Source organism: Paenibacillus sp. FSL R5-0475, assembly GCF_038004585.1.
Taxonomy (GTDB): domain Bacteria; phylum Bacillota; class Bacilli; order Paenibacillales; family Paenibacillaceae; genus Paenibacillus_AQ.
The window spans coordinates 3,631,445-3,689,115 of sequence record NZ_JBBORK010000001.1 but is presented as its reverse complement, the minus strand read 5'-3'; the positions used below and the strand labels follow the sequence as shown (position 1 = coordinate 3,689,115).

Below are 57,671 nucleotides of genomic sequence, written 5' to 3'. Positions count from 1 at the left end.
GTCTCTATGATGATCTGGAGAAAATGATAGCGAATGAGGAACTGGATATGATCGATATCGCAGTTCCTACTTACCTGCATGCTGAAATGGCTTGTTCTTTGCTGGAACGAGGATATCATGTCTTTTGTGAGAAGCCGATGGCTAGAACTTCAGTAGAAGCACAGAAAATGGTAGAAGCAGCGGAGCACAGTGGAAAGAAATTGATGATCGGACAGTGCCTGCGTTTTTGGCCAGGGTATGAATATTTGAAAGAAGTTGTGGAAACTGAGCAATTTGGTAAAGTGACAGAAGGATATTTCTACCGTGGTTCAGGGGCTCCTAAAGATTGGTTTCTGGATGAGAAGCTAAGCGGTGGATGCATTGTGGATATGCATATTCACGATACGGATATGATTAACTATCTGTTCGGCAGACCGGATAAAGTATCGACTTTGGGCCGGAATGTTCTACCGGGAAGTGGGTATGATATTGCTTCTACACACTATTTTTATAAGGATGCAAAGGTGATCAATGCTCAGGTGGACTGGACGCTGGAGGGCGACTTTGGATTCTACATGGGGTACAGGGTTAACTTCGAGCGAGGAAATGTTGTATTTGATGGTAGTGGAGTCAAGGTGAATCCCAATGATGGAGCAGGCTTTACGGTAGAGCTTTCCCCGGATGCGGGCTACTACAGAGAGCTGGTCTATTTCTTGGATGCGATTATTCAAGATAAGCCTATTATCATTTGTACGCCTGAGAGTGCAGCAGAATCTTTGGAAATCATAGAGGCGGAAGTACAGTCAGCAAATGCCGAAGGGGAATGGATTGTACTTAACTAGCAAGATATAGAGGATGCAAAGGCGTGACGAGAGGAAAGATCATTATAGATGATTTCTCCAGTCACGTCTTTTTGGTATGCATTCTCATCTAACCTTTATTGCGCTGGAATTTTGTGTTGTCCCTAGCATAGTGTGATACGGAGCCGTCATATCTTCTAAGGCGTACCTGTACATCGGAGAACTCTTCAACGATTCCTGAGGCAACCTCAGAATACATTCCATCAGGGTCAAGCTGTAGGGCAGTGATATAAGTTTGGGATAAAGCGGCTATGAAAAAATCAATATTTTTATTAAGTGTATGTGGCATGGTATTCCCTCCGGTGATATCTTCAACATGTATGAATATAAATAATCCTAAGGAACTATTTTAACACGATTTGCGGATGAATTTGAGGAGGAATTACTTGATTTCGGTCAAAAATATGCGAAATTTGGTTGTAATTGTATTAAAATCCGAAGATCATCCGAGGGCAGGTAGCGAAGTTGTTTCGCTGTCTGTCTTTTTTTTACTTTCTGGTTTGAAAAGAAACCTGCGGACGGATATGATTTGTGTAGTGAAAGGATGATCGTCAAATGACAGAACAGCTACAAAGAGCCAAGGAGTTATACACACGATTTCTGGGTCATTTTTTAGATATGCATAAGGCAGGTTTGCTTAAGGAGTATAAGAGTTTTGAAATTCCTAGAGAACAAGAGATAGAATGGCTCAATGAAATGGCCTTGGCGTACGCCGAGCAGTTGTCGATCCGAGATTGGGATGCAATTACTGCCCTAGACGCTTTATCGAGAAACTATCAAGACAGCTGGATTGTGGAGAAGGTATCTTCTTTTGCCTCGCGGAATATGATGAGTGCGGATAGTCTGGTTAGATTGATCTACGCAGAGAAACTGGTAGGGATTATTGGTTCTCATAAACAAGTGATCCCAAAAGAACTATTATTTGAGGCCTGTAAAGTTGCTGTGCAAATTCTCGAAAATGTAATCTCACAGCCGCTGGTCATTGACCCTGGACATGAGCTTAAGGAGCTTGGCCTTAAAGATAAGAGAGCTTTGAACAGTCGTGCAGAGCAAAGCTTAGGACAGGTGAAGGTGCTAATTAATTAACCGTTGGAGGGGAAATATGAGATTACTCGTAGCGCAACCTAATCACGAACCACATTTGCAGCATTTGCTCAAAGAAATGAGCAGACAGGATTCTTTTGACGCGGTGTTGTATCCAGAAGGTTATGTAGCAGATGAAGCCAGTGTAAAGACCTTAAGTGAAGTTGCCAAAACATATAAAAAGCTGATCATTACAGGATATAGGAACAGCAATAACAAGGATAGAGCGCTAATGATTCATCCTTCTGGGGACATCATTTTGGAACGAGCCAAATCGCCGATGGATGAACAGCTGTATCGCCCGTCAGTTGCGGAAGCGGATGGTCTCAGTATTGGTTATTTGCTGTGTGTTGAGCTTCTGCAAGGATACGTGGGTTTGGAAGGACAGGCTAAGTCGTTAGATTTCATCGCACATCCGATTGGGGTAGGCATGTTCAGCGAAGAACAATTTGAATTATGGATCGAGGAAGCCACTAGGATTGCTGTGAAATATAACACGATGATTATTGGGACAAGCCATGCTGACGGATCTTACCGAAATTGTGGAATTTCGATTCCCATCTCATATTGGATCGACTCTACCGGACAACCTATTTATATTTCGCGTAATGATACGAGAAGTCGAATGATTAATCTCGATACTAGGCAGGTTAATGTTCTAGATTAGGGAATAGCCGAAGTTGACACACTGTTGTCAAATTGGGTGTGCTACGATTTCATAACAGATTAACTTCTGATGATTTATAGAAGAAAATGAGGGATACAAGGTGGCTGAACCTTTAAAAGCGATGTACAATGAACAATTCCTGCTTGGTTTTGGCGAAAAGATTCGCAGTGTACATAGTGTTTTTGATACTGATGCATTTGTAATTTCGGCTATGGCGGAACCTTGGGATACGCTCGAACTGAAGGCAAGGATGCGGCGGATTACGGAGACACTGGGAAGTCATTTACAGCTTCCTTATGAGGAAGCGCTGGCGATTCTGTTCGCTATTACTGAGGATTGTGTGGGATTTCCATACTTGATCTTTCCAGATTTTGTAGAGGTATTTGGTCAAGGGGCTGAGCATTGGGAGTTGTCTATGCAGGCGCTGGAAAGGTTCACACCGAAATCATCAGCAGAGTTTGCGGTTAGACCGTTTCTCTTGCGTGAACCGGAGCGGATGATGGCGCAAATGCTAGTATGGTCGAAGCACCCCGATGAGCATGTGCGACGATTAGCAAGTGAGGGTTGTCGCCCTCGTCTACCATGGGGACAGGCGCTCCCAATGTTTAAGGTAGATCCAGCCCCTGTGTTACCTGTACTTGAGCAACTGAAGAAGGATTCCTCCTTATATGTGCGCAAAAGCGTGGCTAACAATCTGAACGATATTGCTAAGGATCACCCGGAGGTGGTACTTGAGACAGCTCGCCGCTGGATAGGTATAGATCCCCTCACAGACTGGATTGTGCGGCATGGTTGTCGTTCTTTAATCCGTAAAGCTAATCCGGAGATTATGGCTTTATTCGGATATGCGGAGCAAGCAGACGAAGCAACACCACTCATAACGAGTGCTTCTATAACGATTGATCCTACCCTATTGCGAATTGGAGAAAACTCTGAATTACAATACAAACTTCAAGTTTGTGAAGGAACTCCTGCCCGTGTTCGAATAGAATATGGCATCTATTTCGTGAAGGCTACAGGTCGAACCTCTCGTAAATCTTTCTTACTATCGGATAAAACAGTACCTGGGGGTACAATTCTGACAGGCAAACGGACGCATCGCTGGGCGGATTTAACCACTCGTCGTCATTATCCCGGGGAACATCGGATTGTACTGTTGGTTAACGGGCGGGAAGTTGCAGATACGTTGTTGAAACTTGAGGGGGATCAGTAAATGAAAAAAGAAGTATTGATTTTTATTTCTAATGGATACGCGGATTGGGAAGCTGGGTATATAAGTGCTGAACTAAACAAGCCAGAAAGTGAATACAAAGTTAGGACAGTTTCTTTAAATAATGACAATGTACAATCTATGGGCGGATTTACTGTTATTCCAGACTATACTATAGATAGTTTACCCGCCCAGTTTGAAATGTTAATTTTAATTGGGGGTACAGGCTGGAAAGATAATTCAGCGATTACTCCAGTGATTGAAAGTTGTATTCAGAATAGAACTCCTATATCGGCTATATGTGACGCATCAACCTTTTTGGCAGAGCGTGGCTATTTAGATGAGATTCCTCACACTGGAAATTCATTAGATTACTTAAAAGAGTTCGCTCCTAATTATAAAGGACACGCAAATTTTTTAGAAAAACAGACCGTTTCGAGTGAGGATATCATTACTGCTAATGGTACGGCTTCTTTGGAATTTACAAGAGAAGTCTTGAAGAAGTTAAAGGTTATGCCATTAGAACAAATCGATGGATGGTATAACTTTTTCAAAAATGGGTTTTATCAAGAATAATGAAGTCATGAAAAAAGGTGTTCTCAGGTCTTATCGACTTGAGAGCACCTTTTTATTTATTTTTTCACTTCTGTAACACCCGTTACTTTTCCTTGATCCGAGGTATCGAAGGTGGATTGATACTTAGCATCTGCGAAGTAAACATTCCCTTCAACCGTTGCATTTACTAAACTGAAGCCATCTGCTTCGACGTATACATCACCAATAAATGTGCCGCCTTGAATACGGGCGTTTTTACTTTTGATCGTAAGTTTTGGTGCAGTTAGTTTATAGGAGTTAGTAATATTGTGCTCTGCATCTTGTGTGTAGAGAGCGATTTTTCGAGCAGGTTCATCTTTATTCGTGAATTGTCCGTCCAGCACGAGATCCTCGGTGAAGGTTAAGTCTTTCAGCGTAGCAGCAATCCAAGTACCGTCCGCACTGATTGCCTTTTTAAAGGCCTCTTCATTATCCACTACCGACGCTGAGGTTACAGCATCAGTGGTGTTATTAGTGTTGCCAGCGTTATTGGTGTTACCAGGTGTAGTTGTGGCGGTAGGGGTAACATTGGCATTGTTATTGGTTGAGTTTCCGCATCCGACCAACAGCACAATTGCAAATACTGCGGCTACGCTTGCTATCTTTCTCATCTGTATAACCTCCCTGAGTAATTGTACTGATATCCTACGAGCTTAATATAGACTGATTAGTTAGTATTAATGTGGTGTAAGCACAAACGCTTACCGTCCTTGAGAGACGATGAAGACTTTTCTGCTTGAGTACACAATAATATTTACCGATCATTCTACAAATGGTAATATAGGCCTGGACATCTCTGGCGTATAGTATGACCTGGAAAATATGAATTATTCGAAGGAATTCACGAAAAATAACATTCTTCTTTTGATGAAGAAGCATTTTGGATTACAATAAGTTAAGGTGAAAAAAGGAGCTGTACCAATGGCTAAACAGAAATATTATGTAGTATGGGAAGGCAAGCAGCCGGGAGTCTATAGCACTTGGGCGGAATGCCAGGCGCAGACCGATCACTATACCGGAGCCAAATATAAATCGTATGAATCTAAAGCGGCGGCAGATGCGGCATACACAGCGGGCTGGAAAGGTAATTGGGGAACAGGGTCATCAGCATCCGGTGCGGCTAAGTCTAAGGGGACAAGTTCTTTTAAACGAAGTGCTACAGTGGAAACCTCAGCGGAGATCGATTACAACAGTATTTCTGTGGATGTAGGAACTCGTGGCAATCCGGGTCCAGTCGAATATAAGGGTGTGGATACGCAAACCGGAGATATTATCTTCTCTTGTGGGCCGATCAAGAAGGGCACTAATAATCTAGGTGAGTTTTTAGCGATTGTGCATGCTTTGGCGCTCCTGAAGAAAGAGGGAAGTAATAAGACAGTCTACAGCGACTCTGTGAATGCAATGAAGTGGGTAAAGCAGAAGAAAGTAGCGACAACCTTGCCACGCGATGCTTCAACCGAGGAAATATGGGTACTTATTGATCGGGCAGAACGTTGGTTGCAAACCAATACATATGACAATAAAGTGCTTAAGTGGCAGACTAAAGAGTGGGGCGAAATTAAAGCAGATTATGGTCGGAAATAGTTACAGTAAGGTTCTGGGTTTCGGCTAGAGGAGGAGAATTGGGGATGTTCGGCAACGATTGGGATGAGATATTACAGGATGAAATGCAAAAGCCCTATTTTCTGGAGCTAATGGCTAATCTGGAAAGTGAATATAAGGAACATACAGTCTATCCGCCAAAAGAATTACTGTTCACGGCGTTAAAGCATACACCTTATAGTGAGACAAGGGTTGTTATTTTGGGACAGGACCCATACCATGGAGCGGGACAAGCACACGGTTTAAGCTTCTCGGTAAATCCGGGGGTGCGTATACCGCCTTCACTGCGTAATATTTATACGGAGTTATCGGAGGATATCGGTGTACCAATTCCAAATCACGGATCCTTACTGCGATGGGCAGAACAGGGAGTGCTTATGCTCAACTCGGTACTAACGGTACGTGAGGGAGAGCCGAATTCTCATAAAGGTCTAGGCTGGGAGACATTCACAGACACCATAATGAAGAAGTTAAATGAAAGAACTACGCCGATGGTGTTTATTTTATGGGGAAGTCATTCACAGAAAAAAGGTGCCTTCATAGACCAAAGTCGTCATGAGGTTATTCAGTCTCCACATCCGAGTCCGCTCTCGTCGTATCGTGGATTCTTTGGTAGCCGTCCTTTTTCGAAGGTCAATCAGTTTTTGGAGTCGAAGGGAATGAAAGGAATCGATTGGTTCATTTCGGACATATAACTAATGGGATGTTGGGAAGGGGGAGGGAGCAATGAAGCATTGGGTTGGTAAACCGGTTATCATGTACTGCGGGGACGAACCTTACACGATCATGAAAGGCATTCTTCGCAAATGGGATCTTTCCGCTTCTGTTGCGGTCATCGGTCATCAGGAAATTGCCGTGCCATTTCGGGATATTGTGGTCATCAAAGCTTTGGCTCCTAGAGAAAGAGCACTGCCTCCAGTCTTGCATTCTGTGGGTTATGTGATGAGGGAAAGGCAGCAATTTGATAATGCAGTATATTTTAAATCGGCTGTAAGTGTTTGGAAAGAAGATCGGCTGATTGCTCTGAATACGACCATCATTTCGCATACCAAAGGTTCAGTTACACTTCAGGATGGACAGAACCTTATGAAAGGCAATCACATCTTTGTAGTTCGTTCTTTGCGAGGTTAATTTCAGTAATCCTATAAAGAAGCACAAAAAGGTACATCTCCAATTGGAGACGTACCTTTTTTTATTTATGGAACCTCATTCAGTTCGTAAGTGCTATAGATTCTCATGCTTGAGAGGCTCAGCCTCTTCCTCTCGGTCTGCAACAATAATCTCATACACTCGTAAAAAAATAATTTTGGCAATCATATAGACGGGCAGCGCAATAAGCACACCAATAATACCGTAGAAATCCCCACCTATAAGAACAAGAAGGACCGTGGTCAGTGGATGCACATCTAATGATTTGCCGTAAATGATCGGTGAGAGTACATTATCTTGGATTTGCTGTGCAATGAATATGACGACCAGCGACCATATTGCCATCGTGGGTGATTCAATGAATCCAACAATAACTACGGGTACTCCCGCAAGGAAAGAACCCACATAAGGAATGAAATTGAGCGGTACTGAAATTACTGCGAGCAGCAGTGAATAAGGCAATCCGATGATAAGGAAACCGATATACAACATAATACCGAGTACGACGTTTAGCACCACACGTGTGACGATGAAACTGCTCAGTGCGCTGTCGATATCCCCGAACATTTCTTTGCTTTCTTTACGGTACTTTCTAGGGATTAAGCCCTGTAGTTTTGGTGACAGCTTATAATCATCTTTTAGCATGTAATACAAAATGATGGGCAAGGTAGCGATTAGAATAACAATGCTGGAAACTACGCCGATCAAATTGGACATCGAATTGGTCACCCAAGTAATAGCCTCGCTAAGATATTCTGATATACGGGCAGCTACGTCGGAGTCCCCTTGGAAAAAGCGTGAGAGTGTCGGATTATCCCTTAAAGCATTGAACTGATCCTGTAATCCCTGAACAAGGTAAGGCGTGTTATCAATAAAGTTCTGAATTTGTTCTTGCAGTGTCGGCCAGACTAGAACCCAGAAGAGAATAAACAATCCGGCAAACAAGAAATAAATGAGCAGGATGGAGAATGCCCGGTTTAATTTTCTTTTCTCAAGAACTCTTACTAACGGTCGTAATAAGTAGTACATGAAACCTGATAGTACCATGGGAACGAGTAATAATCTGATAATGGCAGCCAGTGGTGCGAATAGAAACATTACTTTGGAGCCCAAGTACAAAATAAGTAAAAAAGCGATAATAGCAAGACTTGTCCGAAAATACTTCTGTTGTTGCAATAGGAACATCCCCCAAGTTCAAAATATAATCTATGTAGTTTAATAACCCTAATTCACATGACTTGATTCAAAAGAATGGATTACTCTCCTATAGGTAGTTCTTGGCATATCCGTGGAGGATGACCCAATGACTGAGGCTACGCCAAGTAAGTTGTTCACAACACATAACTGTACATCATCATATAAATCACTCGGGGGGCTTTGTGGATCATCTTAACTTCCGTCTATAAGGTTTCTTCTTCGTGGAAAGGGTGAATATTTCTGGTACTTCAATCTCGCCTCCGGTTTCCTTCGTAACTTGTCTTGCCTTGACGAGAGATAAAAAAGCAAAAAAATCCCCTAAAGTGGCCAGTGCGGCAGCAATGATTTCATAATCTTCAGCACTTAATTCTGCTGTTTCCTCACTATTACCGTTCCCGTTGTTTTTTCCATTACTATTTCCGTTACTCTTAGCGTTGCTGTTACCGCCCATTTTTTTGTTGTTTCTTCCGTTGGCCATTTCTGATCACCCGCTTTTTCCTATATGTAGTATTAATATGTTTTAAACACCAGTGAGGAGATAGGCAATTGGTATGTAATTTTCTTATGGGCCTGTTTCAGCTTGAGCGAAGCGTGAAATCATTCCATTTATTACATTTTGCCGGAGTATGATTTTTAATGTTAAAGCGCTTTACAGATGATGAAAACGCTGTTAAAATCATAAACGAGCACAAATGATCAATAACAGTCAGATATAATCAAATAATGGTCATGGATTTCCAAAGATAAGCGCATTTAATAAATGGGATAGCACTGTAACTTAAAGGAGCGAACCACGATGTTGTTTGAGGAAGAGAGAAAACAAAGAATCGTGCTTTTTGTGGAAAAGAATTCAAGAGCTTCGGTACAGGAGCTAAGTCAGGAACTGGGCGTGTCTGAGTCTACTGTGCGCCGTGACCTGAAAGAGCTTGAAGAAGCCAAGTTGTTGAAACGAACGCACGGCGGGGCAGTTTCCCTGCAGAGCGTTAACTTTGAGGCGACTTATCCAGATAAGGAAGATCGATTGTTGGATGAGAAGCAGAGGATAGCACGCAAGGCTGTAGAGATGATTCAGGAAGGCGATGCTATTCTGCTGGATGCTGGAACTACAACGCTACAGATTGCCAAAGAGCTGAGGGCTTTTTCTAATATCAAAGTCATTACGAATTCGATTATGGCGCTTAATGAACTGCGGGATTGTCGCAATATAGAAGTCTCGATTACAGGCGGAATGTTGCGGCCGGATACATTGGCTTTTGTAGGACCGATGACAGAGCGCTCTTTAGAGATGGTAAGAGTTGATAAAACCTTTCTTGCAACCAACGGATTAGACTTACGAGAAGGAATCACTACACCTAATATGCTTGAAGCAGCGACCAAACGTAAGATGATCTCGGTTGCGAAGCAAGTAATTCTTCTGGCTGATCATAGCAAGCTCGGTCAAGTATCCTTCTGTAAGGTTGCCGACGTGACGGAAATGGATCACTGCATTATTGATTCTGGTGCGTCTGATAAGTTCATCCGTGAGATTACGCAAATGGGCGTAGATTTCTCGCTGGTATGACCTTAGGTGGAGGATGTTCTACGGTTAGAAAATGTCTTAATTTGAGTGGTATGGAATCATTGTAAGATCGTTTGGAGAAATTACATTTGCCGCATGTTTAGCCGGTAATCTATGGCTTAGAAAACCAAAATAATTGAGGGATAATTATGATCTATACAGTAACGCTTAATCCTTCCATCGATTACATCGTGGAAGTTGAAGATTTGAGACTAGGTGGCTTGAACCGGATGAAACGTGATTTGAAGCTTCCTGGAGGTAAAGGGATCAACGTATCACGCGTGTTAAATCAGCTTGAGGTTCAGAATAAAGCTATAGGCTTCCTTGGTGGATTCACTGGACGATATATTGAGGAATGGTTGCGGAAAGAGTCGATTTCAAGTGATTTCGTATTTGTTTCTGATGATACCCGAATTAATATCAAGCTTAAGCATGGAGATGAAACGGAGATTAATGGTGCAGGGCCCGTCATCCGAGATACGGAGGCAGAGGCATTATTACAGAAGATGGCTATTCTGAATGCAGGCGATGTTGTGATATTGTCCGGAAGTGTTCCTCCTTCACTGGGTGCTGATTTCTATGACAAGTTGATATCTGTATGCAAGCAAAGAGGGGCCGAGTTTGTCATTGATACTACAGGTTCAGCGCTGAAAAAGGCACTCCCTTATCAGCCGTTGCTCGTTAAGCCTAATCATCATGAGCTTGCAGAGCTATTCGGCGTTACGATACAGACTAAGGAAGAAATTATAACTTATGGTCGCAAGCTGCTCGAAGCTGGCGCGAAGCATGTGTTAGTTTCAATGGCTGGTGAAGGTGCCTTGTTCATTACGGAACAGGGGGTATACCACGCCAATGCTCCAAAAGGAGCAGTAAAGAATTCTGTAGGCGCAGGCGATTCTATGATCGCTGGATTCGTTGGCACATTTTCTTTGACTGGAGATTTAATGGAAGCTTTCCGTGCAGGTGTTGCCTCAGGTAGCGCAACAGCTTTCTCTGATGACCTGGCAGATAGAGCATTCATTGAGCAGCTGAGACCGCTGATCAACATCTCAGAAGTGTAAGCTAACAGCATTCAAAGTACTCAAGGGAGTTGGAAGATATGAGAATTACGGATTTGATGATAAAAGATACAATGATTATGAATTTAAAAGCAACCACTAAAGAAGGTGCAATTGATGAATTGATTGCCAGTCTTGCCGCAAGTGGTCGTATCAATGATCCTGTTCTATTTAAAGAGATGATCCTGAAGCGTGAAGAGCAGTCAAGTACTGGGATTGGTGGCGGTATCGCAATGCCACATGCCAAGACTAAAGCGGTGAATGAAGCGACAGTTGTGTTTGCTAAGAGTGCGACGGGCGTCGAATTCGAATCGCTTGATGATGAGCCGGCTCGGATCTTCTTTATGATTGCCGCCCCAGAAGGAGCGGGCAACATGCATCTTCGTACATTGGCCTCGCTGTCCAGACTGTTGATCGATAGTGAATTCATTGAACAGCTGATGAATACCCGAACTCCAGATGAGGTATCCGCCTTGTTCGATGCGAAGCAGGCGGAAGGAGAAGCCAAGGAGAAAGAGAGCGAAGCTGCTGAAGCTGTCAAGAAGTCAGAACCTGAAAAGCTAATCGTCGGCAACCCGGATTCCCAAGCATTCGTCGTAGCTGTTACTGCTTGTCCTACTGGAATTGCGCATACCTTTATGGCTGAAGATGCGCTCAAGAAGAAGGCTCTGGAAATGGGAGTTAATATCCGTGTAGAGACAAATGGTTCAGAAGGTGCCAAAAATGTCTTAACACCCGACGAGATTCGGCGTGCAAGTGGTGTAATTGTGGCAGCCGATAAACAAGTGGAAATGGCCCGTTTTGATGGTAAGCCAGTACTGCAAAGACCGGTTAGTGACGGTATTCGCAAATCGGAAGAGCTCATTCGCAAAGCAATGAACGGCGATGCACCGATTTACCATAATGAAGGTCGTAGTGGTAATGAAGGAGAGTCGAAAGAGAAATCCGGCAGTATCGGCAGTAAAATATACAAGGACTTGATGAACGGTATCTCTCACATGCTGCCGTTTGTAGTCGGCGGTGGTATTCTGCTGGCGATCTCCTTCCTGATTGAACAAGTCGGTGGAGAGAATCACCCTCTATTTCAGCTGCTGCAGACGATTGGTGGCGGTGATGGTGCCTTCCATTTCCTAATTCCGGTTCTTGCTGGATTTATTGCGATTAGTATTGGTGACCGTCCAGCCCTGATGCCAGGTATGGTTGGCGGTTATATGGCCCTGAATTCCAACGCTGGATTCCTCGGCGGTCTGGCTGCAGGTTTCTTAGCTGGTTATGTTGTTATCGGTCTGCGCAAAGTGTTTGCAGGTCTGCCAAAAACGCTCGACGGATTAAAGCCGATTCTGTTATATCCGGTATTTGGTCTATTGATAACCGGTGGATTGATGTATTACCTGTTCGATCCAATCTTTAGCTGGATGAACGTAGGACTCATTAATTGGCTTAACGATCTTGGAACCGTTAATGCAGTAATTCTGGGTCTCGTTCTCGGTGGAATGATGGCTATTGATATGGGAGGTCCTTTCAATAAAGCGGCCTACACTTTTGCCATTGGGGTATTCACTACCAGTGGAAATACTAACGGATTCATGATGGCGGCTGTAATGGCAGGCGGTATGGTTCCTCCACTTGCAATAGCGCTTGCTACTACTTTCTTTAAGAACAAATTTACAGAATCAGAACGTAAGTCAGGGTTAACAAACTATGTATTGGGCTTATCGTTCATTACAGAAGGGGCGATTCCATTCGCCGCTGCCGATCCACTGCGTGTCCTGACTTCTTGTATCCTAGGTTCAGCCGTAGCAGGTGGCCTCACTCAGTTTTGGAATATCAACGTTCCAGCACCGCATGGTGGGATCTTTGTAGCCGCGCTTTCGAGTCATGCGTTGTTGTTCCTATTGGCCGTTCTGATCGGATCTGTTATTTCCGGATTAATGCTCGGATTATGGAAGAAACCTCTTGAGGCAAAGTAATAAAATAAATAATTTGAACTGCTGGGTGCCAGACGCTTCTTCTGGTGCTCGGCAGTTTTTTGAAATATAAGAATTTTTAAGTTTACGCTAAAAACTATCCTTCTATTTTTCGCAGAAACGATCATCGTCTCTAAGAGGAAGCCAAAGGCGTTTCTTCTTACCTAAACTTTGACCACGTATACCCCTCTACCCTTACGAGAATAATCTCCTTCATTGAGGTTTATTTTTGTATAATTGAAAATATATATAACAAGAGGGCAAAGGAGCGAGCGAGATGATACTGCACAAGGGGGAGGTCTTGTTCCGTCAAGGGGACAGCTGCGAATTCTTATATAAGGTGAAAAGTGGGCTGTTCAAGGTAACAAGGCTTCATGAAAATGGGAACATGGTGTTATTCAACATCTTGTATCCTGGTGAGATGGTTCCCCATCATTCACTCATTTCGCCAAAGGAGGCGCATGGAACAGCGGTTGCGATGATGAAGAGCGAGGTGGAGGCAGTTCCTTCAGCGGAATGGTATCAACAGGTACGGGATGAGCCAGGTCGAGCGATGGAGATCGCTATCCTTCTTCAGGAGAAGGTACGGTTTATGCAGACTCGGCTAGATCACCTTACTGTTGGAACACCCGCAGAACGTATGGAGCTCTTAACCCGTTGGTTCAATGACTACTCTCATGGCGCAGCGCTAACAGAGCTTTTGACACAGGAAGAAATTGGACAATTGATCGGTGTGAGACGCGAAACAGTCAATCGTTTGTTGCGTACCGTGGAGTGATTCCTGCCTATTTTTATAGCGAAGTGTTTAGAGTGGGGGATCTCCGTGGTATAATGTATTCAGAACTTATTAAATTACAGAAAGGATCAGGATACCATGTGTCCCCGAAGGACGATTCCCCAAAGGACGATTTGGAAACGTTATGATCTGTCTTATACTTAGCTTCCCTGTAGAAGGTGCGTGAACCGTTGTTACTCGACGAACCGCCTCTGCGAGGGGAAGGAGTATATATATGCGAAGGAGCAATACCTCCGGTTTTACCCGTCGTAGAGGTTGGTGGGACGTTTAGCCGCCATATACGATAAGGGGAGACCTGTATGAGGAACCACAATTACGGAGTGAATGTACTGCTCCGGTTGACAGTCATTTTGTTTGGAACATTTTTGCTTGCATTTGCTTATTATCACATCAATTTTCAGAACCATTTGTCTGAGGGCGGATTCGTAGGATTATCGCTACTCGGCAAATATGTATTAGGAATTTCACCTTCAATTTCAACTCTGCTTCTAGACGTTCCAGTACTCTTGATTGCATGGATGTTCAAAGGGAAAGCGTTCGTGTGCAACACCTTTGTTTCTGTAGGAGCTTTTACAATCTTTTACGGACTCATGGAACGTTATTCCGGTTTGGTCATCAACTTGCAGAGCAACTTGGCATTAGCAGCTCTTTTGTCTGGCGTACTGACAGGTTTAGGCGCGGGAATTATTCTGCGAAGCGGCGGCGCAAGTGGTGGAGACGATATTTTGTCGCTGCTGATCAGTGAATGGAAGGGAATTAAAGTAGGTACAGTATTCATCATGTTGGACGTAGTCGTTCTGGCATTATCACTCTTCTATATGCCTGTTAGAGAAACGATGTATACGGTGATGGCGGTAGTTGTAGCTGGTTATGTGATCACCTTTACAACCTCTTTAGGTAAACCAAAGTTAGTGAAGGCGCCAAAGATTCAGTCTACGCTGCGTAAGCCACATGATGGTACGGTAATATGAATAAGACTGTATAAACAGCTTATTTCGGGGATATACTATATTTAAGGTCAGCCAGAATTTCTGGTTGACTTTTTTTGTTGTATAAGTGACGTGATTTAAAGGGTTGAAGATCTCAGTGGCGTTGCTTGGACGTTTCGCTCATAACAAAAGGTGGCGTACAGTGAAAATCCTGTACGCCACCTTTTAGTTAATTTAAGACTCTCTTGTGCTCGTCTTTGAATCGTGTAGAGACATTTGCGACCAGCTTGCCCTTTTATTTAGCCCACGGCATTCGTGATAGCTTCGCATTCGTCCGAGCAATGACCACTGTGCTGTGCTTCACAGTCCTCACAGCAAATATGCTGAAGGTGGCAAGCATCGTTGGCGCAGTTGATGAATTGGTCAGCTGGCTGACCGCAGTGATGGCAACGTCCGACAATGATATCCCCGTCGGTATGATTAATCTGTACGGAGATCCGCTCATCGAAGACATAACATTTTCCATCGAACAGTTCGCCCTGTACCTCAGGGTCTTTACCATAAGTCACAATGCCGCCATCCAGCTGGTACACCTGCTGGAAGCCTTCCTTCATCATAAACCCGCTTAATTTCTCGCAGCGGATTCCGCCTGTACAGTAGGTCAGGATTGGTTTATCTTTTAGCTCGCTCATATTCTCGCGAATCCAGTCCGGGAATTCTTTGAAGCTGTCTACTTCAGGGCGGATGGAACCGCGGAAATGACCAAGATCGAATTCGTAGCCGGTACGACCATCCAGAATTACCACATCATCGCGCTGCATCATTTCATAGAAATCTTTAGGCGCCAGATGCTCTCCGGTGATCACGTTAGGGTCCAGTTCATCCTCGACCCGGAACGTCACGAGTTCCTTTTTATAACGAACGAAGATCTTTTTGAAGGCATGACCATCAGCCTCATCGATCTTGAAGACGATATCGCTAAACAGCGGATTTGCGCGCAAATCCTTCATGTATTGCTCGGTTTGGGCAATCGTACCGGACAGTGTCCCGTTAATGCCCTCATCTGAGATGAGAATTCGTCCCTTTACGTCAAGCTCTTTGCAGTAAGCCAAATGCTCCTGAGCGAATTGTTCGGCATCAGGCACTTTTACAAATTTATAGTATAGCAGAATTGCATATTCCGATTGTGGTTTCATTCTTTTCACCTTTATCATTAGAATTAGACTACTAAATAAACGTTTAAGTATAAAAAGTATTGTAACATATTATCAAGACTTGAAAAAGATACTCTTGAATCGGTAATGGTTAAAACTTGGATATTAGTAAGAAAAACAGCACAATGAATATGTCTGAATCATCATACCTATCTATGGGGGAAGTCTGCGAAGTGTCGGCGCGAGTGGAGGAGACGATATTTTGCCGCTGCTGATCAGTGGATGTAGTCGTTTTGTCGGCTGGTATAAACTGCATTTTTCGGGGATACTACGATTAAGGTCAGCCAGAATGTTGGTTGACTTTTTTTGTTGGATATAGGCGAATGACATGGATAGTTATGATTGGCGAAACCGTGAATCACAACGTGCGTATTAATTTTCATTCGAAGAGTCACATGGTGACTTTAATAATAAGGAGGAACTGCGGGATGAGTGCTCACGAGATTGATTATGTCATTATGGGCGAGGAAATTCAGTGTGTGGAGGTGCAGCTTGACCCCGGAGAGAGTGTAATTGCCGAAGCTGGAAGCTTCATGATGATGGATCAGGAAATTACGATGGAGACAATCTTTGGTGATGGTAGTGGGGGGACGCGCGGAAGCGGACTGATGGGTAAGCTGATGGGTGCGGGCAAGCGTCTGTTGACAGGGGAAAGCTTGTTCATGACCGTATTCACACATAGCGGTTCTTATGGACGAAAAAGTGTCACCTTTGCTGCTCCATATCCAGGAAAAATCATCCCGCTCGATCTTCAGCAATACGCTGGAAAAGTGATCTGTCAAAAGGATTCATTCCTCTGTGCGGCGAAGGGCGTCTCGATCGGTATTGAATTTCAGCGCAAGCTGGGCACCGGCTTTTTTGGTGGAGAAGGCTTTATTATGCAAAAGCTGGAGGGCGACGGTCTTGCATTCGTACACTCTGGTGGCTACGTTATGGAACGCACACTACAGCCGGGAGAGACGCTCAAGCTGGACACAGGTTGTCTTGTCGCTATGACGTCTTCCGTGGATTATAATATTGAATTTGTAAAAGGTGTCAAAACCGCCCTATTCGGCGGCGAGGGCCTGTTCTTCGCCACGCTGCGCGGACCCGGCAAGGTGTGGGTGCAGTCACTGCCGTTCAGCCGTATGGCTGACCGCATTCTGTCCGCTGCCGGTAACAGCGGGCGTAAAGAAGAAGGCAGCGTACTTGGGGGACTCGGCAATCTGCTGGATGGCAGATAGGCTTCGGCGAGGTTGAGGGTAGAACTTTCGAGGCAGAGAATGAGCGGTTTTAGCGAGTGGGCTTATTAGGGGGAGACAAGGGCAGAAATACCCTTGTCTTGTGCGTGTTGGCCCGAATAGCGCGAAAGAGGGGCAAAAATGCCCTAGATTTCTGGGAAATGGCCCAAATGGAGCGAAAGAGGGGTAAAAATGCCCTAGATTTGCACGGATTGAGCGGATCCAGCCAAAAGAACGGTATAAATCCCGTAGAAATGGCTGGATCGAGCGAATCCAGCCAAAAGAACGGTATAAATCCCGTAGAAATGGCCGGATCCATTTCTAATTGCTTCAGCAAGACATTGGTTATTTATGTTCGATGTGATATCAACATTCGACGTTTGTATTATCGACTCTGTGATGTCCACCGCTACTGTATCTGCAACTAACTATATAGTTAGACCCGTGAATGATTATGCTCATTCACGGGTCTTTTTTTAGAGGTTGGGCTTGGGATAGTTTAATTCATAACCATCAAATACCTGCTTCGCGTTAGGCATGACGATTTGCCTCACGTTACGCATGATGATCTATCGCACAATCCCCCTAACAATTTGACTAACCCTGTCCGCGATGTATATATTATTTGGCAAAGCCCTTATAAGAGGTTGTTCAAAAAGTCCGCTTTTGATCACGAAGTATTCCAAGAAGATTATTCGACATCGAATATTGAATTCAGGCGAAACTTCCGGTGCTCACGTAGCTTCCACTACGCTCCGCTCCTCAGTTTCTACCTTCATCCAATCTTCTCGGTGCTGAAAACCGTACTTTTTGAACACGTACTATATTGTTAAGGCTGTGACCGGAGGCATGATATGTTCAAAATATTTATTATAGAAGATGACCGTGGACTGGTGGCTCTGCTACAGGATTATTTACATAAGTTTGGATATGAAACACAGGCTGTGAATGATTTTGAGCGGGTTCGCACTCAGTTTGAGACGTTCGCTCCGCACTTGGTTCTTTTAGATGTTAATTTGCCAAAATACGATGGGTATTATTGGTGCCGCCAGATTCGTGGGATTTCCACCTGCCCTATCCTTTTTATATCTGCCCGCGATGGCAAAATGGATCAGGTGATGGCGTTGGAGAACGGAGCCGACGATTATATTACGAAGCCCTTTGATTACGAAATTGCGATGGCCAAAATTAAAAGCCAGCTGCGACGCGCCTACGGTACCTATGCGGGAAGCAACAATGAGCGTACCCTAACCGTTGCCGGAATGGCACTGGATGTGGAGCGACTAGTCCTTACCCGAGGAGAAGCCAAAGTGGATTTAAGTCACACGGAAGCCAAGATACTAGATGAGCTGATGCAAAAGTCGGGAACTATCGTTACCCGCGACAGACTGCTCGAAAAAATCTGGGATGATCAAGCCTTTGTGGATGAGAATACGCTTAATGTCTATGTCACCCGTGTACGTAAAAAGCTTGCCGCTCTTGAGATTACGGACGGTCTACAAACCGTTCGAGGTCAAGGCTACCGCTTGATTCCGAATTGGGGGGATGAGGATTGAAGCTATTTTTAAGGGAGCAGATCCCTTTAATTGTTGTCTATCTAGCACAGCTCATCTTGATCACACTAGTATATCGGCTGGATGGGGGCAGTGGGGTGAGTGTTAGTCTGTACGCTGCTCTTCTCAGCACTTGTCTGCTGCTTGGCTACCTCGCTTATCGGTATATCAGCAATCGTACGTTCTATGAACGACTGGAGACTGTACCCACCTCTCTAGATGAAGCTGGCGGTCCATCACAGGATTCTCCGCTTGCTGTGAGTTTACGAGGACTACTAGGGTCACAATTCCGCCTCTACAAAAATGATTTACACAGCTACCGCCACAAGCTGGAGGAACATATTCACTTTATTAATCAGTGGGTGCATGGGATGAAGACGCCATTGTCTGTCATCCATTTGATGATTCAAGATAAAGACGGACCGCCTTTTACGGCGATAGGTGATGAACTGGATCGTCTGAAAAAAGGACTGGACACTGTACTTTATACGGCTCGGCTAGATACTTTTGAGCATGATTTTTACGTGGAACGTTTGGATTTGGAAACCCTCGTACGTAGCGTGACCTCAGAGCAGAAGCGTCTGTTCATACGTAACCGTATATTTCCTACTATTAAAATAGATGAACGAATCGCCGTAACCACAGATGAGAAATGGCTAAGTTTTGTGCTTACGCAAATTATTACGAATGCAATACGGTATACGACGGAAGTCGGCAAACATGTATATTTCCATGGGTACATACAAGAAGAAAAGAGAGCAGTACTGGAGATACGAGATGAAGGGGTTGGCATTCCAGCAGGTGATCTGCCGCGTGTGTTTGATCCTTATTTTACAGGTGTGAATGGACGAACCTTTCAAGAATCCACGGGGATGGGTCTATATCTTGTGAAACAGATCTGCGGAAAACTTGGTCACGAGGTGAGCATTTGCTCAGAAGAAGGTAAGGGCACGACCGTGCGGATAGTGTTTAGGGAGTCCTACCTTACAAAAATGTAAGGTCATTGTAAGTTAGAGAAATGGCAGCCTGTGTATACACTTTGTATAATGAAGGCAATCCAGTCGAAAGAAGGAGAGGTAACACTTGCCCATTCTAGATGTTCATAATTTATCAAAAATATATGAGGGTAAAGTGTCCACTCAGGCATTGAATCATATCCGTTTTTCTGTTGAAAAAGGGGAGTTTGTTGGCATTATGGGACCTTCGGGGAGTGGAAAAACAACACTGCTCAACACGATCGCAACCATCGACCAGCCGACCTCCGGTCAGATTCTGATCAACGGCCGAGATCCCAATCTGCTTAGCAGAAAAGAAAAGGCACTCTTTCGCCGCCATGAGCTTGGTTTCGTCTTTCAGCATTTCAATCTGCTGGATACGCTCACTGTAGAGGAGAACATTGTGCTGCCTCTCACGCTTGCTGGTGTCCGTGTTACGGAAATGGAGAGCAGATTGAAAGAAGTAGCAAGTATGCTGGACATTGAGCATTTGCTGCAAAAAAGGACATACGAGATTTCAGGTGGACAGATGCAGCGGACCGCCATCGCCCGGGCGATGATTCATCGTCCTTCATTGATTTTAGCAGATGAGCCTACAGGGAATCTGGATTCCAAAGCTTCAGGTGAAGTCATGAATATGCTGACAGAGGTGAATCAGGAAGAAGGGGCAACCGTGCTGATGGTCACACATGACGCAGTGGCCGCGAGCTTTTGTAACCGAGTCATCTTTATTAAAGACGGACGTTTCTATAGTGAAATGTACAGGGGGAGCAGCCGAGGCGCCTTCTTCCAAAGTATCATTGATATGTTGTCTCTGCTTGGGGGAACTAGCCATGACCTTTCGGCAATTCGCTTATAGGAATGTTACACGTAACAAGCGTAAATATGCGGCTTATTTTGTCGTCAGTGCTTTTTCAGTGATGATCTTTTTTGTGTGCGCATTGTTTATTTACCATCCGGATATTTCTAAGAGCTTGGTTTATAGTACAGCTGCTCATACAATGATGGCGGCAGAAGCCATTATTTATGTGTTTTGCTCCTTGTTCGTTCTTGTATCGGTCGGATCGTTCCTGCAGTCACGTAAGATGGAGTTTGGGATTTTATTGATGCATGGAATGACGAAGCGACAGCTGAACATGATGGTATTTTTGGAAAATATGATGATCGGCACCTCTGCCATCCTGACAGGTACTTTACTTGGGTTAATTCTAGGTAAGTTGTTTTTGATGATCGGATCTACTTTTCTAGGGATACCTCTTTTAACGTTTCATCTTCCATGGCAGGCCCTTGTACTAACGATATGTAGCTTTGCGCTGTTATTTATTCTAATCTCGCTAAGCACGTTCTTCTTTATTGGGAATGAATCACTGATGCGGCTGTTTCAGGGAGAACGAAAAGCAGAAGAGGAACCTAAAGTTTCCTTGGTGTTATCCTTACTGTCTGCTTTATTGCTGTTAACGGGCTATTTTATGGCAGCTACAGCACAAGCGGCTTCGGTTGAAAAGGTGATGTTCCCGGTCGTTATAATTACGGTTGCGGGTACCTATCTCTTTTATACTCAGCTCAGTATTTACACTGTTAAACTACTTAAGGCGATCCGGCGCCTGTATTGGAACCACACGAATATTATTACTTTATCGGGCTTGTCTTACCGCTGGAAAGAGAATGCCCGAATGTTTTTTATGGTGACGATTGTATCCGCAGTATCTTTTACTTCAGTGGGAGTATTCGCATCGATCCATACGCTTTCCAGAGAGTTGAAATTGGACTATCCCGCAGCAGTTGGTTATGTAGCCAAAGGCAATCAATTGCAGGATCCTTTTGATCAGCATTTGGACGAAATTAAGGAAGAGCTTACAACGCTCGGTTTACCCTATGAGACACTTAGTATTCCGATTAAATACGCAGAGGTGGAATCTCAGACCGGGCCAGATCGCACGTTAAGGCTTCCCTTGATTGCTTACAGTGATTATAAGCTTGCTCTGCTTCGTGCAGGGTTTACGACGGATGAGCAGCCTCTAAGTGGAGATGAAGGACTGGTGATGATCGGTTCGCAACGAGACCGGAGTCTGCAAGCGGGTAGAGTAAAGCCGATATACAGCTTGAAGCAAGGTCTTTCCATTCGAGAAATGGGTTATACCCAGCATGTTCCGATTGCCGAATATCTATTGCCGGAGCTGGATGGAAGGGATGGGGGAGATTTCAGTGGTGTTGTGATTAGCGATGAGCTTTACAAGGCCATTCATCCCGTACAGACCGATTTGTATACAGGATTTTACATGGATGATTTCCCGCGAACAGTAGGTATAGCGGCGGATCTTGCTCATAAAGGGAAACAGTCCTATGAAAGTAACTCGCCATACGCGATTGTTGTTAGCGGCACGCTGTTTGAAATACAGAGAACATTGTACAACACGATGCTATTCGCTTCTTTACTGGTGGGTACTGTATTTTTCATTGCAGCAGGCAGCTTCCTTTACTTCCGGCTGTATACAGATCTAGATCATGATCGTCATCAATATTCTACATTGTCCAAAATGGGACTTACAGATCAAGAGCTAAACCGAATTGTAACGATACAATTGTCGTTGTTGTTTTTTGTTCCGGTTGGGATAGCCATTTTGCATAGTGTGTTTGCCTTTATTGCGCTTCAGCGGTTGTTTTACTTATCTATTGCTGTGGAGACCGGGGCGGTGTTATTGGGATATTTGGTTGTCCAGGGACTTTACTTCTTTTTTATTCGCAGCCGTTATTTACGCAACTTGAAGAAGAACTTGATCTGAATAATGGGGGTTACGAAATGCAAGCATGGATTACAGATTTTATGGAGCAGTTTGGTTACTTTGGTATTTTCCTGATGCTCGCTTTTGAAAATATATTTCCACCGATTCCTTCCGAAGTGATCCTTCCTTTTGGCGGATTCATGACAACCACAACGAATTTGACCATTCCTGGTGTAATTATTGCTGCTACTTTTGGCTCACTGCTGGGTGCAGTAATTCTCTATTATATCGGTCGTTTGTTGGATGTAAATCGATTGGAAAAGATCGTTGAACGCTGGGGCGGCCTACTCCGGATTAGCAAAAAGGACATCCACAAGGCTGACGCTTGGTTTGACAAATATGGCTATTGGACCGTATTATTTTGTCGGATGGTTCCACTAGTGCGTAGTTTGATTTCGATCCCTGCAGGGATGTCGGGCATGAAATTTGGAGTGTTTATGATCTTCACAACGATTGGTACGCTGGGATGGAATCTATTGCTGGTGCTTATTGGTGCGGCATTGGGTGAGTCCTGGGAAGACATCGCCATGTATATGGATATGTACTCCAACGTAGTGTACGTGCTTCTTGCAGGTGGAGTAGTGATCCTTGGGTATTTGTTCTTCCGCAAGCGCAGCCGGAAAATGAACACCGAAGGTTGAGCCGAGAAGGACATATAGATAAAAGTTATGATTAAAAGGAGGAGAACAAATGGAGCTATTAACGATTATTAAAGCTATTATTTTGGGAATTGTTGAAGGATTGACTGAATTTGCTCCGGTATCCTCCACAGGTCATATGATTATTGTTGATGATATGTGGTTAAAATCGACAGAGTTATTTGGGCAATATACGGCCAATACGTTCAAAGTGGTTATACAGCTGGGGTCAATATTAGCAGTTGTAGTTATTTTTAGAAATAGGTTCATTGAATTGCTGGGCTTAAAGCGCTTCAGCCGCAAGCAGTTGGATCCTGTAACCGAGCAACAACCACAGCTTGAAAAAGGCGGCCACCTGAAGCTTACACAGGTGCTTGTAGGTTTAGTGCCAGCAGGCGTGCTGGGGGTTCTGTTTAATGATTATATTGACGAGCATTTATTCTCTACATCCACCGTGTTAATCGGTCTAGTAGTCGGTGCTGTATTAATGATTATTGCGGATCTATTCGGACCAAAGAAGATTCAAACGGAGAGTGTCGATCAGATTACATATAAGCAGGCGCTAGGTGTTGGTCTGGTCCAGTGCTTCTCCTTGTGGCCGGGATTTTCTCGTTCCGGGTCGACGATTTCTGGTGGTGTTCTTCTGGGTATGAGTCATCGCGCTGCTGCTGATTTCACGTTTATTATGGCTGTTCCAATCATGGCAGGCGCCAGTTTACTCTCACTGATGAAGAACTGGCAATATTTCACCATCGATGCCCTGCCGTTCTTCATTGCAGGCTTTATCAGTGCCTTTGTATTTGCACTATTATCGATGCGTTTCTTCTTGAAATTGATCAATCGGATTAAGCTTTTACCATTTGCTATATATCGCATAGTACTTGCTGCAGTAGTATATTTCGTGTTTTTCTAAATCCGTTATAAGGAATCGATATAACAAAAGCCCCCGTAATCTATTGCAGATGACGGGGGCTTTCACGTATGATGACATCAGATTTAAGACACTCACTTTATCCTTATAATTCTCGCATAAACGCTTACCGTCCTTAAAAGGACGCTGAAGGCGTTTTAGCTTATGGATGATAAGAAAGTATAAGTATCACGAAATACTTTCTTATAATTCTCGCATAAACGCCTACCGTCCGTATAAGGACACCGAAGGCGTTTTAGCTTGACAATATCGGAGACAGGTGCTTGCCGGAAATTAGTAATTCGGTAGGCTTAATAGGGAAATTCGGTTTGAAGCCGATGCGGTCCCGCCACTGTAACGGAAGAGTCCATAGCAACATATGTCACTGGCAATTTACTACTGCTGGGAAGACTGCTAAGGATGCTGACACCGCTAGCCAGGAGACCTGCCTGTTTCAACAGCACTGCTTCACCTACGGAGGATAGGAAGGTGTTAGACGTTAACCATAGGTATATTATGGGCGTCTTTCCCTTTGACTTTTTTAGGGAAGGGCGCTCTTTTTTAAAGGAATGCAAGTGATATCGAGTCCAAAATAAGAAGATGGAGAAGGGGAGCTGCAAAGTGACGAACAAAGTAAAAGTAAGCAATCTTGGCTATCCAAGAATCGGAAAAAACCGCGAGTGGAAGAAAACGTTGGAAGCCTTCTGGGCGGGAAAAATAAATGAGGAAGCGTTCCGTACTGAAATGACAGGAATTCAGCTTCAGCATTTGAAGACTCAGCAGGAGGCAGGAATTGATTTAATTCCGGTAAATGATTTTACGTTCTACGATCATGTGCTAGATACAGCTGTAATGTTCGGGATCGTACCTCCACGTTATGCGTATGATGGTGGCGACATTGGGCTTGATCTTTATTTTGCGATGGCTAGAGGAAATGCTGAGGCTACCGCTTGCGAGATGACTAAATGGTTCAATACGAACTATCATTACATCGTTCCAGAGATCGGTGCACAAACGCCGCGTCTGACCGAGAATAAACCATTGGCTGCTTATCGTTTTGCCAAGTCCCAAGCGGGAATTGAGGGTAAACCTGTGGTTTTAGGCCTTTATACATTCCTTAAGTTGTCAAAAGGTTTTGCATCTGCGGATATTGCGAAGATTGCTGCTCGGTTTCTTCCGGTTTACGTTCAGCTGTTGCAGGAACTGAAGCAAGAAGGAGTAAGCTGGGTACAAATTGATGAACCAGCGATTGTTACAGGAATTAATGAATCAGAATTATCCTTACTTAACTCGATTTACACAGAAATTGCTGAATCCGTGCCTGGATTAAATATTATTCTGCAGACTTACTTTGAAGCTGCTGAACCGCTGGAGGCACTGTTCAAGCTTCCGGTACAAGGTTTAGGTCTTGATTTTGTCCATGATGGCGGGACGAACCTGGCATCGATTGAACGTCTTGGCTGGCCTGAGGATAAGTGGCTGGGAGCGGGTATTATTGACGGACGCAACATCTGGCGCTCAGATCTGGATGCTAAGCTGCAGCTAATCGAGAAGCTGAGTGTACATGTATCACTTGATCGTCTTATTATACAGCCTTCTTGCAGTTTGCTGCATGTTCCGGTTACTGTTCAGGGTGAGGTGAAGCTGAAGGCCACCGTTAAGGCTGCTTTAGCTTTTGCTGATGAGAAGCTTAGAGAGCTTGGCCTGCTTGCTGCAGCCTTAGAGGGTACAGCAGAAGCTGCTGCTGCGTTGACAGCCAGTCGCGAAGCCCTTACGGCCTTCCGTGCACTTCCTGAACGCGGTCGTAAGGATGTGGCTGAGCAAGTTCTGGGACTTACAGATTTACCAGACCAACGTAGCCTACCTTTTGCTGAGCGCCTGAAGGTGCAGCAGCAGAAGTGGCAGCTGCCACTTCTGCCAACGACAACAATCGGAAGCTTCCCACAGACTGTAGAAGTGCGCCAGGCAAGGTTGAAATGGCGTAAAGGCGTATGGAATCAAGAGCGTTACGACGGGTTCGTTCGTGAGCAGATTGCAGATGCAATCACTTTCCAAGAAAAGCTGGGTCTGGATGTACTCGTGCATGGTGAGTTCGAAAGAACCGATATGGTGGAGTTTTTCGGGGAGAAGTTGGATGGTTACTTATTTACTAGTAATGGCTGGGTTCAATCCTACGGATCACGCTGCGTTAAGCCACCAGTTATTTATGCGGATATAGCTTTTATCCAGCCTATGACTGTAAAAGAAAGCGTCTATGCTCAGTCGTTAACTTCCCTTCCTGTTAAAGGCATGTTGACTGGTCCTGTTACGATTCTCAATTGGTCTTTCGTACGTGATGATCTTAGTCGGGAAGCAGTAGCGAATCAAATTGCCTTAGCGCTCCGTCATGAAGTTAAAGCTTTGGAGGATGCAGGCATAGAGATGATTCAAGTAGATGAACCGGCTATCCGTGAAGGACTTCCTTTGAAGGCTGAAGATCATGAGGCATACTTGAATTGGGCGGTGAAGTCGTTCCGTATCGCGACGAATCATGTGAAGGCTACGACACAAATTCATACCCACATGTGCTATAGCGAATTTAATGACATGATAGACTCCATTTCAGCGATGGATGCAGATGTTATCTCTATTGAGACTTCACGTAGCCATGGGGAACTGATCGTTAGCTTTGAGGAGCAGGCGTATGATAAAGGAATTGGTCTTGGTGTATATGATATCCATAGTCCACGGGTTCCTGCAGTAGAAGAGATGACAGCTAATATTGATCGTGCGCTGCGGGTGCTTGATCCTGAACAGTTCTGGATTAATCCGGATTGCGGTCTTAAGACACGTGGCTGGCAGGAGACAGAAGATGCACTTCGTAACATGGTAAAGGCTGCCGCTATTGCAAGAGAAAATGCAGGAGTTAGTGCTTCCAAATAACATAAGAGGTATACAATAAATCATAGCCGGGGAATTTCTCCCTGGCTTTTTATTTCAGCCACTTGATAATAATTCTCATTCTTGATAGAATGAGAAAAGAAAAGAAGGAACCGTGGAGGGTCCCTTCAAATCATCACCTTATTTGCTTTCGAAAGTCTTGCAATCTGTTTCTTCTGCACGTGTAGGTTCTTGGGAGCTGTGGAAAGCTACAAAGATAGAATCAGCACTGCATTTGTTCTCTTCTGCCCAGTGGGTGCAGGAGTTAACTTCGCAAATTACGTCTTTTGCCATGAGGGTTCACCTCCCCTTTTAGTAATAGACAGCATTATTAAAAAACTTCTCTGTTCAACAAGGTGGAGCTTGTCCGAACAGAACCGTGTTCTGCCCTCATTCATTATGAATAGAGGGTTTTTGGTATTTTTTTACGTGTTTAGACGTGGTAATTGTACCAAATAAAGTGCGTGTAAGCAAATGGATTATTCGAATGGTTATGGTATCCCATATGTCACTAGAAGTGGTTTGACTAGAAGAATCTCTCAGCCTGTATACAACAGTGCTTCTGTAAATTCGTTGTTAAACATTAGCTTTTCAGTATCTCAAGGCTATATTGCGAATACAAGCTTTAGTGTAACCGCAAAACAAACAGTGGCAAGCTTATTAAGCGGTTTTATGCCATTAAACAAAGCACTTCTAACCCAGGTTGATTTTTGCTCGAAAAATAATAGCTTAAACTAAAAGAGTTGCAGAAATGCGACTCTTTTTTTATTTAGAGAGCATAATTCAAAAGAAACTGTTCACAATTCCATTTTTCAGTGCAACCTTCCAAGTTTTGGAACGTCTTAGTAAAGAGTGACGGAAGAGATCTGCTTAGAACAAGACATTCCGTAACGATATTATGATCCGTGCAAGCGGTATCTATTACATTTTTGGAGGAATGAGAATGCGCAAATGGGGTCTGCATTACTTATGTTTATTAATTCTTACGGTAGTCTTGGCGGGTTGTGGCTCAGCGGATAGAAATTCAGCGGCAGATAGTTTGGCAAAAGAAAATGGTAGTACGAGTAACGACGCAGCAGTAGAGGTACAATCGCAAAGCTCGATGGCCTCAACAGCGGATCAAAGCACTTCGGCAGCTCCTGAGGCAGAAGCAACTGGCAGCGAGAATATGGCTGTAAAGGGCTCCACATCAGAAAATACAGGTCAAGCAAGTGCAGGATTTACTGGTAGCGATGTAGTAGCGGGCTTGAACAAGAAGCTGATCTATAAAGCGAATCTTAACATGGAAGTAGAAGACTATGGAAAAGCACAGACTGAAATACGTAATTTAGTAACCATGGCCAATGGATATATTATTGAGTTTAATGAAAATATGTCGCAGTACGAGCAAGGTGGGACGTTTATCCTTAAGGTGCCTGCCTCCGGATTCTCACCTTTTCTGAATAAATTAGAACAAGTAAAACACGAATCTCTACAGCGCAGCATTCAAGGTCAGGATGTCTCAGAAGAGTATGTTGATCTGGAGTCACGTTTGAAGGCAAAACAGCTAATGGAAGCACAATATACAGAGTTTATGAAAAAAGCGACGAAATCCACTGATCTGGTCGCCTTCGCGAACGAGCTTGGTTCGATTCAAGAAAGTATTGAGCAGATTAAAGGTAGAATGCGTTATATCAATCAGAATGTATCCTTTTCTACGGTAGAATTGAGAGTGTATCAGACGGATGAAAGCATTGCTGTGAAGGAGAAGGAGGAGCAAGGGCCGTTACTGGAACGTGCTTCAGATGCTCTTAAAGGAAGCTTAAATGCACTATCTGTGATGTTTCAGTGGATTGTCGTTATCCTTGCAGGAGCGTTACCGATACTTATCGGGGCTGCCATTATTTTAGCTATTGTATTAGTTTCCCGTAAAAATATTCGCGAGCGTCGGGAGCAGCAGACCGAGAGAATTCGTCAGCGAAATAAGGAGCTGAACAGAGAGCAAGCCATCCCTGCGGCAACAGAGCCTAAGGAGACAGTTTCAGAGGATAATTCGAAGGCTAATAAGGACTCAGAGGACTCAAAGAAAGAATAGCCCTACAAGCATAAACGCTCTCGGCGTCTTTATAAAGACGGTAAGCGTTTAAGCGAGAAATATAAGAATAATGTATAACGTGAAAATTATACTTTCTTATATTTTAAGAGAAAAAAACGGTTGTCATCCTAAAAGGACGACAACCGTTTCTTTATGTGCTGAGGATTGATGTTTAGGCAGGCTGGAAGAGTATGCGATACTCCCCGTATCCTTCCTTCTCCAAATCCTCTTTCGGTACAAATCGTAGCGCCGCCGAATTTATGCAGTAGCGTAAACCGTTTTCTCCGGGACCATCGTCAAAGACATGGCCTAGATGCGAATCCGCTACTTTGCTGCGCACTTCAGTGCGGACCATCAAATGACTGAGATCCGTCTTTTCTTTCACAGCGTAGTCCCGGATGGGACGAGTAAAGCTTGGCCAGCCGCAACCGGAATCGTATTTATCCTGCGAGCTGAATAACGGTTCGCCAGATACGATGTCTACATAAATACCATCTCCATGGTGATCCCAAAAATCATTCCGGAAAGGAGATTCTGTTGCACTGTTCTGAGTGACTTCATATTGAAGAGGGGTTAAACGTTCTTTCAAACTTTGTTTGTCCTCTTTATGTGTCCAGTGGGTTTCGATAAAATCCTCTCGGCCAGAACCTTTGCGATAACGTTTGTAGTGGCCTGGATTCTTATGATGGTAACCTTGATGATATTCTTCGGCAGGATAGAAGGTGGCTGCCGGGAGAATCGGGGTTACGATCGGACTAGAGAACCGACCGCTTGCTTGCAGAGCTGCCTTGGAAGCTTCTGCTTGTTCTTTTTGTTCCTCCGAATGGGTAAAGATTGCTGTTCCGTAAGAAGTCCCGCGATCATGGAATTGTCCACCTGCGTCGGTAGGGTCAATTTGCTGCCAGAACAGCTCAAGTAACTTACTATAAGGGAAAATATCTGGGTTGAACGTAATTTGTACAGCTTCAACATGTCCTGTCGTTTCAGAACAAACCTCTTCATAGGTTGGGTTCACTGTATGACCGCCGGTATAGCCAGAGACGACACTAATGATACCTGGCAATTCTTCGAACGGCGAGACCATGCACCAGAAGCATCCACCTGCAAAGGTTGCTTTTTCTGTCTTGGTATTTATATGGTTAGTCTGATGTTCACTCATTGATATCCCTCCATTCACATAATGCAATTAAATAGATCACAATTTAATTATAAAGCAAATACTAACTGCCTGCCAGTTTGTAACCGATAAGTTCTTTCGCTATCGGTTATTCTTCGCTTCTTGAGAGCGCGGACGCAAGCTCAGTCCAGCGATAATTAGCACAGCGATATAGGCGATGATGGCAATAATCGCACTTACAGGGTCCTGGAACAGATGATCCCCGAGGAAAGCGTATAATGCAATCCCCGGTATTTTTCCTATGCCAGAAGCTGCAATATAGCTCCAAAAAGGCAGACCAGCTGCTCCAGCGTAGATGTTAACAGCTGTTTGGGGAATGATAGGCACGAGTCGTGCTAGGACAATCGAAGCGAAAGGTCGCCGCTCAATGCCTACTGTGAACTTTTCGAGTGCGGGAATGGAGGCTAAATAAGCTCTCGCTTGGCTTTGAAACAAGTACTTCACAACGCCAAAAAGGATTGCGGCAGCCAAATTTGTAGCTAGCCAGCAAATCAAGGCACCCGCTAAACTTCCGTATGCATAACCGAAGAATCCGATGACAGCTTTATAAGGAACAACTGGAAACAAAGCAAGTAAAGTTGCGATCCCTATAGAACTGAAAAGATTATGATCCTCTTTCATCCAGCTTAGGATGTCATATCTGTAGATAAACGCAAGGATTGTACCCGAAACATAAAGAATAATCGAGAACCATTTCTTCATAGATAATATGCCCCTTCTTCCACTCATTCATCTCATCATACGGGATAAAGAATAAATATTGAAGTAAAGATCAATTGTCAGAGAATGAGAAGCAGGTATAATAGCATTTGTAGAGAACAAAGAGAAAAGAACGAGTTATTGAAGTGTATAAGAGGGGGAAAGATCAGTGATTGTACCTGAACGTAAAAGAGTCGCCATAATAGGAATCGGCAATATAGCCCGTAAAGTATATTTACCATTGCTCTCTCAGCATGATTATGCCGAGGTAGTTGGTGTTCTTAGTCATTCACCGACAACGGTAGAGCAGGCCGTTCATACCTACCGTTTTCCTAAAGGGACGACTAATCTGGAAGAGCTGCTATCTTGGGATCTGGATGCAGTATTTGTACATAGCCCAACAACTACTCATTATGATATAGTAACAAAATGTCTCGAACGTGGGATTTCGGTATATGTAGATAAACCACTTTCCTATGATCTAGAAGAGTCCAGAAGGATGGCAGAGCTAGCACAAGATAAGGGGCTTTTGCTAGGAGTGGGCTTTAATCGCCGTTTTGCCCCAATGTATGTCACCGCCAAGCAATGGCTTGAAGAAGTTGGCGGAATTAGCCATTGCAGTGCGATTAAACATCGAACGAAGCTACAGACAAGCACCAGCCGCGAAACCGTGCATGATGATCTTATCCATATGCTTGATTTGCTGTTGTGGTTGTGTGGAGATCAGTATGAACTGCTTCGTAGTCATCTTCACTCTAGTGGTGAAGGTCGTCTGCTGCAGGCATCTGGAATGCTAGGCTGGAAAGATAGTGCAGTTGGGATGTACAGTATGGTTCGTGAAGCTGGTGTGGATTTGGAGAAGCTTGAGCTGCACGGAAATGGCAGATCGGTGGAAGTAGTGGATCTAGAAAAAGCCATACTTTTTGAAAAAGATACCTTGCCGCATATTCAAGGCTTTGGAAGCTGGGATACTGTACTCGATAGAAGAGGTTTTAGTGGAGTGGTGAATAATTTTCTTAGCAACATAAATACACCGGAGCTATGCAGCATTGCTGCTTCAGCGGTACTGCCTAGTCATATGCTGGCGGCACAGCTTGCTGAATGAGGTCTCTGAGAAAGGAGAAGAATATATGGAGGATAACCGTAAATTAGTGGAGGAACAGATCATCGAAAGCTATAAGCGCGAAGAAGAGATGATGATTCTTGTATTCGCTCAGTGGTGTGTAAATAATGGACTCGATCCACATGCTCTATACTTGCAGGCTTATCCGCAGCAGGAAGGGAATGAAGCCTTGCGTCAGGCACTTGCCCTCACGGTTTCCGCGGAGGAAGCGGGGGACATTTCTGATGACACCGTTTTGGGTGTGCTTTCGCTTTTTGGAAATGATGACTTGGCACAAATCGTAACTGAAGCGATTGCTCTAAGGGGATCTAAAGGACCAATGGGGGATTGACATTGGGGATATAATAATAGAGTCAGATGAACTTTTTTCGGTAAACGATGTTCATCATGGTTAAAATGTGTTAATATTATATATACTAACTAATAGTAAGTTTCGCTAGTGAGAGGTGAGAACAATGGAAGAACATCAATTTGCGATGTGTCCCAGATTTGAAACAGCCTTCTCTTTCTTAGGCAAACGTTGGAATGGACTTATTATTCAGACATTGATGAGTGGACCGAAGCGTTTTAAAGATATCTCCGGCCTCATTCCTTCAATGAGCGATAAGATGCTGTCCGAGCGGATGAAGGATTTGGAAGGTGAGGGTATCCTGGTTAGGCATGTATACCCAGAAACACCCGTACGTATTGAGTACGAATTAACAGACAAAGGCCGTGCATTGCAGCCTGTTATGCAGCAGATTCAGTCTTGGGCTGAGAGCTGGGTAGACTAAAATTCACAGTGATGTTGTGGCCCTTTTTCCGGAATGGTGGAAAAGGGGCTTTTCAATTTCTAAATATTAGACAGTGACAGTATTGTTCCAATCCTTTATGCTTGAAAAAAACTTGCACAGTTTAAAAATAATTGTAATATAATAGAAAAACATTGTATGATCCTTGAATGGAAACGCTCGCGTATTGGTTTTTGCTCAAATCTACTCAGCTGGAGTACAGGCATAGCAAAACTATTAGGAGGCGAGGGAGATGAAGACGAAGACGACCCTGTTTTCCCGGGAAATAACGTATGGAAAAAAGGATGTTGCTGAGCTAGAGAATGCTTCTATCAAAGTACAGCTCATCTATGACAAGACGTTGTTCATGCTGCATAGCCATCTTCCTGATTCCTTATGGGATGCGTGGATTGGCGTGCCTTACAGCATTATCTCTTCACTCTACAAAGGAAACAATGATAGTGGGACTATTTTTCAAAAATGGATTCAAAGTCCGACCGGCTGGAAGTGTATTGGTTGTGAACGGCACTGTCTGGAGTCCACGGAACCTCCACAGGATGTAAATGCGGCGAATCATGGGCGACAATATAAGTTTCATAACGGCATTCGCCAGAGTATGGTGCTTCAAGCCTTAATTTGGTCCATGTACGAGAATACCATATTATTCAAACCCTTTTTAGGCGACGAGCCTTTTTTTGACGATGATGATTTGCATACGATATCCTCTTATTTCGTTCCAACTTATCTTAATGAGTTCCACCTTATTGAGCGGTCTAAGCCATGTAAAGAATACAAAGATCAGGATATACGAGTCTTTCAGGAATGGATTTCCGCACCTGATCTTGTCCTTAAATGGAATGGTGGCTTGACGGAAGGCAGATGGATGACCGGTGTTTATATGGATCACTCCCGTTTTGCCGGATTGGGACCTTATTTGAAGGATTCAAAGGGACAGCGGACGTATATGCAGGCTTATGTGCAATAAATTGAGTTGAAAAAGCACCTTTGTAGGCAAAGGTGCTTTTTTGCGTTTACGTTGCATGTACATCAATCTCCAATTTCGTTCAAAAATAAGATACAATTTCCGTGCGTACAATCACAAGTCAAAGTTCCTTTCAGGGTTAAGGTGAAGAAGTGGATAAGATTTATTCAGAACCTAATCCCATAACCTAATCCCATAACCCAAGGAGGAGCTATAATGGAAACTAAACAACTTAATGATAGTATTTCGGATTCGAAGCAAGCGCAATCGGTACAAGCTGGGTTTACCCCAGATGCACTAGTGAGGGATATTGTATTACAGTTCCCTAAAGCGGCAGATTATTTCAAAGCAAAACGGATTGATTTCTGTTGCGGTGGAGCTAAACCTCTTGCTGAAGCAGCTGCTGAGCGTGGTCTGGATCACGAGATAATCATCGGCGATCTAAACAAGCTGTTCGAAGAGTATCCAGTACCCCAAGAGGAAATCGCTTGGAATACTGCACCTTCAGAAGAGTTAATTGACCATATTATTAACAAACACCACCGTTATCTTCGTGAAGAGCTACCCCTCATTAGCCAAAATGTAACTAAGGTATATCGAGTGCATGGCGGAGATTCTCCCCATTTGGTGGAGTTATATAACTTGTTCAACATACTTAAGGAAGATTTACTTGAGCATACGGCTAAAGAAGAAGAAGATGAGTTTCCTAAGCTGTTGACATACGCTGCTAATCCTAGTGAAGAAGGCCTGACATCGCTTCGTGAGTCATTGTCTGAGCTGGAGAGTGAGCATGATGGTGCGGGCGATATTTTGAGGAAAATACGTAGTATTACAGATGATTTCACTCCACCGGCGCATGCTTGCACGACCTATCGATTGACATATGCCCGGCTGGAAGAGCTGGAGAGTATGACTTTTGAACACGTACATTTGGAGAATAATATATTGTTCCCTAGGTTTCAGTGAAGATGAATAGTGTGCTAAAGAGTCCCTTAGGGGGCTTTTTTTATAGGGAATTATAGAATGTACAGAAATGTGGATAACTCCGTTGAAAAAGATAGAAGAAATGATCGTAAAAAATATGGGTAAGATCGATTGATGGATAGATGGATGGCAGGCAGGCAGGCAGGCGGAAGGATTGCTTAAAAGCGCACTACGAGATAGCGCCGAATGAGCAGAAAGAGGGGGATAAATCCCCCAGAATATGCGAAATGACGCCGAATGAGCAGAAAGAAGGGGATAAATCCCCCAGAATATGTGAAATGGCGCCGGATGAGCAGAAAGAGGGGGATAAATCCCCCAGAATATGCGAAATGACGCCGAATGAGCAGAAAGAGGGGGATAAATCCCCCAGAATATGCGAGATGACGCCAAATGGACAGAAAGAGGGGGATAAATCCCCCAGAATATGTGAAATGACGCCAAATGAGCAGAAAGAAGGGGATAAATCCCCCAGAATATGCGAGATGACGCCAAATGGACAGAAAGAGGGGGATAAATCCCCCAGAATATGTGAAATGACGCCAAATGAGCAGAAAGAAGGGGATAAATCCCCCAGAATATGTGAAATGACGCCGAATGAGCAAAAAGAAGGGGATAAATCCCTCAGAATATGCGAAATGACGCCGAACGAGCAGAAAGAGGGGAATAAAGGTTAGCTTTCAAAGTTTTTTGCCAATTTTTAATATCATTGGGGAGATAATTAAAGATACTGAGAAGTAAGCTTGTTATTACTTATTTGAGAACATGGCTTGTTTAAGTTATCCTTAAAAAGACAGAATACATAACTTTACAAGCCTGAGACGCTATATGGTCATTAGGCGGGACAAGGCGGTGCCAGGATGCCCATGCGATCTTTGTGGAAATTGATGCTAGGATTAGTCATTGTATTCATAATAGGTGGATGCTCTACTAACAATGACGGCAATAGTAATGCTAATAATGGTGTGGCAGGATCAGAGGGACCGACAATATCAATAAGGGTTGGAGATAATGAACTGCTTACTAAACCATCGGATAGGTTACTTAGTGGGAGTTATAGAAATGGAATATCGATCATGGAGCTACTGAAAGGTAGTAATGTTGCCACATTTGCTGAGGATAACTCAAGCATTGTTTCGGTAAAGGATTTTTCGCTAGAGGCGGGAATGGTTTGGGAGCTTCAGATGGGCGGTCAAATCATTGGGAATGCGGATTGGAATAATACTGTAGGGTATGATTCACAGCTAGTCTTCACCGCGAAGTCGAAGGACCATCAAGCACCACTTCAAACTGTAAGGCTGACCTTGAACGGTGGAAGTGTTGAAGTAGACTTGCATCATACGTATATTATGTTATTTGAAGAGGATTTAACTGTAAGAGATTTGCTCAAAAGCTGTAGTAGCGTACAGTTGGCCGATGACAATAAAAAGGTGCTTTCCGTCGACGATTATACTCCTCTTAGTAATGAAGAATGGAAGCTGAAGGTGAACGGAAAACAACTACTCGATGATGGAATGGATATGAAGCTCAGGGCTCAAGATGAATTGGAGATTTTATTGACTTTACGCTAAAAAATCGTACATTAAGCCAGAGAAACGGTTGTTCAGAATCGTTAATCTGGCTTTTTATGTGGAAAAGATATCTAACAATTATCAGTACACTAAAGTGTGAAAATATTCACAATTGAAGTGACTGCAATCACAATGACGAATTGAATTTGAACCGTATAATTCCAATATGTAGAAGAGAAATTGATCAGGTATTCATAAGCTTGAGGAGGCACCTAAACCATGACAACGATAAGAGAAAAACTAGTATTAGTCGGCAACGGTATGGCAGGCATAGGTACGATTGAGCAGATATTGAAGCTGGGTGGAGCTTATGACATCACGGTTTTTGGAAGTGAACCTCATCCCAATTACAATCGGATCATGTTGTCTTATGTTCTTGAAGGAAGTAAGACCCTTAATGATATCATCCTAAACGACTGGAATTGGTATGAAGACAATAATATAACTCTACACACGGGAACAACGGTGACACGAATTGATGAAGGTTCGAAGCAAGTTGTTACGGATAGTGGGATGATAGTCCCCTACGACAAGGTAATTATTGCGACAGGCTCGAATTCGTTTATTTTACCTGTACCTGGCAGTGATAAAGAGGGCGTTGTAGGATTCCGGGATATTTCAGACTGTGATGCGATGCTGGCAGCGGCCAAACAATACAGCAAAGCAGCTGTTATCGGCGGGGGGTTGCTTGGGTTGGAAGCGGCAAAAGGTCTTCTGAACCTTGGTATGGATGTTACCGTAGTTCATTTGATGGAAGATCTGATGGAGCGTCAGCTTGATCGGAATGCCTCCTCGATGCTGCAAGCTGAGCTTGAGCGTCAAGGCGTGAAATTTGCTATGGGCAAACAAACGATAGAATTGAGCGGGGAACAGAGAGTAAGTGGATTGCGTTTTAGTGATGGCAGTACGCTTGCTGCAGATTTTGTGGTAATGGCTGTTGGAATCAAACCGAACGTGACATTGGCAAAAGATAGCGGAATCTCCGTAAATCGTGGGATCGTGGTGGATGATTATTTGCAAACTTCCATGCAGAATGTATATTCCATCGGCGAATGTGCTGAGCATCGCGGTATGTGTTACGGACTGGTGGCTCCACTATTTGAACAAGGCATGGTTCTAGCTAAACATTTATGTGGTAGCGATACCAAGCCTTATGAAGGTTCGATTGTTTCCACGAAGCTTAAAATTTCTGGGGTGGATGTATTTTCTGCAGGTGAGTTTTTGGATTGTCCTGAACATACTGTGATCTCAAGCAAAGATGAATGGAAGAAAACTTATAAGAAAATTTTGCTCAAAAATAATGTGATTGTCGGTGCGGTTTTGTTCGGTGATGTAACGGAGTCCGCGAATCTGCAAAAGCTAGTAAAACAAGGCGCAGTAATGACCGATGAGATTTATACGGAGGTTATGGGAACGGGCTGCTGCGGTGGCGGAGCTAAGAAGAGCACATCCGTAGAAGCTATGGCGGACGAAGAAATTGTCTGCGGCTGTAATGGTGTAACTAAAAAAGCGATCGTAGATGCTGTCACTGAACATGGTTTTACTACTGTGGATGAGATCAAAGCATGCACTGGCGCTACTCGCTCTTGTGGTGGTTGTAAACCCGTAGTAGAACAAATCCTGCAATTTGTCTTAGGTGACAGTTTCCAGCAAGCTGCTAAGCAAGGTATTTGTGGGTGCACAACGCTTAGCCGTGATGAAATTGTTGCTGTAATTACAGCTAAAGGTCTTAAAACAACAAAAGAGGTCATGAATGTACTCGGTTGGAAACAAGAGGAAGGTTGCTCCAAGTGTCGTCCGGCGATTAACTATTATCTAGGGATGATGAATCCTGATACCCATCAAGATGAGAAAGAATCCCGATTTGTAAATGAAAGAATGGGTGCCAATATTCAAAAAGATGGAACCTACACCGTGATACCACGCATGTATGGTGGGGTAACTACGCCGGAGGATTTGAAGAAAATCGCCGACGTCTCCCTTAAATATGACGTGAAAGTTGTGAAGGTAACTGGAGGGCAACGCCTGGATCTAATCGGTGTGAAGAAGGAAGATTTGCCTAAGGTATGGGAAGAGCTGGATATGCCTTCCGGCTACGGTTATGCCAAATCCCTGCGTACGGTTAAGACTTGTGTGGGCTCCCAGTTCTGCCGCTTTGGCACACAAGATTCGCTGGGAATGGGCGCGCTCATAGAGCGTAAGTATGAACGTCTTGATTTTCCTGCCAAGTTTAAAATAGCTGTCAACGGCTGTCCACGTAACTGTGCGGAATCCTGCACGAAGGATATTGGGATCGTTGGAAATGATGGTGGTTGGGAAGTGTTTATCGGTGGTAACGGTGGGATCAAGCCACGGATCGCAGACTCCTTCTGCAAAATTAAGACCGATGAAGAGTTGATCGAAGTGTGCTCCGCTGTGATGCAATATTACCGTGAGACCGGCAATTATTTGGAGAGAACTTCCGAGTGGGTTGAGCGTATGGGACTTGAGCAGATTCAAATGGTTATTTTGAATAATGAAGATAACCGCAAAGAGCTGGCCGCACGTATTGACTTTGCTCTGACTCAGGTTACGGATCCTTGGAAAAAAATGCTCAATGACAGCAGCACTCGTGCTGCGCTTTTTGAAGAAACAAGAGTCTAGCGGATATAACGCACACAGAAGGGGAGAGACCAATGAATAAGACAACACAAACGTATCCAATAGGATCAGTACAGGATTTCCTGCTGCAGATTGGCCGTGTGGTGATTGCTGGAAATGTGGAGCTGGCTGTATTTCGTACCTCTGACGGAGCGATCTATGCACTTGAGAATCGGAGCCCTCATCCAAAAGGGGGGCCGCTTGCGGAAGGGATCGTTTCGGGTCACTTTCTTTATGATCCACTGTATGATTGGAAAATAGATCTTCGCACGGGTGAAGTTCAGGCACCGGATCAAGGTATCGTTATGACTTATCCAGTCTCCCTTGTCGGAGACATTGTGACAGTGAGCTTGTAGACACCGAAGCTTGTAGTAAAGGATGAAATAGAAAACGGTGGGGTGGAGTATTATGTTTACTCAAAGTGTGGAGAACATTGTCGAGGCGGCAGTCAGCAAGCGAGACCAAATGAATGAAAGTTTACCAAGATATTTTCTAGCAGCCCTTTTGGCAGGGGCATATGTAGGCATTGGGATTATCCTTATTTTCTCGCTGGGAGCGCCTCTAGCGGCTGCCAAATCGCCTTTCCAACCCCTCATTATGGGTGCATCCTTCGGTATTGCCTTGACTCTTGTTGTGTTTGCAGGCTCAGAGCTGTTTACCGGAAATAATATGTTCTTTACGGTTAGTACACTTGCTGGTAGAACAAGTATCTGGGATACTGTCAAGAACTGGGTGCTTGTGTTTGTAGGGAATGTGATAGGGGCAGTGATTTTAGCACTTTTGATTCGAGGAACTGGGCTATTCAGTGCGGCTCCCCCAGAGCATCTGATCTTTGCGGCTGCAGCCAAGAAAATGAGCCTTCCGTTTTCAGAGCTATTTTTCCGTGGGATTCTATGTAACTGGCTGGTCTGTCTAGCGCTATGGATGGCCTCACGCGCCAAAAGTGAAACTGCCAAGCTGGTTCTAATCTGGTGGTGTTTATTTGCCTTTATTGCGAGTGGATATGAGCACAGTGTGGCTAATATGACGCTGCTGAGTGTTGCTGTGTTGCTCCCGAATCACCCTGACACCGTTACAATTGCCGGATGGATCCACAATATGATTCCTGTTACCTTAGGAAATATAATTGGCGGTGGCGTATTCGTCGGTATGGCCTACTGGATGATCTCTCCCGTGCGGGGTACTCAGACCAAGCGTTAAGAGTATATATAGTTATAGGGCTGACCCAATTTCGGGTTCAGCTCTTTTTCTAAATATAAGAAAGTATAAGTTTCACGCTATAAATTATCCTTATATTTCTCGCATAAACGCTTACCGTCCATTAGGGACGCCGAAGGCGTTTTTGCTTGTCTTGTGGGATAAAAAAAGACGCCTATGTTTAGGCGCCTTTGACCACTCTATTTTATATTGTGCAGAATAATTGGGTCATATATGTTTCATTGAGGAGAATAGAGGGTATATTATAAACGGAAATTAGATGCGGCAGATCTCGTTTGGACACATTTCGCAGTGGCAAATTTCCTGCAGCATGCCAAGATCCTTGATGACAATCATACCGTTCTCGTACTCAACCGCGTCTTTTTTACGCAAGTCGCTCAACATCCGGTTCACACTCTCACGAGTAGCGCCGATCATGTTGGACAAATCTGTATGCGTAATTTTTTTGTTGATGAGAATGTTCTCACCATCGCTGCTCTTCTCACCATAGGTGTTGCCGAGTCGAATGAGAGTGGAGCAAAGTGCGCCTGGTTTTCCGTACATCATCAGATCACGGAATTTCGTTTGAGTTAGACGGTGATGAATGCCCATCCATTTCATAAAGTCGATGGCAAAATCACAATGTTGGCAAATGAGAATTTCTAAATCCTTTTGCTCGATGACGCCAACTTCACTTTCTTCAATCACTTCTGCAGTAAAGCTGTGCTTGGTGCTGAAGAATGGGTCCGCTTGACCTACCATATCGCCGGCTTGGTACATATAAAGAATAAGTTCTTTACCTTCATCCGTTGATTTAGTTAATTTCACACGTCCACGTTTGATATAAAACAATTTATCCGAGTAGTCGCCTTCCCAGAAAAGATGTGAACCCTCTGGAACAACGCGTTCTTTCATAGTAACAAGAAGTCTGTTGAAATTCTGTTCGGAGAAACAGTTTGTATTTCCGTGGGCTTCGATGACATTGTAATGTTCTTTTAGCATAATCGACATCCCCTTTATTCCCTCAGTTTTTCAGTAAATTTTAAATTAATTATACCTCTAAATTCTTCGATTTGGTTAAGAAAAACCATTTAAAAGTGTCGAATTTTCAACATTGTGATTATTTTCACTTCAAAAGTGCAAGATGTAATATGATTTTTAACAAAAAAGGAGTAAGAAGTATATGTTCTTTATATATCAGCAGTGGCAATCCATTATTCTCAAATAATGGGTCTGTCGCTGTTTTTTTTGTTCTTATTAGATTCTACATATTATACTGCAAAAATTCATGATATAGAAATTCGTTCGATTTCAACTCCGTATAAACGCACACATCTTCATTAAGGTCAGACATTGGCGCAACGGGTATGGAACGATATCCTGAGAATGGAGCAAAAACCAGGAGAAGGGGAAATCATACATGGCTAAAGTGGCGGACAAATATCTTAAGGTAGATCCTTGGGCAATTATTGAAGAGGGCTTTGATCCAGAACGAAATCGGACCTCGGAATCTATTTTTTCACTAGGAAATGAGTATATGGGTGTGCGGGGGTATGCTGAGGAAGGTTACTCTGGGGATTCCCTGCAAGGCAGTTATTTCAACGGGCTAAATGAACAATTGGACATTGGCAATCATTATAAGGGGATTATTCGCTCGCTGAGATATATGGTAAATGCGGTGGACTGGCTGTATACGCGGATCACTGTGAATGGTGAACAGCTTGATCTGGCAAAAAGTAAAATATCGGATTATGTGCGCAAACTGGATCTTCGTAGTGGGACCTATCGGCGGGAGCTAATCTGGCACCTAGATGATGGAAAAATCTTAAAAGTTGTCTTTACACGCTTGGTAAGTATGACGATGTCTCATCTGGGACTACAGCGGGTGGAATTTGAGCCCCTTAATTTCTCGGGCAGCGTGGACATTTGTGCAGGTCTTGATTTCAGCATTATTCATGAGGAACGCGGTGAATGTATGTGGAGTAGTCTCCGCAGTGGAGAACAAGGATCTACCACAGCTATTATGGCGAGAACAGTGAATACAGCTAACAAGCTATTCTCTAGCTTTTCTTTACAATCTTCACAGCCGCTTCAGCTTACACGAGTTGAACATGAGAAATTTATTGGACAAAGCTTTACTATGGATCTTGCTCAGGGAAAAGCGACCCATTTTACAAAGCTGGTTATCAACTATTCGGATAGTGAATCTGCCCATACAGCTGAAGAGCTGTGGAGCAAAGGGCTAGCTCTTGCTGAAAGTGCAAATCAACTGAGCGATACTCAAATATTCGCGGATCAGACGGCATATTGGAATGGTATCTGGGAGACAAGTGATATTCGGATTGAGGGCGATCCTGAGAATCAGCAGGGCATTCGTTTTTGCATTTTCCAGCTTTATCAGACTTATCATGGTGATCATCCAGGGTTCAACATCGGCGCTAAAGGATTGACTGGAGAAGTGTATCGTGGTTTGGCGTTCTGGGATACAGAGTCGTATTGCTTACCATTCTATATGTTTAATAATCCTAAGGCTGCACGGAGTTTACTGGACTTTAGATATAAGACATTACCTCAGGCTATGCAACGTGCTAAAGATGTTGATTGCGATGGCGCTTGCTACCCTATTGCTACAATAGACGGAACAGAAAGCTGTGATCTCTGGCAGCATTCGAATCTTCAGCTTCATGTAGGGACTGCTATTTCCTATGGTATCTGGCATTATGTCAAAAATACTGGGGATAAAGAATTCTTGCACAGTAAAGGCGCTGAAATGCTGATCCAGATCAGTAGATTCTATGCTACACGCGGTCAATGGGGTCAACAGAGTGGGAAATATGGATATTTTGGCGTAATGGGTCCTGATGAGTTCCAATTGATGGTGAATAATAACTGCTATATTAATTTGATGGCCCAAAAATCATTTGAATACACCTTAGACACCCTGAGTGAAATGAAAGAACAGGCACCAGAGGCTTTTGCAATGGTTGCGGAAAAGACGGGACTCCGTGACGAAGAGCTTAGCGATTGGAAAAATAAAGCAGACAATATGAAGATTCCGGTTGACGAAGTGACAGGAGTATTTGAGGAGCATGATGGATTCTTCGATATGCCACATATTGATATTCATTCCATTCCTGTAACAGAGTTTCCGCTCTACTCGAACTGGTCGTATGATCGATTGTATCGTTATGACATGATTAAGCAACCGGATGTTCTCATGTTTATGTTCTTATATAATGGACAATTCTCTAAAGAAGCGAAGCTTGCTAACTATGAATATTACGAGTCTAGATGTATTCATGAGTCTTCACTTTCACCTTCGATCCATTCCATACTGGCAAGCGAAATCGGTAAGCCAGAAGAAGCCTATTCGTTCTTTGAATTTGCGACAAGACTGGATTTAGACAATTACAACCGTAACACGCGCGAAGGATTGCACACGACTTCGATTGCAGCCGCTTGGATGAATATTGTGTATGGCTTTGGAGGTATGCGTTCAGATGGGGATCGTTTGTCCTTCCAGCCTTCATTGCCGGAGCGCTGGAACGAGTATAGCTTCCAAGTGATGTATGAAGGGGTATTACTACGTATTTTGGTCAACAAGACTTCAGTAACGCTCACCGCAATTAATGGGGGTAGCACTGATATTACAGTGTATGGGCAGTCAATTACGGTGGACGCATCCGGGACGACGCTTCCGCTAGGTGAAGGGATGTTGGCTCGATGAGCTGGGCGGTTAGGGATAGCTGTTTTGACAAGCAACTTGTGACGACGAACGGGAACAAATATATGTTAGGCAATGGCTATATGGGATATCGCGGGACACTTGAGGAATTCGGTAAAACTGAGTTAGTTGCCGTAACTTTAGCTGGTCTATATGACAAAGCGGGAGATAAGTGGAGAGAACCTGTCAATGCTCCTAATGGATTATGGACCAAGATTGTCTGCAACGGTCAACCTTTAAGTGTGCTAGAGCAAGAACCGAGCTCTCATGTTCAGGAGCTGAATATTCGTAGTGCCATTCATCATCGGAGCACTGGCTATAGTCTATCTGATGGTGGGATGTTGACATTTACAGCAGATCGTTTCGTAAGCCAGGACAATCTTCACCTGCTCGTTAGTAAATACTCTATCCATAGTACACAGGACTGCCAAATTGTGATTGAGACCGGGATTGACGTAGATGTATGGGATATCAATGGTCCCCACCTCTATGGTCAAAAAGTACAGTCACAGGGTGAGGTACTAGTCTCTTCCTCCACTAGTGGAGAATTGAACATTCCGGTAGTTGTGGCGGAGAGAGCCGTATTTAATTTCGGAGATCAGCAACTGGATGAGGGCGCTAGTATTCGCCGGATTTCTTTTGAAGCGCGTGCGGGTGAGACCTATGAATGGTTTAAGTACGTTGCGGTATATACTGGACTTGATGTTAGTGTACCGGAGTCAGAAGCAGTAAAGTCTGTTCTAGCTGCTGAAACGCTCGGTTATGACGAGTTATTACAGGCTCATCGCCAGCAATGGGAAGAAAGATGGTCGCTTAGCGATGTCATTATCGAAGGCGATGAGGATGCTCAGTTTGCTCTAAGATACAGTATTTATCAGCTGTTAATTATTGCACCTACAGTTTCGGAAAAGGTTTCTATCCCGGCTCGAGGTTTATCGGGTCAGGTCTATAAAGGGGCCGTATTCTGGGATACGGAGATGTTTATGCTGCCTTTCTTCCTGCATACTGATCCAACGGTTGCTCGCAACCTGATGATGTACCGGATTCATACCTTGGACGGAGCTCGCCGGAAGGCCGCGGAATATGGTTTTTTGGGAGCATTCTATGCTTGGGAAAGTCAGGATACAGGAGACGATGCTTGTACACTGTTTAATGTGAATGATGTATTTACCGGTCGACCAATGCGGACTTATTTCCGTGATAAGCAGGTTCATATCAGTGGGGATGTTGTACATGGGATCTGGAAATACGTTCAATTTACAGGTGACGAGAGTCTGCTGACTAGCGGAGGGGCGGAAGTGATCTGGGAATGTGCCCGGTTCTTCTACTCTTATGCTTACTATAATTCAGTAAAAGAACGCTTCGAGATTCTAGATATAACAGGTCCAGACGAATATCATGAGCGTGTGAACAATAATGCTTTTACGAATGCTCTGGTTAAGGAGACACTGGAGATTGCCTTGCGCACAGCAGAATTGCTGCAAGATAAGTATCCGGAAGTGTACAACCAACTGTCTACAGAGTTTAGTGAAGGTCCGTTTCTGACAGAGTTCAAAGCTATGCTGGATAGCTTCTATGTTCCGCAGCCAGACCCTGCCAGTCTTGTCATCGAACAATTCGACCGTTACTTCACCTTAGAAGATGTTAGGCTGCCAGATTTGAAATCCCGTGTACTTAACAAAAATGAGTATTTGGGTGGCGGTAATGGATTAGCCACAACCACAACAATACTGAAGCAAGCGGATGTCGTATTGATGTTAAATCTATTCAAACATTCCTTCACCAAGGAAGTGAAACAAGCGAACTGGGAATTCTACGAACCGCGCACCGAGCATGGGTCAAGTCTTAGTCCTTGTATCTACGCTTTGGTAGCTGCCGATATTGGTTCGCCGGATTGGGGATATCCATATTTTATGCGCACGGCTACTGTTGATCTCACGGGAGAATCTAAGCAGTACGTAGGCGATCTTTATATCGGTGGTACCCACCCAGCCGCTAACGGTGGTGCTTGGATGGCTGCGGTGCTTGGTTTTGCAGGGTTGGATTATGATGGGGGAACTGTCCATATCAAACCTTCACTGCCTAAACATTGGCAGTCTGTTGAGCTTCCGGTTACGCTTCGGGGGAATACCTTTAAGCTGCGGATCAGCAAGGATGAAGTTACAGTTATCACAGCAGCCGACTACAGCGGGACTCTGGTGTTCTCGGTACAAGGGCGAGAAGGAAAGCCCTGTGGTGCAGGTGAGAGCTTGCGGCTAACCTTGGCCGAAACAACAGTATAGACATTAACTAACAACGGAGAGGAAGTAAATCCATGTTGCAAAATATGAAGGGTGCCATTTTCGATCTGGACGGCGTTATCGTAGATACGGCCAAATATCATTATTTGGCTTGGGCGAGTCTTGCTGACGAGCTAGGCTTTACATTTACAGAGGAGGATAACGAACGTCTTAAGGGCGTGAGCCGGATGAGATCGCTCGATATTCTTCTGGAAGTTGGTGGCCTACAATTTGAAGAAGCGGAGAAGCTTGCGATGGCGGAGAAGAAGAATCGCCTATATGTAGAGTACATCTCTAAGCTTGAGGAGTCGGAACTGCTTCCTGGGGTCAAAGAATACTTAACAGGACTGAGAACGCGCGGGATTGGAATTGCGTTAGGTTCAGCTAGTAAGAATGCAGAATTTATTTTGAATAAGCTGAACATTACGGATCTGTTCGATGCCGTAGTTGACGGTAACAAAGTGTCACTTGCCAAACCGGACCCGGAGGTATTCTTGATCGCTGGTCAGGAGCTAGGCTTACAACCGGACGAATGTGTCGTGTTTGAGGATGCGGAAGCGGGCGTTCAAGCAGGTAAGGCCGCAGGTATGAAGGTAGTAGGTATAGGTAAGCCGGAAGTACTGAAGGAAGCCGATATGGTTGTAAAAGGATTGTATGAGTTGTTGAGTTAAATAAAAAGGTGACCGACTCCAAAGTAGCTGATGCTACTGTGGGGTCGGTCTTTTTTTGCTTTAAATTCCTGTGCTCACGCTGTGTATTCAGCTATCAAGTACAACTGCGCACACCAAGTAGTAATGTCGCTCATTGGGTAATCCAATCGCTCATTGGGTAATCCAATCGCTCATCCAAAGGCTCAACAAATGTGAAGCCCACAACAGTGTAAAACAGAGGCGAATAATACCTCTCATAGCCCCACGCAGTGGTCCCTGCCCGCCCTCCCTTTTTTCTGTTTTCGGTTTTTTTGAGAGGGAAGAAGGTCATGGAGAGGAATTTTGGAACTGGAGGAGCGAAAGCGTCCGCCTTTGTCTCCGGATTTTATCCGCCAGTGGCGGTATAAATCAGAAAATCTGGAGACAACAGCGGCCGTAAGTCCAAAGTTTCCTCATAATGACACCATGATTCCCTCTCATTCAAATCCGTACAACAGAAAAAAACTACATACAAATGACCATAAAAAACTTTAAAATGAACATATGTAAGCGTTTGTCCCTTTGATATAGTTATTGAACCCGGAGGTGTGACAAAATGTTGTCTAGGCTGATTAGATTGATTCGAAAGCTGAACGTCAAGCAGCAGCTCATCCTACTATTCCTGATTATGATTTCTCCGATCTTCTTTTTGAACATATATGGGAATTTAAAGGCAGAGCAAATACTGAAGCGCCATGTTACGAATGCATATGTGGAATTGAACAAGCAGAACTTTACGATCATTAATCGGGATATCGATACAGTTAATAAAATCACTACCACCGTGATTCAAAATCCTCTGATTCAGCAAATGAATATGACTGGCTCGGATACCATACTGGAGCGGGTCAAACGATATGAGACAATAGAGAAGCTGTTGGTCAGTTACTCTCAGGGGGCTGAACGTGGTGATGGCATCTATTACTCCCTTTATATATACGATCCGAATGATTATTACTTTTTTGCTCCCAATTTTCCACAGGTTAAGAAGGCGGGAGTTTATTTCTTTTCTAAAGCCGAAGAGCCTTACTGGTTTGAGGAGGTTGTTCAGAAGAAAGGACGCGGCTCACTGAAGTTCACGGAAAGGCTAAGCGCTCAAGCGGAGAATTTAAAGACACTTACTTACATGAGAGCTGTAAACAACATTTCCAGAAAAGCGGAGACTATAGGGGTTTTGGTCATCACCAAAATGGACTCTAAAATTGGAGAATCTCTCAAATCCATCTCTTTGCCTGACGGCGAAATTTATTTAACAGATTTAAACAATCGTGTTCTCGCCTCCACTACGAATAATACTGGAGAAGTGATTGAGCTGCCGGAGACGGTTGTTGCCGAGGATCTGGAAGGTACAGTGGATGTGATTACCTCCGATTTTATCTATGTGGTTAACAATAACCATGCGCTTGGACAAAAACTGGTCTACAAAGTTCCGGTGAAGGCGCTACTGCAGCAACAGAACGAAATGAAAAGTGTTATTCAATATATCACCGTGGCTTATGCAGTATTTGGACTAATTATGATTACGTACTTCTGGCGTTCATTAATGACTCCTTTGCAAAAGCTGGCTTTTTTCGTGCGAAAATACGAGCCGGGTAATCGAGTTCCAGAGACACCACGGAGGGGGAGTAACGATGAGGTCAGTGTGCTGATTGCTTCTACTTATGATATGGCCCGAAGGCTGAACGGATTAATCACATACAAATATCAGATGGAGCTTAAACAGAAGGAATCCCAGCTTCAACTTCTATATCAACAAATCAACCCTCATTTGCTTTACAACACCCTAGAGAGCATTTATTGGAAAAGCTCTTTAGAAGGAAATGTCGAATCCGCCGAGATGATCAAGGAATTGTCCAAACTAATGAAGATCAGTCTTAGTCGTGGAAGGGAGCTGATCAGCCTTGAAGAAGAGCTGGAGCATGCAACGGCCTATATCAAGCTACAGCAGCACCGTTATGATTATGTATTTCAAGTTGTGATGAATATTCACCCGGATACGAAAAGTAACCTAATTCCAAAAATCACGCTGCAGCCATTAATAGAAAATGCTATTATTCATGGGGTTAAAAATATGGGCGAGGATGGTGAAATCACCATCACAGCAGTGTGTGAGGATGGAACCGTTAGGATCTCTATTGAAGATAACGGCTATAAGTCTGTTGACTATGAAGCCATAGAAGCTGTATTGAATGATGAAAGCCCCAATCCCACTAGCGGTTATGGTATCCGCAATATTAACCAGCGTATTCATTTACATTTTGGCTCTGATTATGGCATCAGCTATACCCCTCGTACAGAAGGCGGAACGCTAGTAACAGTTAAGCTTCCGAAATCGGAGAATCAGGACTAAGGAAGGGGAGCATGCAGATATGTTCAATATATTGGTTGTGGATGACGAACCATTGATTTGTAAAGGATTGAGCAATTTATTAGCTTCATCCGGGCTGGATATTTCTAATATCTATACAGCTAATAGCGGATTTGAAGCACTAGACTGTATACGTATGGAGGAAATTGATCTGCTCGTTACGGACATACAGATGGGTGCGATGAGTGGAATTGATTTGATGCAGCATGCCAAACTAGCCAAACCATGGGTACAGACCATCGTGATTTCTGCTCATGAGACGTTTCAATATGCTCAAATGGCTGTTAGGCTCGGGGCAAAGGATTATTTAATCAAGCCTTTGAATAGTGAGCAGTTTTTGGATTCGGTCCGAAATGTACTCCTTAAGATGGGGAAGCCCTCACCAGAACTAGATGTCTTCATGTCTGGAATTAACGAAAGCTTTCGACTGGAAGAGCCGCTACCGGAATATAGCAAGCTCTTGAACGAATTGCTCATTGACCCTGGAGTTGTACTAGCTGAAGGAGATAACCTGCTGAAGCTGGATAACCTGAAGCTACAAGGGCCGTATTTTTCCGTCTTAAAACTTAAGGTACCACTGACTGGAGTAAACCAGGAGAAGCAGTATACTATTCGGGACAGACGGCTTCTTTGTTATGCTGCGCTGAACATTGCCAAAGAATTAATGGATCAGGAATGGAACTCGATAGCCTTTTATGCGCCAGATGGAGAAATTACGATCATTATTCAATGGGATGAAAAAAGCTATGAGGATTCTTCTGCCGGCCAAATCAACAGGCTAGATATACTTGGTCGTAGTCTACATTTTAATATCCATAAATATTTACATCTGAATGTGGTCATTGGCATTAGCCAGATTTTAAAGGGGCTTTCGTTTATGGCCGTGTTGAACCGTCAGGCCTCTAATGCAATTCTCTGGAATAATGAGCATAGTGACCATTACGTGTTCTATTATGGGGATTTCAACTGGAACAGTTACACGAGTGATCCTTCTGTAGAAGAACTTCATACGCATAGCAATCTGATCGTACAAAAAGCAAAAGAATATATTGACGAGAACTATGCGCAAAAAGGACTTACTATTCACGATGTGGCTAAGAAGAATCATGTTAGCCCCAATTATTTGAGCTACCTATTTAAGAAAAATACAGGTTATAACCTGTGGGAATATGTAATTAAGCTCCGGATGGAAGAAAGTCGGGAGATGATTTTGAATACCGATCTTCGCAGATACGAAATTGCGGAGCGTGTGGGTTATGAATCGCCCGAGCATTTTAGTAAAATTTTCAAAAAATATTATGGGATTAGCCCCAGTGAATTGAAGAAGTAAAAACACTCATGACTTCGGTAGATATAGACATGTTCAGTACAACCCTCATTTCCTACAATTTAAGGTAGGAAGCATTTTGCGAAAAATGCTGATAGAACAATGGAATGAGGGAGCCTGATGAATCAAACCGCAGTAGTAACCGAAAACCCGGCGACGCTGAAGGGGACACCGTACAAGCAAAACCGCTGGAAGAAAAACTTTTGGGGATATATGTTCCTCGTACCTGCCGTAATTATTTTTATTATGTTCTTGTGGGTTCCAATTTTTAAAGGCTTACTGTACAGCTTCTACCATGTTGATTTTGTGAAAGGTAATAGCTTTGTAGGCTTTGAGAACTACAGTAGAGCACTTAGTGATCCAGATGTTTTGACCGCATTAAAGAACACTGGGTATTACATGTTTCTATGTCTTATTATCGGTTTTTGGGTTCCGATTGCTTTTGCCATCATGATCTCGGAGCTGAGAAAGTTTGGGGGCTTTGTACGTGTAGCGGCTTACCTTCCTTTCGTAATGCCTGGTGTGGTTCTCTATGGACTGTGGAGATGGCTTTATGATCCGGTGGGCCCGATTAATGCGTTACTAGGCACAATGGGTGTGGATCAGGTTGCCTTCTTAACAGATACAAGATGGTCGATGATTTCCCTTGTGTTTATGGAAACATGGCAGCAGTTCGGATCAGGGATGCTAATTTACTTAGCTGCTGTACTCAGCATTCCAAGAGATTGGTATGAAGCCGCTGAGATTGATGGAGCAGGTATATGGGCACGTATAAAGTACATCACATTGCCTTCACTGCGTAATTTAATCTTTTTGATGCTGATCCTGCAAATTATTGGTACTTCACAAGGGTATCAGTCACAGATGGCGCTGCTTGATGGCGGTCCAAATAATACTACGCTTACCTATGCGCTGTTGATCGTGAAATATGCATTTACAAGACTCGATTATGGAACAGCTACTGCGCTTGGCATGTTAATGTTCATTGTCCTAGGTGGTTTGGGCATTTTACAGTTCAAGCTTAACAAGGAGGACTACTAAGATGAAAAGCGCAGATAGAGGAATTCTTTCAGAACACGATTTGAAAAAAACAAGTAATAAGATTGTTTATGGCTTGATGTGCGTAGTCATTTTGGTTATGGTTTTTAGCATGCTATACCCTATTTGTATGACGTTATTCAACGGGTTGAAGTCGAATCAAGAGGTGAATTCATTCCCGCCGCATTTTTTCCCTCAGGAATGGCACTTCAGTAATCTTAAAGATGCGATGAATTACATTGATCTACCCATGTTCCTTAGAAACACCATTTATATCTTTTTAGGGAATATGGTCGTGACGCTTGTCGTATTGGGAATGTCGGCTTTTAGTATTTCTCGTATGAATGTTCCTTACAAAAGAGCTATTTACTTCTTCTTCCTGATGACATTGTTTATTCCGGCGACCAGTTACATGATCCCGAACTTTGTCAATTTGAAAGAGCTCGGATTGCTGAATCAGTATGCGGCCTTCTGGTTGCCAGCGGGAGCGAACACGTTCTACTTTCTATTGTTAAAGAACTTTTTTGACGGGATTCATCCAGAAATCTTTGAAGCAGCACGAATTGATGGGGCCTCTGAGCCGAGAAGCTTTTTCTCCATTGCCGTGCCACTATCCATTCCGATTTTTGCTACATTAGCGATCTTTATCTTTTCTACTGCATGGAATGACTGGTTCTGGCCATCTCTGGTTATGCACAGTGAAGAGAAATACACGCTTGCGACAGCCATTTATAAATACGTTATTAATGTGAAGGCACTCAATACTAATATTAAATTTGCAATCCTGTTTATAGTATCCTTGCCTCCAATCATTGTCTTCTTGATTTTCCAGAAATTCATTATGCGTGGGGTTGCTTTGTCGGCAGTGAAAGGATAAGCAATTATCGACGAATTTATCCACGGATCGTAAACATGCACATGAAAGGAATATAAATGCACCTCGTTTGTAAACGGTTTCTAATTTATGATCGATATGTAAGATAATTATGAATTGAAAAGGGGAGTTTCAATGCGTAAGTACTCTAGCGTTCTACTAAGCGTACTTGTAGCCGGATCGTTGCTATCTGCTTGCAGCGGCAACAATAACGGAAACACAGCGGGGAACAAAGGCGGGGAAGCATCTGCTGCGCCAACAAATGCGGTAACGGATAATACAGCAACCGCTACGGATGCACCAGTGGATGACATTACTCAAAGAAAAGTGACGATCAAGATTCACTATCCAACACCTGACCTGACTGAAATAAGAGCACAGGAAGACGACAAAATCAAACGTTTCCAAGAGGTATATCCGAACGTAGAAATCGTTAAAGACGACTGGCAGTACAATGTAAGTGAAATAGGAATCAAAATGGCTGCGAATGAAGCACCAACCTTCTTTAATACTTTTGCTACAGAAGCTAAATTCCTGGTTGAAAAGGGCTGGGTTGCTGACATCACAGATCTGTGGAACAAATATGAATTTAAAGATCAAATTAACACCGTGCTTCAAAATCAATTTATTATCGACGGCAAAGTTTTCGGAGTAACACAAAAAGGTTATGTAACAACCACTATGATCAACAAAAAAATGCTGGATGAAAAAGGCGTAGCCATTCCACCTATGGATTGGACTTGGGATGATATGCTGAATACGGCTAAAGGTGTAGCTGATGCCAAAAAAGGTATTTCCGGTATTGCTCCAATGGGTAAGGGGAACGAATCAGGTTGGAACTGGACCAACTTCCTGTTTGAAGCTGGCGGAGAGATTCAAAAGATTGAAGGCGGTAAGGTTATAGCTACATTTAATTCCGATGCTGGCGTTAAAGCACTGGATTTCTACAAGAAACTTAGATGGGAAGCTAACGCGATTCCTCAGGACTGGGCACTTGGTTGGGGCGATGCTGTAGGTGCGTTCCAACAAAGTCGTACAGCAATGGTAATGGCCGGATCTGATGGCGTTATCGAGCAAGCATTGAACCAAGGTGGACTGAAACCTGAGGATGTGCTTACGTATCCTATGCCAGCTATGGAAAAAGGCGGAAAACACACAGGGGTACTTGGTGGTGACTATCTAGTAATCAATCCAAATGCTACGCCAGATGAACAAGAAATGGCATTCCGCTACATTACTTTTGATTATTTCTCTGACAAAGGTTTGGAAGCACTGGATGCAATTCTTCAACAACGTACAACCGATGGCAAATACTTTATCCCGCCGCTCTTAGACTACTACTCAGCTGATTCTGAGTTTGGTAAGAAGATCAAAGCGGTTTATGACAAGTACACAAATGTATACCAATATAGCCCTGACATTATGGGACTTTTGGATGGTAAACCTGAAGCTCAATACAACACACAGGACTATTACGCAACCATGTCCAATGTTATTCAAGAGCTGTTCTCCAAAAAAGGAACGGATTCCAAGAGCCAGTTAGAAGCAGCAGCTAAAACAGTGCAAGAGAAATTCTTTGATACGATTAAAGCGGAATAGTCTAATGCAAAAACCGGCCCCTTTGGGGTCGGTTTTTTGTTCTGAAGATTTATAAATTTATAAATCTTCAGAAATAGTGATAATCATTTGGAAATTATTACAGTGTAGAGAAATCGTAATTGACTGTGATGAAGAGAATACATTTTTGTGTACTGATTTTAGATATATGGAATAAAAAGGAGCTGAAATTTTGCTTATTAAAGTATAATTCTAAGATTTAAAGGTTTTTATAGCACATAATATGGTAAAAAGACTATAATATGATCGAATGAAAGCGCTTTGAAAACAAATCAAAAAAACTTTATACTTTGTGAAAGATTTCACTATACAAGGTGGAAATCATGTGATAAGATAAATGTGTAGAGAAAAACAACTAAAAATTGACAGGAGGACGAGGGAGATGGCAGTTAAGAACGAAGTCGCCGCCCAAGTTAAACAAGTTACCGCTGAAGAGTATATTCAGAATTTAGTGGATAAAGCAAAAAAAGCGCATGAGGCGTTCATGGCGCTAGACCAAGAGCAAGTTGACACAATCGTTCATGCAATGGCGTTGGCTGGACTCGACAAACATATGTACCTCGCAAAATTGGCCGTAGAAGAAACTGGACGCGGCGTATACGAAGACAAAATTACGAAGAACATCTTCTCAACTGAATATATCTGGCACGGAATTAAATACGATAAAACAGTAGGCGTTATTGAAGACAACGCTTATGATAGCTTCCAAAAAATTGCTGAACCCGTCGGAATTGTTATGGGTATCACACCGGTAACCAACCCTACATCCACCACGATGTTTAAAGCGTTGATTTCGATTAAGACACGGAACCCTATTATATTCGGTTTCCACCCATCTGCGCAAGAGTGTAGTGCAGCTGCTGCAAAAATTCTTCATGATGCTGCCGTGAAAGCTGGCGCTCCTGAGAACTGTATCCAATGGATTGAAATGCCAACAATGGACAAGACAAACGCATTGATGAACAACCCAGACGTTGCTCTTATCTTGGCAACTGGTGGTTCTGCAATGGTAAAAGCAGCTTACAGCTGTGGTAAACCAGCACTTGGCGTAGGCCCTGGTAACGTACCTGCTTTCATTGAAAAGAGCGCGGATATTGATCAAGCCGTAACGGACATCATTCTTTCTAAAACATTTGATAATGGTATGATCTGTGCTTCCGAGCAAGCTGTTATTATCGAAGAACCAATCTTCGATCAAGTGAAGAAAAAGATGATTGCTAATGGCTGCTACTTTGTGAATAAAGAAGAAGCTGCCAAACTGACTAGTGGAGCAATGAACGTAGATAAATGTGCGGTTAACCCAGCAATCGTAGGTCAATCCGCAGTGAAAATTGCTGAAATGTGTGGCATTCAAGTCCCTGCCGGCACAAAGATTCTGGTAGCAGAACTTGAAGGTGTAGGCACTAAATATCCACTTTCCGCTGAAAAATTAAGCCCGGTTCTTGCTTGCTACAAAGTTAAGAATGCAGATCAAGGTATCGAACGCGCAGCTCAAATTGTTGAATTTGGTGGTATGGGACATAGCTCGGCTATCCACTCCAACAACGAAGAAGTAATCATGAAGTTCTCTAACCGTCTGCAAACAGGACGTATTCTCGTTAACTCGCCTTCCACACATGGTGCGATCGGCGATATCTATAACACTAATATCCCTTCGTTGACTCTGGGCTGCGGATCTTATGGTCGTAACTCCGTGTCGCAAAACGTTACAGCAATCAATTTGATCAACGTGAAAAGGGTGAATCGTCGTACCGTGAATATGCAATGGTTTAAAGTACCTGACAAGATCTATTTCGAAAAAGGCGCTACTCAGTACCTGACCAAAATGCCTGATATCACACGTGTCGCAATTATCACTGACCCAATGATGGTTAAGCTTGGATATGTTGAAAGAGTTGAACATTACCTGCGTCAACGTCAAACTCCTGTAGCTATCGAAGTGTTCTCTGAAGTTGAACCAGATCCATCGACAACTACAGTTGAAAAAGGTACTGCAATGATGAACAGATTCCAACCGGACTGCATTATCGCACTTGGCGGCGGCTCCCCAATGGATGCTGCAAAAGGAATGTGGTTATTCTATGAACATCCAGACGCAGACTTTAATGGTCTGAAACAAAAATTCATGGATATCCGTAAACGGGTATACAAATTCCCTAAACTTGGTAACAAAGCTAAGTTTGTAGCGATTCCAACAACTTCGGGTACAGGTTCGGAAGTAACATCTTTCGCAGTTATTACCGATAAAACAACTGAACAGCACACTAAATATCCTTTGGCTGACTACGAGTTAACTCCAGATGTGGCTATCATTGATCCAGAGTTCGTATACAGCTTGCCAAAAACTGCTGTTGCTGATACAGGTATGGACGTATTGACACATGCTATCGAAGCTTATGTATCGGTTATGGCGAGTGACTATACTGATGGTCTAGCTATTAAAGCGATCCAACTGGTATTCCAATACCTTGAAAAATCGGCGCTGGAAGGCGACAGAGTAGCACGTGAGAAAATGCATAACGCATCAACACTTGCTGGTATGGCCTTTGCCAATGCATTCTTGGGTATTAACCACAGTTTGGCGCATAAATGGGGCGGACAGTACCACACTGCTCATGGTCGTACTAACGCGATCCTTATGCCACACGTTATCCGTTACAATGCTAAAAAACCTACGAAGTTCGCTTCGTTCCCTAAATATTCGCACTTCGTAGCTGATGAGCGTTATGCTGAAATTGCCCGTATTCTGGGATTGCCAGCTCGCACAACTGAAGAAGGTGTAACTAGCCTGATCAATGCTATTCGCGATATGAATAAAAAATTGGGCATCGAAGAATCGTTCCAACAACTGGGCTTTGATCCTAAGGACTTCGAATCCCGCGTAGATTACTTGGCTGACCGTGCGTTTGAAGATCAATGTACAACTGCCAATCCTAAGCTGCCACTGGTTTCTGAGCTTGCTGATGTATACCGTAATGCGTTCTACGGAAGATTTGATAATTAATAAATGGTTATATAGAGAATAGGATAGTTGTGGACTTAGATAAAGGTGACAAATATCACTCGAAAGGTGATATTTGTCACAGTGTTTTTATAGAAAATAAACTAGAATGTTTATATAAACAACGATCCCACATATGAAATGTTGATTGTGAAATTTGGAACAACCACATCTTTTGGGGATCACGAGACACGGGATCAACCTTCAAGCCCGCGATCTCTACAAATATAATAAATATAGATGGAGGGATTTAGCATGTCGGTGATTGAAAAAGAAGTAAATGAAGTGAAATCCGGTTGGAGAAGTTTTACAAAAGGTAAATGGTCCAAGAAAGTTGACGTTAACAACTTTATCGCTAGTAACATTAAGCCTTATGAAGGTAACGAAGAGTTCCTCGTAGGTCCTACTAGTAACACAACTGAACTGTGGAAGATTATTTCCCAGCTGAGCAAGGAAGAAAGAGAAAGAGGCGGCGTATGGGATGTTTCCCTAGATACTGTCTCCACAATCACTTCACATGCTCCAGGCTACATTGACAAGGACAAGGAACAAATTGTAGGCGTGCAGACTGATGCTCCTTTCAGACGTTCCATTCAGCCATTCGGCGGGATCAAGATGATGGTTGATGCTACGAAGGCTTATGGCTTCGAGCTTCCACA

At 43.6% G+C, this 57,671-nt stretch carries 51 protein-coding genes, 1 pseudogene and 1 riboswitch (2 of these 53 running past the window's edge); of the genes and pseudogenes, 43 read left to right on the top strand and 9 right to left on the bottom strand.

The window, feature by feature from the left end; translation table 11 throughout:
* A protein-coding gene (locus MKX41_RS16620; protein ID WP_339797733.1) for a Gfo/Idh/MocA family protein crosses the window boundary here: on the top strand, positions 1-821 show its 3' portion. Its footprint begins 193 nt before the window's first position; 821 of the gene's 1,014 nt are visible here — the last part of the coding sequence; the start codon falls outside the window, past its left edge; it ends in the stop codon at positions 819-821.
* A gap of 88 nt (positions 822-909) precedes the next feature.
* Here MKX41_RS16620 and MKX41_RS16615 read toward each other — a convergent pair whose 3' ends face one another.
* Entirely contained in the window at positions 910-1,128 is a 219-nt protein-coding gene (locus MKX41_RS16615; protein WP_042190628.1) for a hypothetical protein, read from the bottom strand.
* 266 nt (positions 1,129-1,394) lie between these two features.
* On the opposite strand from MKX41_RS16615, the gene MKX41_RS16610 reads away from it, so the two are divergent.
* The 4 genes from MKX41_RS16610 to MKX41_RS16595 all read left to right on the top strand — a co-directional run bounded on the left by MKX41_RS16610 (position 1,395) and on the right by MKX41_RS16595 (position 4,375).
* A complete protein-coding gene (locus MKX41_RS16610) occupies positions 1,395-1,925 on the top strand; it encodes a hypothetical protein (protein ID WP_339266401.1) in 531 nt (176 codons plus the stop codon).
* A 16-nt stretch (positions 1,926-1,941) separates the two neighbouring features.
* Complete coding sequence (locus MKX41_RS16605) at positions 1,942-2,589, top strand: hypothetical protein (RefSeq protein WP_339266400.1); 648 nt, start codon at positions 1,942-1,944, stop codon at positions 2,587-2,589.
* Positions 2,590-2,689: 100 nt separating this feature from the next.
* Positions 2,690-3,802 (top strand): hypothetical protein, encoded by a 1,113-nt coding sequence (locus MKX41_RS16600; RefSeq protein WP_340971948.1) that lies wholly within the window; start codon positions 2,690-2,692, stop codon positions 3,800-3,802.
* Positions 3,803-4,375 (top strand): type 1 glutamine amidotransferase family protein, encoded by a 573-nt coding sequence (locus MKX41_RS16595; RefSeq protein WP_340971946.1) that lies wholly within the window; start codon positions 3,803-3,805, stop codon positions 4,373-4,375.
* A gap of 56 nt (positions 4,376-4,431) precedes the next feature.
* Here MKX41_RS16595 and MKX41_RS16590 read toward each other — a convergent pair whose 3' ends face one another.
* Positions 4,432-5,004, bottom strand: a complete 573-nt coding sequence (locus MKX41_RS16590; protein ID WP_042190616.1) for a hypothetical protein — start codon at positions 5,002-5,004, stop codon at positions 4,432-4,434.
* Positions 5,005-5,314: 310 nt separating this feature from the next.
* On the opposite strand from MKX41_RS16590, the gene rnhA reads away from it, so the two are divergent.
* The 3 genes from rnhA to MKX41_RS16575 are packed head-to-tail and all read left to right on the top strand — an operon-like array spanning position 5,315 to position 7,126.
* Complete coding sequence (gene rnhA / locus MKX41_RS16585) at positions 5,315-5,977, top strand: ribonuclease H (protein WP_076284676.1); 663 nt, start codon at positions 5,315-5,317, stop codon at positions 5,975-5,977.
* A 44-nt stretch (positions 5,978-6,021) separates the two neighbouring features.
* A complete protein-coding gene (gene ung, locus MKX41_RS16580; protein ID WP_076284675.1) occupies positions 6,022-6,690 on the top strand; it encodes a uracil-DNA glycosylase in 669 nt (222 codons plus the stop codon).
* Positions 6,691-6,721: 31 nt separating this feature from the next.
* The gene (locus MKX41_RS16575; RefSeq protein WP_042190609.1) at positions 6,722-7,126 is read left to right on the top strand and encodes a hypothetical protein; all 405 of its coding nucleotides are present in this window, start codon (positions 6,722-6,724) and stop codon (positions 7,124-7,126) included.
* A 93-nt stretch (positions 7,127-7,219) separates the two neighbouring features.
* Here the strand turns inward: MKX41_RS16575 and MKX41_RS16570 are convergent, their stop codons facing one another.
* Together MKX41_RS16570 and MKX41_RS16565 are read right to left on the bottom strand one after the other, a co-directional pair.
* Complete coding sequence (locus tag MKX41_RS16570) at positions 7,220-8,329, bottom strand: AI-2E family transporter (protein WP_076284674.1); 1,110 nt, start codon at positions 8,327-8,329, stop codon at positions 7,220-7,222.
* A 199-nt stretch (positions 8,330-8,528) separates the two neighbouring features.
* Entirely contained in the window at positions 8,529-8,819 is a 291-nt protein-coding gene (locus MKX41_RS16565; protein WP_076300787.1) for a hypothetical protein, read from the bottom strand.
* Positions 8,820-9,128: 309 nt separating this feature from the next.
* On the opposite strand from MKX41_RS16565, the pseudogene MKX41_RS16560 reads away from it, so the two are divergent.
* The 6 genes and pseudogenes from MKX41_RS16560 to MKX41_RS16535 form a co-directional block, all read left to right on the top strand.
* A pseudogene (locus MKX41_RS16560) lies at positions 9,129-9,311 on the top strand (DeoR family transcriptional regulator); the annotation flags it as partial.
* Complete coding sequence (locus MKX41_RS16555; RefSeq protein WP_340974950.1) at positions 9,285-9,902, top strand: DeoR/GlpR family DNA-binding transcription regulator; 618 nt, start codon at positions 9,285-9,287, stop codon at positions 9,900-9,902. The pseudogene MKX41_RS16560 and the gene MKX41_RS16555, both read left to right, overlap by 27 nt.
* A gap of 146 nt (positions 9,903-10,048) precedes the next feature.
* On the top strand, positions 10,049-10,960 hold the full coding sequence (gene pfkB / locus MKX41_RS16550; RefSeq protein WP_340971940.1) for a 1-phosphofructokinase: 912 nt from the start codon (positions 10,049-10,051) through the stop codon (positions 10,958-10,960).
* Positions 10,961-10,998: 38 nt separating this feature from the next.
* Entirely contained in the window at positions 10,999-12,927 is a 1,929-nt protein-coding gene (locus MKX41_RS16545) for a PTS fructose transporter subunit IIABC (RefSeq protein WP_339266385.1), read from the top strand.
* Positions 12,928-13,201: 274 nt separating this feature from the next.
* Complete coding sequence (locus tag MKX41_RS16540) at positions 13,202-13,702, top strand: Crp/Fnr family transcriptional regulator (protein ID WP_076284669.1); 501 nt, start codon at positions 13,202-13,204, stop codon at positions 13,700-13,702.
* A gap of 317 nt (positions 13,703-14,019) precedes the next feature.
* On the top strand, positions 14,020-14,691 hold the full coding sequence (locus MKX41_RS16535) for a YitT family protein (protein WP_076284668.1): 672 nt from the start codon (positions 14,020-14,022) through the stop codon (positions 14,689-14,691).
* 257 nt (positions 14,692-14,948) lie between these two features.
* Here the strand turns inward: MKX41_RS16535 and trhO are convergent, their stop codons facing one another.
* Positions 14,949-15,845: an oxygen-dependent tRNA uridine(34) hydroxylase TrhO gene (trhO, locus tag MKX41_RS16530; RefSeq protein WP_042190591.1), complete on the bottom strand. Its 897-nt coding sequence runs from the start codon at positions 15,843-15,845 to the stop codon at positions 14,949-14,951.
* Positions 15,846-16,291: 446 nt separating this feature from the next.
* Here trhO and MKX41_RS16525 point away from each other — a divergent pair, with 446 nt between their 5' ends.
* The 8 genes from MKX41_RS16525 (at position 16,292) to metE (ending at position 26,884) form a co-directional block, all read left to right on the top strand.
* Positions 16,292-17,086 carry a TIGR00266 family protein gene (locus MKX41_RS16525; RefSeq protein WP_042190589.1) on the top strand — a complete coding sequence of 265 codons (795 nt, stop codon included), beginning with the start codon at positions 16,292-16,294 and terminating at the stop codon, positions 17,084-17,086.
* An 851-nt stretch (positions 17,087-17,937) separates the two neighbouring features.
* Entirely contained in the window at positions 17,938-18,639 is a 702-nt protein-coding gene (locus tag MKX41_RS16520) for a response regulator transcription factor (protein ID WP_340971935.1), read from the top strand.
* On the top strand, positions 18,636-19,634 hold the full coding sequence (locus MKX41_RS16515; RefSeq protein WP_042190583.1) for a sensor histidine kinase: 999 nt from the start codon (positions 18,636-18,638) through the stop codon (positions 19,632-19,634). The genes MKX41_RS16520 and MKX41_RS16515 overlap by 4 nt, the downstream gene beginning before the upstream one ends.
* An 85-nt stretch (positions 19,635-19,719) precedes the next feature.
* The gene (locus MKX41_RS16510; RefSeq protein WP_076300832.1) at positions 19,720-20,490 is read left to right on the top strand and encodes an ABC transporter ATP-binding protein; all 771 of its coding nucleotides are present in this window, start codon (positions 19,720-19,722) and stop codon (positions 20,488-20,490) included.
* Positions 20,465-22,414: an ABC transporter permease gene (locus MKX41_RS16505; protein WP_340971931.1), complete on the top strand. Its 1,950-nt coding sequence runs from the start codon at positions 20,465-20,467 to the stop codon at positions 22,412-22,414. The genes MKX41_RS16510 and MKX41_RS16505 overlap by 26 nt, the downstream gene beginning before the upstream one ends.
* 17 nt (positions 22,415-22,431) lie before the next feature.
* Positions 22,432-23,055, top strand: a complete 624-nt coding sequence (locus MKX41_RS16500) for a DedA family protein (protein ID WP_076284441.1) — start codon at positions 22,432-22,434, stop codon at positions 23,053-23,055.
* A 49-nt stretch (positions 23,056-23,104) separates the two neighbouring features.
* Positions 23,105-23,965: an undecaprenyl-diphosphate phosphatase gene (locus MKX41_RS16495; RefSeq protein ID WP_042190575.1), complete on the top strand. Its 861-nt coding sequence runs from the start codon at positions 23,105-23,107 to the stop codon at positions 23,963-23,965.
* Positions 23,966-24,223: 258 nt separating this feature from the next.
* A riboswitch (cobalamin riboswitch) is annotated at positions 24,224-24,429 on the top strand.
* A 154-nt stretch (positions 24,430-24,583) separates the two neighbouring features.
* Entirely contained in the window at positions 24,584-26,884 is a 2,301-nt protein-coding gene (metE, locus tag MKX41_RS16490; protein WP_340971926.1) for a 5-methyltetrahydropteroyltriglutamate--homocysteine S-methyltransferase, read from the top strand.
* Positions 26,885-27,022: 138 nt separating this feature from the next.
* Here metE and MKX41_RS16485 read toward each other — a convergent pair whose 3' ends face one another.
* Entirely contained in the window at positions 27,023-27,175 is a 153-nt protein-coding gene (locus MKX41_RS16485; protein ID WP_076120659.1) for a DUF1540 domain-containing protein, read from the bottom strand.
* A gap of 649 nt (positions 27,176-27,824) precedes the next feature.
* On the opposite strand from MKX41_RS16485, the gene MKX41_RS16480 reads away from it, so the two are divergent.
* On the top strand, positions 27,825-28,955 hold the full coding sequence (locus MKX41_RS16480; RefSeq protein ID WP_340971920.1) for a DUF4349 domain-containing protein: 1,131 nt from the start codon (positions 27,825-27,827) through the stop codon (positions 28,953-28,955).
* Positions 28,956-29,127: 172 nt separating this feature from the next.
* On the opposite strand, the gene msrA is transcribed toward MKX41_RS16480, so the two are convergent.
* Positions 29,128-30,114, bottom strand: coding sequence for a peptide-methionine (S)-S-oxide reductase MsrA (gene msrA, locus MKX41_RS16475; protein ID WP_042190568.1), 987 nt, complete (start codon positions 30,112-30,114; stop codon positions 29,128-29,130).
* Positions 30,115-30,213: 99 nt separating this feature from the next.
* Complete coding sequence (locus tag MKX41_RS16470; protein WP_339797694.1) at positions 30,214-30,834, bottom strand: TVP38/TMEM64 family protein; 621 nt, start codon at positions 30,832-30,834, stop codon at positions 30,214-30,216.
* Positions 30,835-31,000: 166 nt separating this feature from the next.
* On the opposite strand from MKX41_RS16470, the gene MKX41_RS16465 reads away from it, so the two are divergent.
* The 10 genes from MKX41_RS16465 to MKX41_RS16420 all read left to right on the top strand — a co-directional run bounded on the left by MKX41_RS16465 (position 31,001) and on the right by MKX41_RS16420 (position 40,098).
* On the top strand, positions 31,001-31,936 hold the full coding sequence (locus MKX41_RS16465; RefSeq protein WP_076284446.1) for a Gfo/Idh/MocA family protein: 936 nt from the start codon (positions 31,001-31,003) through the stop codon (positions 31,934-31,936).
* A gap of 25 nt (positions 31,937-31,961) precedes the next feature.
* The gene (locus tag MKX41_RS16460) at positions 31,962-32,285 is read left to right on the top strand and encodes a hypothetical protein (RefSeq protein ID WP_042190561.1); all 324 of its coding nucleotides are present in this window, start codon (positions 31,962-31,964) and stop codon (positions 32,283-32,285) included.
* A gap of 124 nt (positions 32,286-32,409) precedes the next feature.
* On the top strand, positions 32,410-32,727 hold the full coding sequence (locus MKX41_RS16455; protein ID WP_042129916.1) for a winged helix-turn-helix transcriptional regulator: 318 nt from the start codon (positions 32,410-32,412) through the stop codon (positions 32,725-32,727).
* 250 nt (positions 32,728-32,977) lie between these two features.
* On the top strand, positions 32,978-33,709 hold the full coding sequence (locus MKX41_RS16450) for a hypothetical protein (protein ID WP_340971915.1): 732 nt from the start codon (positions 32,978-32,980) through the stop codon (positions 33,707-33,709).
* 213 nt (positions 33,710-33,922) lie between these two features.
* Positions 33,923-34,672 carry an iron-sulfur cluster repair di-iron protein gene (gene ric / locus MKX41_RS16445; RefSeq protein WP_340971912.1) on the top strand — a complete coding sequence of 250 codons (750 nt, stop codon included), beginning with the start codon at positions 33,923-33,925 and terminating at the stop codon, positions 34,670-34,672.
* A gap of 140 nt (positions 34,673-34,812) precedes the next feature.
* Complete coding sequence (locus tag MKX41_RS16440) at positions 34,813-35,364, top strand: hypothetical protein (RefSeq protein ID WP_340971910.1); 552 nt, start codon at positions 34,813-34,815, stop codon at positions 35,362-35,364.
* Between the two features lie 183 nt (positions 35,365-35,547).
* Positions 35,548-36,258: a hypothetical protein gene (locus MKX41_RS16435; protein WP_042190553.1), complete on the top strand. Its 711-nt coding sequence runs from the start codon at positions 35,548-35,550 to the stop codon at positions 36,256-36,258.
* A 219-nt stretch (positions 36,259-36,477) separates the two neighbouring features.
* Positions 36,478-38,901 (top strand): nitrite reductase large subunit NirB, encoded by a 2,424-nt coding sequence (gene nirB, locus MKX41_RS16430; RefSeq protein WP_340971906.1) that lies wholly within the window; start codon positions 36,478-36,480, stop codon positions 38,899-38,901.
* Between the two features lie 32 nt (positions 38,902-38,933).
* Positions 38,934-39,254: a nitrite reductase (NAD(P)H) small subunit gene (locus tag MKX41_RS16425; protein ID WP_042190549.1), complete on the top strand. Its 321-nt coding sequence runs from the start codon at positions 38,934-38,936 to the stop codon at positions 39,252-39,254.
* Positions 39,255-39,306: 52 nt separating this feature from the next.
* Complete coding sequence (locus MKX41_RS16420; RefSeq protein ID WP_042190547.1) at positions 39,307-40,098, top strand: formate/nitrite transporter family protein; 792 nt, start codon at positions 39,307-39,309, stop codon at positions 40,096-40,098.
* 273 nt (positions 40,099-40,371) lie between these two features.
* On the opposite strand, the gene MKX41_RS16415 is transcribed toward MKX41_RS16420, so the two are convergent.
* Complete coding sequence (locus tag MKX41_RS16415) at positions 40,372-41,097, bottom strand: Crp/Fnr family transcriptional regulator (RefSeq protein WP_042129903.1); 726 nt, start codon at positions 41,095-41,097, stop codon at positions 40,372-40,374.
* A 418-nt stretch (positions 41,098-41,515) separates the two neighbouring features.
* On the opposite strand from MKX41_RS16415, the gene MKX41_RS16410 reads away from it, so the two are divergent.
* The 10 genes from MKX41_RS16410 to pflB all read left to right on the top strand — a co-directional run.
* The gene (locus MKX41_RS16410; RefSeq protein WP_339242905.1) at positions 41,516-43,822 is read left to right on the top strand and encodes a glycoside hydrolase family 65 protein; all 2,307 of its coding nucleotides are present in this window, start codon (positions 41,516-41,518) and stop codon (positions 43,820-43,822) included.
* Positions 43,819-46,101, top strand: a complete 2,283-nt coding sequence (locus MKX41_RS16405) for a glycosyl hydrolase family 65 protein (RefSeq protein ID WP_340971899.1) — start codon at positions 43,819-43,821, stop codon at positions 46,099-46,101. The genes MKX41_RS16410 and MKX41_RS16405 overlap by 4 nt, the downstream gene beginning before the upstream one ends.
* Before the next feature lie 32 nt (positions 46,102-46,133).
* Positions 46,134-46,769, top strand: a complete 636-nt coding sequence (pgmB, locus tag MKX41_RS16400) for a beta-phosphoglucomutase (RefSeq protein WP_076300843.1) — start codon at positions 46,134-46,136, stop codon at positions 46,767-46,769.
* A gap of 574 nt (positions 46,770-47,343) precedes the next feature.
* Positions 47,344-49,137, top strand: coding sequence for a cache domain-containing sensor histidine kinase (locus MKX41_RS16395; protein WP_340971897.1), 1,794 nt, complete (start codon positions 47,344-47,346; stop codon positions 49,135-49,137).
* Positions 49,138-49,156: 19 nt separating this feature from the next.
* Positions 49,157-50,485 carry a response regulator gene (locus MKX41_RS16390; protein WP_042190532.1) on the top strand — a complete coding sequence of 443 codons (1,329 nt, stop codon included), beginning with the start codon at positions 49,157-49,159 and terminating at the stop codon, positions 50,483-50,485.
* Between the two features lie 117 nt (positions 50,486-50,602).
* The gene (locus tag MKX41_RS16385; protein ID WP_042129891.1) at positions 50,603-51,523 is read left to right on the top strand and encodes a carbohydrate ABC transporter permease; all 921 of its coding nucleotides are present in this window, start codon (positions 50,603-50,605) and stop codon (positions 51,521-51,523) included.
* A 1-nt stretch (position 51,524) separates the two neighbouring features.
* On the top strand, positions 51,525-52,397 hold the full coding sequence (locus tag MKX41_RS16380; RefSeq protein ID WP_042190530.1) for a carbohydrate ABC transporter permease: 873 nt from the start codon (positions 51,525-51,527) through the stop codon (positions 52,395-52,397).
* 132 nt (positions 52,398-52,529) lie between these two features.
* Complete coding sequence (locus tag MKX41_RS16375) at positions 52,530-53,993, top strand: ABC transporter substrate-binding protein (protein ID WP_340971889.1); 1,464 nt, start codon at positions 52,530-52,532, stop codon at positions 53,991-53,993.
* 400 nt (positions 53,994-54,393) lie between these two features.
* Positions 54,394-57,015: a bifunctional acetaldehyde-CoA/alcohol dehydrogenase gene (adhE, locus tag MKX41_RS16370; protein WP_042129885.1), complete on the top strand. Its 2,622-nt coding sequence runs from the start codon at positions 54,394-54,396 to the stop codon at positions 57,013-57,015.
* A 252-nt stretch (positions 57,016-57,267) separates the two neighbouring features.
* A protein-coding gene (gene pflB, locus MKX41_RS16365) for a formate C-acetyltransferase (RefSeq protein ID WP_042190525.1) crosses the window boundary here: on the top strand, positions 57,268-57,671 show its start. It continues 1,858 nt past the right edge of the window; only the first 404 of its 2,262 coding nucleotides appear in the window; the start codon lies at positions 57,268-57,270; its stop codon lies off the right edge, out of view.

What these genes read in the sequence shown, in the direction of transcription:
- MKX41_RS16480 (WP_340971920.1), top strand. Translation starts at nt 27,825, where the DNA reads ATGCGCAAATGGGGTCTGCATTACTTATGTTTATTAATTCTTACGGTA.
- MKX41_RS16395 (WP_340971897.1), top strand. Translation starts at nt 47,344, where the DNA reads ATGTTGTCTAGGCTGATTAGATTGATTCGAAAGCTGAACGTCAAGCAG.
- MKX41_RS16485 (WP_076120659.1), bottom strand. Translation starts at nt 27,175, where the DNA reads ATGGCAAAAGACGTAATTTGCGAAGTTAACTCCTGCACCCACTGGGCA.
- MKX41_RS16405 (WP_340971899.1), top strand. Translation starts at nt 43,819, where the DNA reads ATGAGCTGGGCGGTTAGGGATAGCTGTTTTGACAAGCAACTTGTGACG.
- trhO (WP_042190591.1), bottom strand. Translation starts at nt 15,845, where the DNA reads ATGAAACCACAATCGGAATATGCAATTCTGCTATACTATAAATTTGTA.
- MKX41_RS16565 (WP_076300787.1), bottom strand. Translation starts at nt 8,819, where the DNA reads ATGGCCAACGGAAGAAACAACAAAAAAATGGGCGGTAACAGCAACGCT.
- MKX41_RS16450 (WP_340971915.1), top strand. Translation starts at nt 32,978, where the DNA reads ATGAAGACGAAGACGACCCTGTTTTCCCGGGAAATAACGTATGGAAAA.
- MKX41_RS16540 (WP_076284669.1), top strand. Translation starts at nt 13,202, where the DNA reads ATGATACTGCACAAGGGGGAGGTCTTGTTCCGTCAAGGGGACAGCTGC.
- MKX41_RS16505 (WP_340971931.1), top strand. Translation starts at nt 20,465, where the DNA reads ATGACCTTTCGGCAATTCGCTTATAGGAATGTTACACGTAACAAGCGT.
- MKX41_RS16615 (WP_042190628.1), bottom strand. Translation starts at nt 1,128, where the DNA reads ATGCCACATACACTTAATAAAAATATTGATTTTTTCATAGCCGCTTTA.
- MKX41_RS16435 (WP_042190553.1), top strand. Translation starts at nt 35,548, where the DNA reads ATGCCCATGCGATCTTTGTGGAAATTGATGCTAGGATTAGTCATTGTA.
- pfkB (WP_340971940.1), top strand. Translation starts at nt 10,049, where the DNA reads ATGATCTATACAGTAACGCTTAATCCTTCCATCGATTACATCGTGGAA.
- MKX41_RS16385 (WP_042129891.1), top strand. Translation starts at nt 50,603, where the DNA reads ATGAATCAAACCGCAGTAGTAACCGAAAACCCGGCGACGCTGAAGGGG.
- MKX41_RS16545 (WP_339266385.1), top strand. Translation starts at nt 10,999, where the DNA reads ATGAGAATTACGGATTTGATGATAAAAGATACAATGATTATGAATTTA.
- MKX41_RS16500 (WP_076284441.1), top strand. Translation starts at nt 22,432, where the DNA reads ATGCAAGCATGGATTACAGATTTTATGGAGCAGTTTGGTTACTTTGGT.
- msrA (WP_042190568.1), bottom strand. Translation starts at nt 30,114, where the DNA reads ATGAGTGAACATCAGACTAACCATATAAATACCAAGACAGAAAAAGCA.
- MKX41_RS16595 (WP_340971946.1), top strand. Translation starts at nt 3,803, where the DNA reads ATGAAAAAAGAAGTATTGATTTTTATTTCTAATGGATACGCGGATTGG.
- MKX41_RS16420 (WP_042190547.1), top strand. Translation starts at nt 39,307, where the DNA reads ATGTTTACTCAAAGTGTGGAGAACATTGTCGAGGCGGCAGTCAGCAAG.
- ric (WP_340971912.1), top strand. Translation starts at nt 33,923, where the DNA reads ATGGAAACTAAACAACTTAATGATAGTATTTCGGATTCGAAGCAAGCG.
- MKX41_RS16520 (WP_340971935.1), top strand. Translation starts at nt 17,938, where the DNA reads ATGTTCAAAATATTTATTATAGAAGATGACCGTGGACTGGTGGCTCTG.
- MKX41_RS16415 (WP_042129903.1), bottom strand. Translation starts at nt 41,097, where the DNA reads ATGCTAAAAGAACATTACAATGTCATCGAAGCCCACGGAAATACAAAC.
- MKX41_RS16610 (WP_339266401.1), top strand. Translation starts at nt 1,395, where the DNA reads ATGACAGAACAGCTACAAAGAGCCAAGGAGTTATACACACGATTTCTG.
- MKX41_RS16410 (WP_339242905.1), top strand. Translation starts at nt 41,516, where the DNA reads ATGGCTAAAGTGGCGGACAAATATCTTAAGGTAGATCCTTGGGCAATT.
- MKX41_RS16380 (WP_042190530.1), top strand. Translation starts at nt 51,525, where the DNA reads ATGAAAAGCGCAGATAGAGGAATTCTTTCAGAACACGATTTGAAAAAA.
- adhE (WP_042129885.1), top strand. Translation starts at nt 54,394, where the DNA reads ATGGCAGTTAAGAACGAAGTCGCCGCCCAAGTTAAACAAGTTACCGCT.
- MKX41_RS16470 (WP_339797694.1), bottom strand. Translation starts at nt 30,834, where the DNA reads ATGAAGAAATGGTTCTCGATTATTCTTTATGTTTCGGGTACAATCCTT.
- MKX41_RS16575 (WP_042190609.1), top strand. Translation starts at nt 6,722, where the DNA reads ATGAAGCATTGGGTTGGTAAACCGGTTATCATGTACTGCGGGGACGAA.
- MKX41_RS16425 (WP_042190549.1), top strand. Translation starts at nt 38,934, where the DNA reads ATGAATAAGACAACACAAACGTATCCAATAGGATCAGTACAGGATTTC.
- pgmB (WP_076300843.1), top strand. Translation starts at nt 46,134, where the DNA reads ATGTTGCAAAATATGAAGGGTGCCATTTTCGATCTGGACGGCGTTATC.
- MKX41_RS16590 (WP_042190616.1), bottom strand. Translation starts at nt 5,004, where the DNA reads ATGAGAAAGATAGCAAGCGTAGCCGCAGTATTTGCAATTGTGCTGTTG.
- MKX41_RS16440 (WP_340971910.1), top strand. Translation starts at nt 34,813, where the DNA reads ATGGATGGCAGGCAGGCAGGCAGGCGGAAGGATTGCTTAAAAGCGCAC.
- MKX41_RS16390 (WP_042190532.1), top strand. Translation starts at nt 49,157, where the DNA reads ATGTTCAATATATTGGTTGTGGATGACGAACCATTGATTTGTAAAGGA.
- nirB (WP_340971906.1), top strand. Translation starts at nt 36,478, where the DNA reads ATGACAACGATAAGAGAAAAACTAGTATTAGTCGGCAACGGTATGGCA.
- ung (WP_076284675.1), top strand. Translation starts at nt 6,022, where the DNA reads ATGTTCGGCAACGATTGGGATGAGATATTACAGGATGAAATGCAAAAG.
- rnhA (WP_076284676.1), top strand. Translation starts at nt 5,315, where the DNA reads ATGGCTAAACAGAAATATTATGTAGTATGGGAAGGCAAGCAGCCGGGA.
- MKX41_RS16570 (WP_076284674.1), bottom strand. Translation starts at nt 8,329, where the DNA reads ATGTTCCTATTGCAACAACAGAAGTATTTTCGGACAAGTCTTGCTATT.
- MKX41_RS16495 (WP_042190575.1), top strand. Translation starts at nt 23,105, where the DNA reads ATGGAGCTATTAACGATTATTAAAGCTATTATTTTGGGAATTGTTGAA.
- MKX41_RS16460 (WP_042190561.1), top strand. Translation starts at nt 31,962, where the DNA reads ATGGAGGATAACCGTAAATTAGTGGAGGAACAGATCATCGAAAGCTAT.
- MKX41_RS16525 (WP_042190589.1), top strand. Translation starts at nt 16,292, where the DNA reads ATGAGTGCTCACGAGATTGATTATGTCATTATGGGCGAGGAAATTCAG.
- MKX41_RS16535 (WP_076284668.1), top strand. Translation starts at nt 14,020, where the DNA reads ATGAGGAACCACAATTACGGAGTGAATGTACTGCTCCGGTTGACAGTC.
- MKX41_RS16375 (WP_340971889.1), top strand. Translation starts at nt 52,530, where the DNA reads ATGCGTAAGTACTCTAGCGTTCTACTAAGCGTACTTGTAGCCGGATCG.
- MKX41_RS16605 (WP_339266400.1), top strand. Translation starts at nt 1,942, where the DNA reads ATGAGATTACTCGTAGCGCAACCTAATCACGAACCACATTTGCAGCAT.
- MKX41_RS16455 (WP_042129916.1), top strand. Translation starts at nt 32,410, where the DNA reads ATGGAAGAACATCAATTTGCGATGTGTCCCAGATTTGAAACAGCCTTC.